The 57,671-nt window shown below is 61.0% G+C and carries 46 protein-coding genes (1 of these 46 only partly in view); 33 read left to right on the top strand and 13 right to left on the bottom strand.

Going from position 1 to position 57,671, the window contains the following annotated elements:
• Positions 1-213 precede the first annotated feature (213 nt).
• The 3 genes from B5G09_RS00430 to uxuA all read left to right on the top strand — a co-directional run bounded on the left by B5G09_RS00430 (position 214) and on the right by uxuA (position 3,379).
• The gene (locus tag B5G09_RS00430; RefSeq protein ID WP_087403860.1) at positions 214-1,299 is read left to right on the top strand and encodes a LacI family DNA-binding transcriptional regulator; all 1,086 of its coding nucleotides are present in this window, start codon (positions 214-216) and stop codon (positions 1,297-1,299) included.
• A 7-nt stretch (positions 1,300-1,306) separates the two neighbouring features.
• Positions 1,307-2,119, top strand: a complete 813-nt coding sequence (locus B5G09_RS00425) for an SDR family oxidoreductase (RefSeq protein ID WP_087403582.1) — start codon at positions 1,307-1,309, stop codon at positions 2,117-2,119.
• 81 nt (positions 2,120-2,200) lie between these two features.
• A complete protein-coding gene (uxuA, locus tag B5G09_RS00420; RefSeq protein ID WP_087403581.1) occupies positions 2,201-3,379 on the top strand; it encodes a mannonate dehydratase in 1,179 nt (392 codons plus the stop codon).
• 73 nt (positions 3,380-3,452) lie between these two features.
• On the opposite strand, the gene B5G09_RS00415 is transcribed toward uxuA, so the two are convergent.
• On the bottom strand, positions 3,453-4,094 hold the full coding sequence (locus tag B5G09_RS00415) for a hypothetical protein (protein WP_087403580.1): 642 nt from the start codon (positions 4,092-4,094) through the stop codon (positions 3,453-3,455).
• Positions 4,095-4,180: 86 nt separating this feature from the next.
• On the opposite strand from B5G09_RS00415, the gene B5G09_RS00410 reads away from it, so the two are divergent.
• The 3 genes from B5G09_RS00410 (at position 4,181) to B5G09_RS00400 (ending at position 5,918) form a co-directional block, all read left to right on the top strand.
• The gene (locus tag B5G09_RS00410) at positions 4,181-4,741 is read left to right on the top strand and encodes a Crp/Fnr family transcriptional regulator (RefSeq protein WP_087403579.1); all 561 of its coding nucleotides are present in this window, start codon (positions 4,181-4,183) and stop codon (positions 4,739-4,741) included.
• A gap of 62 nt (positions 4,742-4,803) precedes the next feature.
• On the top strand, positions 4,804-5,520 hold the full coding sequence (locus B5G09_RS00405; RefSeq protein WP_087403578.1) for an SDR family NAD(P)-dependent oxidoreductase: 717 nt from the start codon (positions 4,804-4,806) through the stop codon (positions 5,518-5,520).
• An 8-nt stretch (positions 5,521-5,528) separates the two neighbouring features.
• Entirely contained in the window at positions 5,529-5,918 is a 390-nt protein-coding gene (locus B5G09_RS00400; protein WP_087403577.1) for a hypothetical protein, read from the top strand.
• A 180-nt stretch (positions 5,919-6,098) separates the two neighbouring features.
• Here B5G09_RS00400 and B5G09_RS00395 read toward each other — a convergent pair whose 3' ends face one another.
• From B5G09_RS00395 to ychF, 4 genes are all read right to left on the bottom strand, one after another.
• Complete coding sequence (locus tag B5G09_RS00395) at positions 6,099-7,154, bottom strand: aldose epimerase family protein (protein ID WP_087308970.1); 1,056 nt, start codon at positions 7,152-7,154, stop codon at positions 6,099-6,101.
• A gap of 150 nt (positions 7,155-7,304) precedes the next feature.
• Positions 7,305-8,840 (bottom strand): glutamate--tRNA ligase, encoded by a 1,536-nt coding sequence (gene gltX / locus B5G09_RS00390; protein WP_087403576.1) that lies wholly within the window; start codon positions 8,838-8,840, stop codon positions 7,305-7,307.
• 102 nt (positions 8,841-8,942) lie between these two features.
• Positions 8,943-9,671 (bottom strand): SIMPL domain-containing protein, encoded by a 729-nt coding sequence (locus tag B5G09_RS00385; protein ID WP_087403575.1) that lies wholly within the window; start codon positions 9,669-9,671, stop codon positions 8,943-8,945.
• Positions 9,672-9,905: 234 nt separating this feature from the next.
• The gene (ychF, locus tag B5G09_RS00380) at positions 9,906-11,006 is read right to left on the bottom strand and encodes a redox-regulated ATPase YchF (RefSeq protein ID WP_087403574.1); all 1,101 of its coding nucleotides are present in this window, start codon (positions 11,004-11,006) and stop codon (positions 9,906-9,908) included.
• 253 nt (positions 11,007-11,259) lie between these two features.
• Between ychF and B5G09_RS14035 the strand changes: the two genes are divergently transcribed.
• From B5G09_RS14035 to B5G09_RS00350, 6 genes are all read left to right on the top strand, one after another.
• Positions 11,260-12,912 carry a hypothetical protein gene (locus tag B5G09_RS14035; RefSeq protein WP_162608216.1) on the top strand — a complete coding sequence of 551 codons (1,653 nt, stop codon included), beginning with the start codon at positions 11,260-11,262 and terminating at the stop codon, positions 12,910-12,912.
• Between the two features lie 4 nt (positions 12,913-12,916).
• Positions 12,917-13,696, top strand: a complete 780-nt coding sequence (gene rsmI, locus B5G09_RS00370) for a 16S rRNA (cytidine(1402)-2'-O)-methyltransferase (protein ID WP_087403572.1) — start codon at positions 12,917-12,919, stop codon at positions 13,694-13,696.
• The gene (locus B5G09_RS00365) at positions 13,689-15,071 is read left to right on the top strand and encodes a TIGR00341 family protein (protein WP_087403571.1); all 1,383 of its coding nucleotides are present in this window, start codon (positions 13,689-13,691) and stop codon (positions 15,069-15,071) included. The genes rsmI and B5G09_RS00365 overlap by 8 nt, the downstream gene beginning before the upstream one ends.
• A 16-nt stretch (positions 15,072-15,087) precedes the next feature.
• The gene (locus tag B5G09_RS00360; RefSeq protein WP_087403570.1) at positions 15,088-16,005 is read left to right on the top strand and encodes a lysophospholipid acyltransferase family protein; all 918 of its coding nucleotides are present in this window, start codon (positions 15,088-15,090) and stop codon (positions 16,003-16,005) included.
• Positions 15,992-17,002, top strand: coding sequence for a glycosyltransferase family 2 protein (locus B5G09_RS00355; RefSeq protein WP_087403569.1), 1,011 nt, complete (start codon positions 15,992-15,994; stop codon positions 17,000-17,002). The genes B5G09_RS00360 and B5G09_RS00355 overlap by 14 nt, the downstream gene beginning before the upstream one ends.
• Before the next feature lie 143 nt (positions 17,003-17,145).
• The gene (locus B5G09_RS00350) at positions 17,146-17,967 is read left to right on the top strand and encodes a hypothetical protein (protein ID WP_087403568.1); all 822 of its coding nucleotides are present in this window, start codon (positions 17,146-17,148) and stop codon (positions 17,965-17,967) included.
• Between the two features lie 177 nt (positions 17,968-18,144).
• Here B5G09_RS00350 and B5G09_RS00345 read toward each other — a convergent pair whose 3' ends face one another.
• A complete protein-coding gene (locus B5G09_RS00345; protein WP_087403567.1) occupies positions 18,145-19,821 on the bottom strand; it encodes a glutamine--tRNA ligase/YqeY domain fusion protein in 1,677 nt (558 codons plus the stop codon).
• Positions 19,822-19,940: 119 nt separating this feature from the next.
• The gene (locus B5G09_RS00340) at positions 19,941-21,026 is read right to left on the bottom strand and encodes a hypothetical protein (protein ID WP_241147514.1); all 1,086 of its coding nucleotides are present in this window, start codon (positions 21,024-21,026) and stop codon (positions 19,941-19,943) included.
• Positions 21,027-21,113: 87 nt separating this feature from the next.
• Here B5G09_RS00340 and B5G09_RS00335 point away from each other — a divergent pair, with 87 nt between their 5' ends.
• Together B5G09_RS00335 and panB are read left to right on the top strand one after the other, a co-directional pair.
• Entirely contained in the window at positions 21,114-21,680 is a 567-nt protein-coding gene (locus B5G09_RS00335) for a TrmH family RNA methyltransferase (RefSeq protein WP_087403566.1), read from the top strand.
• Positions 21,681-21,685: 5 nt separating this feature from the next.
• Positions 21,686-22,501, top strand: a complete 816-nt coding sequence (gene panB / locus B5G09_RS00330; RefSeq protein WP_087403565.1) for a 3-methyl-2-oxobutanoate hydroxymethyltransferase — start codon at positions 21,686-21,688, stop codon at positions 22,499-22,501.
• A 76-nt stretch (positions 22,502-22,577) separates the two neighbouring features.
• Here the strand turns inward: panB and B5G09_RS00325 are convergent, their stop codons facing one another.
• Positions 22,578-23,069, bottom strand: coding sequence for a hypothetical protein (locus B5G09_RS00325; RefSeq protein ID WP_087403564.1), 492 nt, complete (start codon positions 23,067-23,069; stop codon positions 22,578-22,580).
• Between the two features lie 161 nt (positions 23,070-23,230).
• Here B5G09_RS00325 and guaB point away from each other — a divergent pair, with 161 nt between their 5' ends.
• The 6 genes from guaB to B5G09_RS00295 all read left to right on the top strand — a co-directional run bounded on the left by guaB (position 23,231) and on the right by B5G09_RS00295 (position 32,176).
• On the top strand, positions 23,231-24,709 hold the full coding sequence (guaB, locus tag B5G09_RS00320; RefSeq protein ID WP_087403563.1) for an IMP dehydrogenase: 1,479 nt from the start codon (positions 23,231-23,233) through the stop codon (positions 24,707-24,709).
• A 13-nt stretch (positions 24,710-24,722) separates the two neighbouring features.
• Positions 24,723-25,061, top strand: a complete 339-nt coding sequence (locus B5G09_RS00315) for a DUF3795 domain-containing protein (protein WP_087403562.1) — start codon at positions 24,723-24,725, stop codon at positions 25,059-25,061.
• A gap of 10 nt (positions 25,062-25,071) precedes the next feature.
• Positions 25,072-26,601, top strand: a complete 1,530-nt coding sequence (gene guaA / locus B5G09_RS00310; RefSeq protein WP_087403561.1) for a glutamine-hydrolyzing GMP synthase — start codon at positions 25,072-25,074, stop codon at positions 26,599-26,601.
• Positions 26,602-27,202: 601 nt separating this feature from the next.
• Positions 27,203-30,022, top strand: coding sequence for a TonB-dependent receptor (locus B5G09_RS00305; RefSeq protein ID WP_087403859.1), 2,820 nt, complete (start codon positions 27,203-27,205; stop codon positions 30,020-30,022).
• Between the two features lie 37 nt (positions 30,023-30,059).
• Complete coding sequence (locus B5G09_RS00300; protein WP_087403858.1) at positions 30,060-31,517, top strand: hypothetical protein; 1,458 nt, start codon at positions 30,060-30,062, stop codon at positions 31,515-31,517.
• 164 nt (positions 31,518-31,681) lie between these two features.
• Positions 31,682-32,176 (top strand): 3'-5' exonuclease, encoded by a 495-nt coding sequence (locus tag B5G09_RS00295; protein WP_087403560.1) that lies wholly within the window; start codon positions 31,682-31,684, stop codon positions 32,174-32,176.
• On the opposite strand, the gene B5G09_RS00290 is transcribed toward B5G09_RS00295, so the two are convergent.
• Positions 32,171-33,445 (bottom strand): porin, encoded by a 1,275-nt coding sequence (locus B5G09_RS00290; RefSeq protein WP_143256442.1) that lies wholly within the window; start codon positions 33,443-33,445, stop codon positions 32,171-32,173. The two genes, B5G09_RS00295 and B5G09_RS00290, sit on opposite strands and share 6 nt — an antisense overlap.
• A gap of 328 nt (positions 33,446-33,773) precedes the next feature.
• Between B5G09_RS00290 and B5G09_RS00280 the strand changes: the two genes are divergently transcribed.
• The 10 genes from B5G09_RS00280 to B5G09_RS00235 all read left to right on the top strand — a co-directional run bounded on the left by B5G09_RS00280 (position 33,774) and on the right by B5G09_RS00235 (position 48,860).
• Positions 33,774-34,661, top strand: a complete 888-nt coding sequence (locus B5G09_RS00280; RefSeq protein WP_087403558.1) for an endonuclease/exonuclease/phosphatase family protein — start codon at positions 33,774-33,776, stop codon at positions 34,659-34,661.
• Positions 34,662-34,691: 30 nt separating this feature from the next.
• Positions 34,692-35,240 carry an RNA polymerase sigma-70 factor gene (locus B5G09_RS00275; protein ID WP_087403557.1) on the top strand — a complete coding sequence of 183 codons (549 nt, stop codon included), beginning with the start codon at positions 34,692-34,694 and terminating at the stop codon, positions 35,238-35,240.
• A gap of 131 nt (positions 35,241-35,371) precedes the next feature.
• Positions 35,372-36,361 (top strand): FecR family protein, encoded by a 990-nt coding sequence (locus B5G09_RS00270; protein WP_162608215.1) that lies wholly within the window; start codon positions 35,372-35,374, stop codon positions 36,359-36,361.
• Positions 36,362-36,512: 151 nt separating this feature from the next.
• Positions 36,513-39,815 (top strand): TonB-dependent receptor, encoded by a 3,303-nt coding sequence (locus B5G09_RS00265; RefSeq protein ID WP_241147513.1) that lies wholly within the window; start codon positions 36,513-36,515, stop codon positions 39,813-39,815.
• 5 nt (positions 39,816-39,820) lie between these two features.
• Entirely contained in the window at positions 39,821-41,152 is a 1,332-nt protein-coding gene (locus B5G09_RS00260; protein ID WP_241147512.1) for a RagB/SusD family nutrient uptake outer membrane protein, read from the top strand.
• Positions 41,153-41,170: 18 nt separating this feature from the next.
• A complete protein-coding gene (locus B5G09_RS00255) occupies positions 41,171-42,106 on the top strand; it encodes a phosphodiester glycosidase family protein (protein ID WP_087403555.1) in 936 nt (311 codons plus the stop codon).
• Between the two features lie 26 nt (positions 42,107-42,132).
• Positions 42,133-43,926: an IPT/TIG domain-containing protein gene (locus tag B5G09_RS00250; RefSeq protein WP_087403554.1), complete on the top strand. Its 1,794-nt coding sequence runs from the start codon at positions 42,133-42,135 to the stop codon at positions 43,924-43,926.
• A gap of 18 nt (positions 43,927-43,944) precedes the next feature.
• Positions 43,945-45,201, top strand: coding sequence for an IPT/TIG domain-containing protein (locus B5G09_RS00245; protein ID WP_087308993.1), 1,257 nt, complete (start codon positions 43,945-43,947; stop codon positions 45,199-45,201).
• A 74-nt stretch (positions 45,202-45,275) separates the two neighbouring features.
• Positions 45,276-47,264, top strand: a complete 1,989-nt coding sequence (locus B5G09_RS00240; RefSeq protein ID WP_162608214.1) for an SGNH/GDSL hydrolase family protein — start codon at positions 45,276-45,278, stop codon at positions 47,262-47,264.
• Positions 47,265-47,279: 15 nt separating this feature from the next.
• Complete coding sequence (locus B5G09_RS00235) at positions 47,280-48,860, top strand: beta-N-acetylhexosaminidase (protein ID WP_087403854.1); 1,581 nt, start codon at positions 47,280-47,282, stop codon at positions 48,858-48,860.
• A 60-nt stretch (positions 48,861-48,920) separates the two neighbouring features.
• Here the strand turns inward: B5G09_RS00235 and B5G09_RS00230 are convergent, their stop codons facing one another.
• A complete protein-coding gene (locus B5G09_RS00230; protein ID WP_087403853.1) occupies positions 48,921-50,423 on the bottom strand; it encodes a glycoside hydrolase family 97 catalytic domain-containing protein in 1,503 nt (500 codons plus the stop codon).
• A 155-nt stretch (positions 50,424-50,578) separates the two neighbouring features.
• Here B5G09_RS00230 and B5G09_RS00225 point away from each other — a divergent pair, with 155 nt between their 5' ends.
• Together B5G09_RS00225 and B5G09_RS00220 are read left to right on the top strand one after the other, a co-directional pair.
• Positions 50,579-50,989 (top strand): winged helix DNA-binding protein, encoded by a 411-nt coding sequence (locus B5G09_RS00225; RefSeq protein ID WP_087403552.1) that lies wholly within the window; start codon positions 50,579-50,581, stop codon positions 50,987-50,989.
• Entirely contained in the window at positions 50,986-53,529 is a 2,544-nt protein-coding gene (locus B5G09_RS00220) for an FAD-dependent oxidoreductase (protein WP_087403551.1), read from the top strand. Before B5G09_RS00225 ends, B5G09_RS00220 begins: the two co-directional genes overlap by 4 nt.
• Positions 53,530-53,633: 104 nt before the next feature.
• Here the strand turns inward: B5G09_RS00220 and pncB are convergent, their stop codons facing one another.
• The 3 genes from pncB to B5G09_RS00205 form a co-directional block, all read right to left on the bottom strand.
• On the bottom strand, positions 53,634-54,839 hold the full coding sequence (gene pncB, locus B5G09_RS00215; protein WP_087403550.1) for a nicotinate phosphoribosyltransferase: 1,206 nt from the start codon (positions 54,837-54,839) through the stop codon (positions 53,634-53,636).
• Positions 54,840-55,013: 174 nt separating this feature from the next.
• Entirely contained in the window at positions 55,014-55,913 is a 900-nt protein-coding gene (locus B5G09_RS00210) for an AraC family transcriptional regulator (protein ID WP_087403549.1), read from the bottom strand.
• Between the two features lie 5 nt (positions 55,914-55,918).
• Positions 55,919-56,827 (bottom strand): helix-turn-helix domain-containing protein, encoded by a 909-nt coding sequence (locus B5G09_RS00205; RefSeq protein ID WP_087309090.1) that lies wholly within the window; start codon positions 56,825-56,827, stop codon positions 55,919-55,921.
• A gap of 392 nt (positions 56,828-57,219) precedes the next feature.
• Here B5G09_RS00205 and B5G09_RS00200 point away from each other — a divergent pair, with 392 nt between their 5' ends.
• On the top strand, positions 57,220-57,671 hold the beginning of the coding sequence (locus tag B5G09_RS00200; protein ID WP_087403548.1) for an MATE family efflux transporter. 967 nt of this gene lie beyond the right edge of the window; only the first 452 of its 1,419 coding nucleotides appear in the window; its start codon is at positions 57,220-57,222; its stop codon lies beyond the right edge, outside the window.

Here is a 57,671-nt window from a genome sequence, read left to right as displayed (position 1 = left end):
AAAATCATAAGTGTGTGCGCACACACTTGCGATTTTCGAAAAAAGTACCTACTTTTGTCGGACCGCGGATCCCAAGATCCGAAGCACACGATCATGCAGCGCGAACACGAAGATATCCCCTCGGAGAGAGACGCGTCGCCGACGAAGACGCGGCCGGCCGCCCCGACCCCTTCGGAACGGGACCGGTCCGGGGCGAGGACGTCGGACGCAACGATGAAGCCGTCCGGGGATGGCGGAGCCGTGGCGACGGTGCGGATCGTCGACATCGCCCGGATGGCGGGCGTATCGACGGCAACGGTCGACCGCGTGATCCACAACCGCGGCAAGGTCTCGGCCGGGAATCTGGCCCGGATCCGGGAGGTGCTCGAACGGGTCGACTACCGTCCGAATCTGATTGCGCGTTCGCTGGCTTCGGGACGTCGGTACGCGGTGGCCGTGGTGATGCCCCGTTTTGCCGAGGGCGATTACTGGGCCGACTTCGAGGCGGGCATCGCCCGGGCCGAGGCCGAGGCGCGGCGTTACAACGTCGAGGTGCACCGCTTTTATTTCGATCAGTACGACCGGACGTCGTTCGATGCGCTGCTCGAACGGCTGCGGGCGGAGTCCTTCGACGGTGTGCTTCTGGCCACGCTCTTTGCCGAGCGGGTCATCCCCTTTGCCGAGGAGCTCGACCGGCGGGAGATTCCCTATGTCTTTGTCGATTCCGATCTGCCGGAGTGCCACCGGCTGGCTTACTACGGCACCTCGTCGTTCGATGCCGGGGTGGTGGCGGCGCGTCTGCTTTTCGAGCGGCTGGATCCCGGGGCCGACATCGTCGTGGGACGGATTCTCCATCACGGAGACGGCGGCTCGAACCAGTGCCGCGAGCGTGAGCGTGGCTTTCGGGACTATCTTGCGCGCCACGATTTTCGCGGAATCCTGCACCATGTGTCGCTGCGTCTGGACGACGGGGCGCACAATGCTCGCATGCTCGACGAACTGTTTGACTGCCATCGATCGATTGCCGGCGCCGTGACCTTCAATTCGACCTGCTACATTCTGGGCGGCTACCTGGCAGCCCGGCAGCGTACCGACGTGCGGCTGGTGGGCTACGATGTGATCGCCCGCAACCGGCGGATGCTCGAGGAGGGGGTGGTCACCGCCCTCGTGGCCCAACGCCCCGGGATGCAGGGTTATTGCGGGGTGATGGCGTTGTGCGGATGGCTGGTCGAGGGGCGTCGTCCGGCGGCGGTCAACAACCTGCCGATCGACATTCTGCTGCGCGAGAATATTTCGTACTATACCAACAATATCAATTGAACCGATCATGAAAAATCTTTTTGACATTCGCGACCGTGTGGTTGTCGTGACGGGCGGAGCCGGTATTCTGGGACGTTCGATCTGTGCCTACCTGGCCGAGCAGGGGGCGAAAGTCGTCGTGCTGGACCGTGACGAGAAGGCCGGCTCGGAGCTGGTGTCGTCGATCCGCGGGAAGGGCGGTGAGGCGCTGTTCCTGACCACCGACGTGCTGAACCGCGAGGCGCTCGAGGCCAATCGCGACGCCATTCTGAAGGCCTACGACCACATCGACGTGTTGCTGAACGCCGCCGGCGGCAACATGGGCGGAGCCACGATCGCTCCCGACAAGTCGTTCCTCGACCTGGAGGTCGACGCCTTCAGGAAGGTGGTGGATCTGAACCTCTTCGGCACGGTGCTTCCGACGACGGTCTTCGGCGAGGCGATGACGGCCCGCCGGAAGGGTGTCATCGTCAACTTCTGCTCCGAATCGGCGCTTCGTCCGCTGACGCGCGTGGTGGGCTACGGCGCCGCCAAGGCCGCCATTGCCAACTATACGAAGTACATGGCCGCCGAACTGGCCATGAAGTTCAGCCCCGAGATGCGCGTGAACGCCATCGTTCCGGGCTTCCTGCTGACGAACCAGAACCGCACGCTGCTGACCAACCCCGACGGCTCGTATACCGACCGCGCGCGGACGATCATCGCCCATACGCCGGCGGGCCGCTTTGCCGAACCCGAGGAGCTGCTCGGCACGATCCACTACCTGATCAGCGACGCATCGTCGTTTGTGACCGGCGCGCTGGCCGTTGTCGACGGCGGCTTCGACGCCTTCTCGATCTGAAACACGAATCCCGGAGGAGCCCTTGCCGGCCGTATCGGTCCGGAAGCCGCGGCAGGCGGGCCCTCCCCAAATCCAGAAAACATGTATCTTTGCAAACAGTCGTGGCGTTGGTACGGGCCGAATGATCCCGTCAGCCTCGCCGATATCCGTCAGGCCGGAGCTACCGATATCGTCCATGCCCTGCATCACATTCCCAACGGCGAGGTGTGGCCCGTCGAAGAGATCCGCCGCCGTCAGCAGCTGATTGCCGATGCCGGTCTCACGTGGTCCGTCGTGGAGAGCATCCCGGTCCACGAGCACATCAAGACCCGCACGGGCAACTTCCAGCCCTATATCGAGAACTACAAGCAGTCGATCCGCAACCTGGCCGCGTGCGGCATCCACGTCATCACGTACAACTTCATGCCGGTGTTGGACTGGACGCGCACGAACCTGGCCTACGAACTGCCCGACGGATCGCGGGCCCTGCGCTTCGAGCGGGCGGCCTACGTGGCCTTCGACCTCTTCATCCTGAAGCGTCCCGGAGCCGAAAAGGAGTACACCGAGGAGGAGTGTGCCGCGGCCCGGGCGCGTTACGAACGGATGGATGCCGCCGAGATCGAACTCCTGACGCGCAACATGATTGCCGGACTGCCGGGTTCGGAGGAGAGCTTCACGCTGGAGCAGTTCCAGCACGAGCTTGACCGCTACAAGGGGGTGACGGCCGAGGTGCTGCGCGAGCATCTGATCGCCTTCCTGCGCGAGGTGACGCCCGTGGCCGACGAGGTGGAATCGGTGCTGGCCATCCATCCGGACGATCCGCCGTTCCCGATTCTCGGCCTTCCGCGCATCCTCTCCACGGAGGAGGATTTTCGGAAGTTGGTCGAGGCCGTTCCGAACGCCTCGAACGGATTGTGCCTCTGCACGGGTTCGCTGGGCGTCTCGCCGAAGAACGACCTGCCGGGGATGATGCGCCGCTGGGGCGACCGCGTGAACTTTGTCCACCTGCGTTCGACGCAGCATGATGCCGAGGGCAACTTCTACGAGGCGAACCACCTCGAAGGCGACGTGCCGATGTACGAGGTGATGAAGGCGCTGCTCGAGGTCGAACAGCGCCGCCGGATCTCGATCCCGATGCGTCCGGACCACGGCCACCAGATGATCGACGACCTGCACAAGCGGACCAATCCGGGTTATTCGTGTCTGGGCCGCCTGCGCGGACTGGCCGAGTTGCGCGGACTGGAGATGGGCATTGCCCGATCGCTCTTCGCCGACCGGTAGCCACGGGCGGGATACCTGCAAAAGAGGGCTTCCGAGATGCCTCGGAAGCCCTCTTTTTGTATGTGCGGAGCCGTTATCGGGCGTTGTTGGACGAGGCCGTTGCGGCGGGCTGAGCCGAGGTTGCGGATGCCCCGGCGGCGGGCGTAACGGTCTCGGTGATGTCGATCTCGGTCACCTCCCAGTTGAAGAGATCGTTGGCGCACTGGCTCTCCAGCTGACTGATCTGCGAGAGGTCGGTCGTGTCGGCCAGAATGGCGTTGAAGAACTGCCCTATCGAGGAGTAGGTGTTGTTGACCTTTGTGGCCAGACAGTTGTAGAAGGCCTTGAGCTGGTCGTGGTCGAGCCCCTGGGGCAGAATTCCCTGAGCCACGAGGACGTTGTAGGGGAAGATGTGGCGCATGTTGCGGGCATCGGCGTTGAGTTCGTCGACGATTTCGGTCACGACGACCATGTCGACCGTATCGTCGACGCCCTCCATCTGGATAAACTCCACGTAGACGGGGTAGGCATTTTCGAGCGTTCCGGCGACCGCGTCGGAGAAGAGCCCGAATTCGGCATCGGTCAGGTCGTCGAGGTAGACCATCTGGCGATACGAGCGCAGGGCTTCGCGCATGGCCTTTCGTTGTTCGTGGTTCCATTGGCGCTGTTTGGAGCACCCGGAGAATCCTGCGGTCACGAGGGCCAGCAGAGTCAGAGAGAGGAGCAGTCTTTTCATGTTTGTTCCGATTAAAGGTTTGATTGTTTCAATTTACCGGCCGTAAGAGCAATCCGTGTGCCAAAAAAATCGTATCTTGCCCTCCGATGGATTTCAATCATTACATAACGGTTGCGGAATTTGCTCCGCTGGCCGAATTTTTCCGGACGGAGGGCCACAGCCGACTCTTTCTTCCGGGAGAGCTGCTGGCCCGGCAGGACGAACACAACCCTTGTTGCGGGCTGGTCGAGAACGGTGCCTTCCGTTACGTGCATCTGACAGCCGAAGGGGATGCCCCGGTGGTAGGGTATTCCTTTTCGGAGGAGTTTGTCGGCGACTATATTTCGATGAGCAATGGTCAGCGGTCGTGGGTCGGGATCGAGGCCATGTGCGAAAGCCGGGTGTGGTGTCTTGACTACGGGCGTCTGGCCTCCTTTTACGCGGCGGATGCGGCCCACGAGCGGTTGGGACGCCGACTGGCCGAACATCTGCTGGCCGAGGTCTACGAACGGCTGTTGCAATGTTACGTCACCTCGCCGCAGGAGCGCTATGAGGCTCTGCTGCGCCGTTGTCCCGATCTGTTGAATCTTGTTTCCCTCAAGGAACTGGCCTCCTATCTGCGGGTTCGTCCCGAGACCCTGAGCCGTATCCGTCGCCGCATCCGGTGACCGCCCGCATTTCTTGATTTCGATCAACTTCCTCTCCGGCAGCCTTTTCTATCTTTGCCCGCATGAAACAGGTTGTCATTATCGGGGCCACGTCCGGGATTGGACGGGGCCTTGCCGAACGGCTTGCGGCCGCCGGATGGCGGGTCGGGGCCGTCGGGCGTCGCGGGGCCTTGCTTCGTGAACTGGCTGAGAGTGCTCCCGCGAATATCTTGTATGCCGAGGCCGATGTCACGTATCCGGCGGAGTGTCTACAGGCGTTGTCGGAGTTGGTTGAACGACTGGGCGGGATGGATCTTTGTGTCGTCTGCTCGGGGACGGGCGAATTGAATCCGTCGCTGGATTTCGCCCTCGAGGAGCCGGCCATCGAGACCAACGTGCGCGGTTGGACGGCTGTGGTCGACTGGGCCTACCGCCGGTTCGAAAGCTGCGGTAAGGGGTGCCTTGCGGTTGTCACGTCGGTGGGCGGATTGCGCGGAAGCGGTGCGGCGCCGGCCTATAACGCTTCGAAGGCTTATCAGATCAACTATGCCGAGGGGTTGCGCCAACGGGCGGCAAAGACCGCTTCGGGCGTTCGGGTGGTGGACCTCCGTCCGGGACTGGTCGATACGGCGATGGCTCGCGGCGAGGGGCTCTTTTGGGTGATGCCCGTCGATCGGGTGGTGGATCAGATGCTGCGGGCCCTGTTCCGCGGGCGGCGAGTGGCGGTTGTGACCCGTCGCTGGCGACTGGTGGCCTGGCTGCTGCGGTGGTTGCCCGAGTCGTTGTATCTCAAATTGTAGACGGGAACATGAACGGATGGCTGCTGGCAGCCGGAGGGCTGCTACTCGTTGCTTTTTTCGTGCATTCGTTTGCCGGCAACCGGTTCTATTCCTCGGCCCGTCCCGATCGGGACAGCATCCGGGCCTGCGATGCGTGGCTGATGGGGCGTTGCGGTATGCAGATGATCGGAGTGGATCTGTTGATGGCATCCGGTTTTCTGTTGGCGTCAGGAAGTGGAGTGCTTCCTCGTTTCAGGGTTCTGGAGTGGTTTCTCGCATTGATTTATGGCGGGTGGACGCTGGGGTGGCTTCTGTCACTGGCTATCGAGAGGTCGTCGGCGCGTCACTATCTGCGATTGTGTCAATGGATGCTTTTTCTCGCGGTTGCCGCTTTGATCGGGATTGGACTTTCCCGCTGATCTGCACTCTTTCCATGCGAAGAGGGGCGGAATTTGCATTCCGTCCCTCTTCTTATTCGGTTCCCTTTGCTTGGGACATCTTTTTCAGGCCCCCCCCCTCTTGTCGGCCCCTTATCGGCTCCTTGTCGGCCTCTTATCGGCTCCTTGTCGGCCTCTTGTCGGCCCCTTGTCGGCCCCGCGTCAGCAGGTGCCGAAGCGGAAGACGATCTTCTGGCAGTAGAGCTCGCCCGGGTGGAGCAGCGGCGAGGGGAACTCCGGATGGTTCACCGCATCGGGGTAGTTCTGGCACTCCATCGCCACACCGGCATAATCCTCGTAGCGGCCTCCCGACTTGGTTTCGGGGCAGCCGCCCGAGAGCCAGTTGCCCGTATAGATCATCACGCTGGGCTGTGAAGTGAGCACCGTCACCGTGCGTCCCGATTTCGGTTCGCGCAGCGTCCCGACCTCACCCAGGATATCGGGCTTCCAGCCGTCGATGACGAACGGGTGGTCGTAGCCGCGGAAGTCGCGGATGTGGTTGAACTCCGAGTCGATGCCCGGGCGGAACGAGCGGAACTCGCGGAAATCCTGCGGCGTCCCCTCGACGTCGAGCAGCCGGCCCGTCGGGATCTGGCGCTCGTTCATCTCCAGCACCTTCGAGCAGTTCAGACGCAGTTCGTGGTCCAGCACCGAGCCGCTCGACTCGCCCGCCAGATTGAAGTAGACGTGGTTCGTCAGATTGACGACGGTCGTCTGCGTCGTCTTGGCCTTGTAGGTGATCTCCAGGGCGTTGTCGTCGTCGAAGTCGAAGACCGCCTCGACATACAGCTCGCCGGGGTAGCCCTGGTCGCCGTCCTCCGACGTGAGTGCCATCACCACGCGGTTGGTCTCCACGCGGCTCTCCCAGACGCGGTTGGCGAAGTTCTTCGTCCCGCCGTGGAGGTGGTTCACGCCGTTGTTGATCTCCAGGTGGTACTCCTTGCCCTCGACCGTCATGCGGCCGTAGGCGATGCGGTTGGCGCAGCGGCCGACGCTCTTGCCGGCGGCCGCACCGTCGAAGAAGTAGCCTTCGGGGTGTTTGTACCCCAGCACGACGTCGGCCATGCGGCCTTCGCGGTCGGGCATCTTCACGGAGACGATGGCCGCTCCGAAGTTCGAGAGCTGCACCTCGGCCCCGCGGTCGTTGCGCAGCGTATAGAGGATGATCGCCTCACCCTCGGGGGTCATGCCCCATACGTTCTGTTCAATATTGACCATCTTTTCATGCAGTTTTAAGCGGTTTCAGTTTCATTTGGCCGGCCGGTTCCATTCAGCATGGCTTTGTTCCGTCCGGCCCGGTTCCATTCAGCAAGGCAGCAAGGCTCGGCCTTGTTCCGTCCGGTCTGCCCTGCCCCCCCCCTCGGATTGCTACTCGACCGGGGGCAGCACCTCGAGGATGCGGTCGATGCGGCGCAGACACTCCTCCTTGCCGATGAACGACGTGACGTCGTACATGCCGGGGCCTTTGCCGGCGCCCACCAGTGCCAGACGCAGCGTGTTCATCACCTGGCCCATGGCGTATCCCTTCTCCTCGATCCAGGCGTGGACGATGCGCTCGGTGTTTTCGAGCGAGAAGTCGTCGATCGAGGCCAGCACCTCGCGCACCTCGCGCAGGATGGCCGGGTTCTCTCCTTTCCAGTACTTGCGGGTCTGCTTCTCCTCGTACCGGGTCGGCGCCACGAAGAAGAACGACGTCAGGTCCCAGAGATCGGTGATGAACGTGGCGCGCTCCTTCATGATGCCGGCGGCACGTCCGGCCACCTCGTCCGAGACTTCAATGCCGTGCTCGCGCAGGATGGGCTGGTAGAGAACGGCCAGTTCGGCGTCCGTCTTGTGGTGCATGTACTGGGCGTTGAACCACTTGGCCTTGTCGGGCTGGAAGCGGGCTCCGGATTTCGAGACGCGTTCGAGCGAGAAGCTGTCGATCAGCTCCTGCATCGAGAAGATCTCCTGCTCGGTGCCGGGGTTCCAACCGAGCAGCGCCAGCATGTTGATGAAGGCCTCGGGGAAGTAGCCGTCCTCGCGGTATCCGCGGGCGGTTTCGCCCGTTGTGGGCGACTTCCAGAAGAGCGGGAAGACGGGGAATCCCATCTTGTCGCCGTCGCGCTTCGAGAGCTTGCCGCCGCCCGTGGGCTTGAGCAGCAGCGGCAGGTGGGCGAAGGCGGGCTGCGTGGCCTCCCAGCCGAAGGCCTTGTAGAGCAGGTAGTGCAGCGGCAGCGAGGGGAGCCACTCTTCGCCGCGGATGACGTGCGAAACCTCCATCAGATGGTCGTCGACGATGTTGGCCAGGTGGTAGGTGGGCAGCGCATCGGCCGACTTGTAGAGCACCTTGTCGTCCAACGTCGAGGTGTTGACCTCGACATGGCCGCGGATCAGGTCGTCCATCTCGACCAGCTGGTTTTCGGGCATCTTGAAGCGGATGACCCACTGGTCGCCGCGTTCGATGCGGGCCCGAACCTCCTCGGCCGGGAGGGCCAGCGAGGTGGCCAGCTTTTCGCGGACCTGACAGTTGTAGGCGAAAGCCTCGCCGCGGGCCTCGGCCTCATGGCGCAGGCGGTCGAGCTCCTCGGCCGTATCGAAGGCGTAGTAGGCCCAGCCCGACTCGACGAGCTGCAGGGCGTATTTGAGGTAGATTTCGCGGCGTTCGCTCTGGCGGTAGGGGGCGTGGGGGCCGCCGACGCCGACACCCTCGTCAATCTGGATGCCGCACCATTTGAGCGACTCCAGGATATACTCCTCGGCACCGGGAACGAAGCGTTGCGAATCGGTATCCTCGATGCGGAGGATCATCGTGCCCTTGTGCTGACGGGCGAAGAGGTAGTTGTACAGAGCCGTGCGGACGCCTCCGATGTGGAGCGGCCCGGTGGGGCTGGGTGCGAAGCGCACCCGAACAGGTCTTTCCATGGACATTTATGTTTTTTGTCGTTTTATCTCTTTTCGCGGAGGTTTGTGGCTGGCCGGTTTGTTCTTCCGGCAGCGCCCCCCCCCTCCTCTTGAGGACCCCGGTTATTTCACGCGGTATTCGATGCGCATGGTGATGCGGGCCTTCTTCTGGCGGCTTGCGGTGTTGAACGAACCGCCGGCCGAGAACTCCTCGTTGGTATTGGCACCGGTGATCTGGAAGACGCCCATGCGGGCCGAGGCCACGCGGCCGATCTTCGTGCCGGCGTTGACGGCGATCTTTTCGGCGCGCATCCGGGCGTCGGCCGAAGCGGTCTCGATCAGCCCCATCTTCACGTCGTCGAGCTTCGTGTAGTAGTAGTCCGGGGCGTAGGCCTCGATCGAGACGCCCTGGGCGATGAGCGAGGAGATCTCGCGCGAAATGGTCTCGACGCGTTCCACGTCACGCGACTCGACGGTGAAGCGCTGCCGCAGCTGGTAGCATTTGAAGCGCTGCCCGGCCCAGTTTCCGTTGGCGTTGTAGACCGGTTCGAACTGCTTGTCGACGTTGACGAACTCGAAGACCACGGCATCGGCCGGCAGCCCCTTCTCTTCGAGGTATTTCTGCACTTTGGCCTTGCTCTGTTCGATCTGGGCGTATCCGGCGGCAACCTGCTGGGCTTCGGCCGTGAGGGTGGCCGACCAGACGATCAGGTCCGACGTGAATTCCGTTTCGCCGAGGCCCGTCACGACGATCGTGTCCTGCGAGCGATACTTGTAGGTGTAGGCGCGGGCGAGCACGGCGGCGCAAATGATGGCCGCGATGCCCAGAAGGAGGTACTTTGCGTTTTTCATGGTCAACAGTTTTTGAGGTTTTCCATTGTCTTTGGGGCGCATCCCGAATTTTCGACGTGCGCCGGGTTTGCTTTTGGTGCCTTGGCGGGGCGGTCTCTTCTTGCCGCGTGGTCTGGAGCCGGCTTGTCTGCGCGGGTCGTTAATTGCTTCTCGGCGGGACTTCGGCCCCATCACCGCGGATGTCTGCCTCGTCTCAGCGGGACTTCGGCCCCACCACCACCACCACCCGCTCGGTCAGACGTTGAAGAGGAAGTGCATGATGTCGCCGTCCTGCACGACGTAGTCCTTGCCCTCGATGCCGATCTTGCCGGCGTCGCGGCAGGCCTTCTCCGACCCGAGCGTGACGTAGTCGTCGTACTTGATGACCTCGGCACGGATGAATCCCTTCTCGAAGTCGGTGTGGATGATACCGGCCGTCTGGGGGGCCTTCATGCCGCGGGAGTAGGTCCAGGCGCGGGTTTCGTCGGCTCCGGTGGTGAAGAACGTTTCGAGATTGAGCAATTTGTAGGCCGCTTTGATCAGCCGGGCCACACCCGACTCCTCCAGCCCCAGATCCTCGAGGAACATCTGCCGTTCGTCGTAGCTCTCGAGTTCGGCGATGTCGGCCTCGGTGGCGGCGGCGATGATGAGCATCTCGGCCTTTTCGTCGGCAATGGCCTTCCGTACAGCCTCGGTGTAGGCGTTGCCCGTTGCGGCGCTCTTTTCGTCGACGTTGCAGACGTATAGCACGGGTTTGTCAGTCAGCAGGTTGAGGTCGGCAACGAGCTTGCGGTCCTCCTTGTCGAGCTCCACGGTGCGGGCGCTCTTGCCCTGCTCGAGCACCGACTTGTACTGGAGCAGCAGCTCGACGGCGCGTTTGGCGTTCTTGTCGCCGCCCGAGGTGGCCTGCTTCTGGGTCTTGGCCAGCCGGTTCTCGACCGTCTCGAGGTCCTTCAGCTGGAGCTCCGTGTCGATGATGCCCTTGTCGCGCACCGGGTCGATCGAACCGTCGACGTGGGTGATGTTTCCGTTGTCGAAGCAGCGCAGCACGTGGATGATTGCGTTCGTGTTGCGGATATTTCCGAGGAACTTGTTGCCCAGACCTTCGCCCTTCGAGGCGCCCTTGACCAGACCGGCGATGTCGACGATCTCGATGGTGGTGGGGATGACCCGTTTGGGGTGGTCTATTTCGGCCAGGCGGATCAGCCGCTGATCGGGTACGGTGATGACGCCGACGTTGGGTTCGATGGTGCAGAAGGGGAAGTTGGCAGCCTGAGCCTTTGCGTTGGACAGGCAGTTGAAAAGCGTCGATTTGCCCACGTTCGGCAGACCGACGATGCCGCATTGTAATGCCATGTATTTCGAATTTTTTTGTTCGCAGCGCAAAGATACGAAAAGTCGGGGGCAAAAAGACAACTTTGCCGGCAATTTTTACCCCGTGCGGTCTATTTTCCGCTGCGGGTTTGCGCTGCGGACCGGAAAATGGTCGGCAAGGCTCCTCCTGCGCATGCGAGAGGCCTCCGGGCGGGGCTTTGTGGAAAATTATCGCCGTGATTTTTTGCCGAACGGTGGTTTATGCGTATCTTTGAAGGTCTAAAATAAACGGACGATGGATTGGAAAACAATGCAAACCGATCTGCAGCGACTCGCCGCATTGATCGACGGGTGGTCGCAGACGGATCAGATACCGGATGTGGAGCGGGATCTGGCTCTGCAGAAGTTGCGCGACCTCTACGAAGCGATCCGTTTTGCCGGGCCCGGAGCCGTGCAGGCGAAGGAGGTCTCCGCCGAGGCGGTGCCCGAAGAGGAGCTTCCCGAATCGCTTGATTTGGGGGCGGTTCTTTCCTTGGACGGCTTTCCCGATCTGGGGGAGCCCGAAGGACCCATCTATGCGGAACCCTCGGCACCGTTCGGCGCTGAAGTTGGACCGGGGCCAGCCGAACCGGAAAGGGCCGAGACTGTAGAAGAGCAGTCGGTGGAGCCTGCTGAGACACAGCCTGCCGAATCGGAGCCGACCGAGCCGGCCGAACCGCAGCCGGCCGAACCGCAGACCGCAGAACTCACTGAACCCGCTGCATCGACTCCGGTTGAATCCGTTGAACTGCAGCCTGCCGAATCCTCCGCATCGACACCGACCGAGTCTGTTGAAGAACAGCCGGCGGAGTCTGTTGAGACACAGTCAGCCGAATCGGAAACGGCCGAGCCGGAGCCCCCCGAATCGGTGATACTCGAACCGGATGCCCCGGAGGTGTCCGTTACGCTGGATTCGTCCCGGAGTGCCGAACCTGCCGCCGCGAAATCGCACCATGCCGCTTCACCTACGCTTTTCGGGATGGAGGATGAGGAGACGGTCCGCCACCGTCACAAACAGCGGGTCATCATGTCGCTCTACGGGCCTTCGCCCGAACCGGAAAGGCCGGCCGCATCGGGCCGTCGCCTGTCGCCGACGCCGGGTGCGTTCTCTCCGGCCTCATCCACGTCGACCGACGTCTCGCAACCCTTCGAGATCATCGAGGTTGAGCGCGGCTCCGAAGCCTTTACCGAAAAAACAACGTCGAAACAGACGGATGAAGGCCCGACAACTACCGAGCCGCACGCTGCACCTGCCCGGGCCGACCAGCCTTCCGAAGAAGTGTCGGAGAAGACGTCAGCTCCGGCCCCGGTTGAATCGGCTACGGTGTCGACTGCCCGGACGGCATCGGCCGAACCTGAACCCGAACCTGAAGCCGAATCCGAATCCGAACCTGAACCCGAATTCGAATCCGAATCCGATCCCGAGCTCGCACCTGAACCCGAATCAGAACTCGAATCCGAATCGGTTCCGACCGCACCGACCCCCGCACCGGAACCCGAATCGAAGCCGAGGACATCGGCCTTTGATCCCGCCTCCGACGACACCGATCGCCGGACGGAGGGCGGAATGCCGATTGCGTCGGCCGGTGCGGTACTGGGCGAGGTGATCAACCCCCGCGTGCAGACGCTGGCCGATACGATTGCGCCGCCGCGTGACATGGCATCGGAGATCCTTCACAACGAACCGATCACGGATCTTCGTCAGGCCATTGGTCTGAACGACAAGTTCCTGTTGATCCGCGACCTGTTCGGCGGTGACGGTGCGGCCTTCGAGCGTGCGATCGAGACGCTCAACGGCTTCGACGACCTCGACGACTGCATGATCTTCATTGCCGAGCATTACGCCTGGAACCCCAATTCCGACGGCGCCAAACTCCTGATGGAGCTTCTCGAACGCAAATTCGCTTGACGGCATGGCCAAACTCTATATCGTACCTACGCCGATCGGCAATCTGGATGACATCACGCTGCGCGCGGTGAAGGTGCTGCGCGAGGTGGATTTCGTCCTGGCCGAGGATACGCGCACGACGTCGTTTCTGCTCAAACACCTCGGCATCGAGCAGAAACTCCGCTCGCACCACAAGTTCAACGAACACGCCACCGTGCAGATGGTCGCCGAGACGATCGCTGCGGGACACGACGCCGCCCTGGTCTCGGATGCCGGCACGCCGGGTATCTCCGACCCGGGTTTTCTGCTCGTGCGCACGTGTGTCGAGGCGGGCATCGAAGTCGAGACGCTGCCCGGCGCCACGGCGCTGATCCCGGCGCTGGTGCAGAGCGGATTCCCGTGTGACCGCTTCTGCTTCGAGGGGTTCCTCCCGCAGAAGAAGGGCCGCATGAAACACCTGCAGAGCCTGCGCGACGAGGAGCGCACGATGATCTTCTACGAATCGCCCTACCGCGTGGTCCGCTGCCTGGAGCAGTTTGTCGAGTGCTTCGGGGCGGATCGCGAAGTCTCGGTCTCGCGCGAACTGACCAAGAAGTTCGAGCAGACCGTGCGCGGCACGCTGGCCGAGGTGCTCGACCATTTCCGCACCCACGAACCCAAGGGCGAATTTGTCCTGGTCGTGCGCGGCAAGTCGCGCCGCCGCCCGTCGGAGGCGGATGGAGCGGAGAGCGGGGCGGAGAACGGGGCAGAGAACGATGCCGACGATCGCGGCGAAACCCATCCGAATGAAAACGACCATGAATAACCGGAACGACACCACGCATACCGACCGGCAACGTTCGTTTGTCGCCTGGCTGGGCGAGATGCGCGAATTCCTCCGGGGGCGGTTCAACCTGGAGGACGACAAGGCGCAGCGCGACGAAGTGGTGGCCAACATCTCCAAGGGGGTCGAATTCCGCGGGGTGAACCTCTGGGTGCTGATCTTCGCCACGATGATTGCCTCGCTGGGGCTGAACGTCAATTCGGCCGCGGTGATCATCGGCGCGATGCTCATCTCGCCGATCATGGGGCCGATCATGGGTGTCGGCCTCTCGCTGGGAATCAACGACTTTGAACTGCTGAAGCGTTCGCTGCGCAATCTGGCGCTGATGTTCATCGTGGCCATCGTCACCTCGACGGTCTACTTCCTCATCTCGCCCCTGTCGTCGAACAGCAGCGAACTGTTGGCCCGGACAACCCCGACGACCTACGACGTGCTGATCGCCTTGTTCGGCGGTCTGGCGGGCATCGTGGCCCAGACGCGGCAGGACCGCACCTCGACCGTCATCCCGGGCGTGGCCATCGCCACGGCGCTGATCCCGCCCCTCTGCACGGCCGGTTTCGGACTGGCCTCGGGACAGTTCCGCTTCTTTTTCGGGGCGTTTTACCTTTTCTTCATCAACTCGGTCTTCATCGCCCTGGCCACCTACGTGATGGTCCGTTTCCTGGGCTACGAAAAGAAGGTCTTCATCGACAAGGCGCGCGAACGCAAGGTCAAACGGCTGATGATGGTCATCACGCTGGTGACCTTCATCCCGAGTGTGGTGATCGGCTTCCACATGGTGCGGGTTTCGCTCTTCGAGGCGGCGGCGGACAAGTACGTGGCGCAGGTCTTCAACTTCCCGCAGACGCGCGTCATCGAGTGCAACAAGCACTATGCCCGCAAGGGATCGCGGATCGAACTGCTGCTGGTGGGCGAGGCGTTGGGCGACGAAGTGATCGAGAGTGCCCGGGCGCAGCTGGACGGCTACGGCCTCGACCGCACGGAACTGGTCGTGCGGCAGGCCAATACGGAGGATCGCGTCGATGTGGTGTCGCTGCAGCAGAGCTATCAGGAGCTGCTGGCCGAGAAGAACCGCCGCATCGAGGAGATGTCGTCGCAGCTGAAGCGTTACCGTGTTACGGAGGATGTCGGGGTGAACGACGTTTCGCGTGAGATCGGTGCGCTGATGGAGAACGTGCGGGCGGTGTCGCTGACCAAGGGCATTACGTTCGATGTGGAGGGTGTGCCGCAGGATACGGCGCTGATCTGCGTGGTGACGCGTCGGGACAGCCTGCGACCGCTCGACGAGACGACGCTCCGCAACTGGCTGCGGCTGCGGACGAAGGTCGCGGACGTGAAAATTTTCGTGGAACCCTGACGATCTGTAGGCCGTAATGAAATATCCGAAGATGAATATTTGGCAGCGGATCGGTCTGGAGGCACTCTGGGTCGGGGCACGTCTCTTTGCGGTGATGCCCCGCTGGTTCAAGTATCACATTGTCGAGAATCTGCTCTATCTGCTCTTATACTATGGTATCCGCTACCGGCGGGGTGTTGTGGCCGTGAATCTGCGCAATTCGTTCCCGGAGAAGAGCGACGGGGAGCGTGCGGAGATCGGGCGCCGCTTCTACCGGACGCTGGCCGAGATCTTCGTCGATACGCTCGATCTGGCCCATCTCACCTCGCGCAAATGGCACCGTTCGCTGACCATCCGCGGACTGGAGGAGCATCGCCAGCGGGTCGAGGGACGCGACTGGATCGCCATGACGGCCCACTTCGGATGTTGGGAGTACAGCTCCTTCTGGGGGCTCTACGTGCCGTCGCAGGTCATCGTGGCGGTCTACCACCCGCTGCGCAGCAAGATCATGGAGGCCTTCTACCAGCGGCTGCGCAACGGCGACCATGCCACGACGGTCTCGATGAACGAAAGCCTGCGCTTCTTCCTGCGCAACCGCGGCAAGGGGCTTCATGGCAGGAATCTTGTGATGGGGCTGATCGCCGATCAGAATCCGCCGCGGCGTCCCGACAGCCACTGGTTCCGTTTCCTGAACCAGGATACGATCTTCTTCGACGGCGGTGAGAAACTGGCCCTCCGCTGTCATCTTCCGGTCTATTTCGTGAAGATGGACCGCCTGTCGAGGGGCCGTTACGAGATGTCGTTCGCACCGATCTACGACGGGGTGGAGCCGGTGGCGGAGAATGAAATTACGGAGCGTTACGTGCGACTGCTCGAGGCGGAGATCCGCCGTCGTCCCGAACTGTGGATCTGGTCGCACAAACGCTGGAAACACAAACGGGATGTCAATTGTTAAGATCGTCATACTGAATTGGAACGGCGTAGCTCACCTGCGTCGTTTTTTGCCTTCGGTGGTGGCTGCGGCGCCGGCCGGTGTGGAGGTTGTCGTGGCCGACAACGGCTCGACGGACGACTCCGTGGAGGTCTTGCGGAGCGAGTTCCCCTCGGTGACGGTGCTCCGCATGGACCGCAACTACGGTTTTGCCGGCGGCTACAACCGGGCGCTGCAGTGTATCGAGGCGGACTACTACGTGCTGCTGAACTCCGACGTGGAGACGCCCCGGGGGTGGCTCGCCCCGTTGGTGGAGGCGCTGGATCGGAATCCCGACGTGGGGGTTGTCTCCCCGAAGCTGATCTCCTCGGAGGATCGGCGGATGTTCGAGTATGCCGGAGCTTCGGGCGGATATGTCGATTGGCTGGGTTATCCCTTCTGCCGGGGTCGGATCCTGCGCACGGTGGAGGAGGATCGGGGCCAGTACGACGATGCGCGCGATCTGTTCTGGGTGAGCGGGGCGGCCTTCTGCTGCCGGGCGGAGCTTTTCCACCGGTTGGGGGGCTTCGACGACGACTTCTTCGCCCACATGGAGGAGATCGACCTCTGCTGGCGGATGCAGCTGGCGGGCTACCGCGTGCGGGTGGTTCCCGAGAGCCGGGTCTACCACCTGGGGGGCGGGACGCTGCAGACCGACTCGCCGTCGAAGGTCTTCTACAACCACCGCAACAACCTGGCCATGCTCTACAAATGCTCCTCGCCCGGACAGCGGATACTGGTTGCCGTGGTGCGTCCGGTGCTGGACCTGCTGGCGGCCCTGTCGTATCTGGTGCAGGGGCGTGCCGACAATTTCCGGGCCGTCTTCCGTGCCTGGCGGGACTTCCTGCGCTGGCACGGCGCACTGGCCGAAAAGCGGCGGGCGATCCGTTCCTCGCGCAAGGCCGAGGCCCGGCACATCTACCGCGGTTCGATCGTGGTGCGCTACATGCTGGGCGGCCGCACGTTCGGGCGGATGATGTAGGGTTACGGGCCGAAACAGCGGATTTTATAGGATGTGCGGGTGAAGATCTCGGAGGGGCTTCCACCCGCACTTTTTTGTGGAGGGGATTGACTGTCCGGCGAAAAAAGCGTAACTTTATTCCGGCCGAACCAACCAGAAAAGTCATGAAACGGATCGTTTTCCTGCTGGCTGCATTGTGGATCACGGTGCCGTCGTTTGCCACGATACAGATGTCTGAACGCCTGATTGTGGGACGCGATACGCTGTCGATGTTTGCCTACCCGCTTGAGTATGCCGACAGTACGATGCGGATGCGTCTTGACGCGCGTCTGGAAGAGGCCGATGTCCCCATCAGTACGGCCTGCTGGCGCGGCTATGTGGGTTGTTGGCGGCTGGAGGAGGGACAGCTGTGGCTCGAACGGGTGTATACCTGTACGGATAACCCCCTTTTTACGGCCGAGGAACTCTTTCCGGAATGGGCCGAAGGGGGACGGGTTCGTGCGTCGTGGTTCAGCGGTGAGATCTGTTACGGCCGGGGCGAGGTGATCTGTTACGAGCGTCGAGCCATTTTTGAAGAGGAGTGGACAGCCTCCGTTGAAGCGGGTAAGATCGGCCCGGCCCGCCATTTCCGCAACCGGGCGTATAAGCGGGGCGTCGATTTGCAGGAGAATCAACGCCGGTTGTCCGAGGCGTTCGACCAGCTCGGACCGACGGATTCGCTGCCGCCGTTTTTGGCTTTTTCCGTGCATTTTGCCGCGGATTCCACGGGATACCCGGTCCGGATTCTGAGATCTACGCTTTTCCTGTCGGGAGATACCATTCTTACGGATCCCTCCGACCCGCTGGTCCAACGGGCCCGGAGGGCATTCATGGAGTCTACACGCTGGAATGCCTGCTGGATCCACGAAGCGTGGCAGGTGTTCTACTATGCTCTTCCGTTGCGGCGGAACGGAGCTCCCTGGAAGTCTCGGGAAAATACGCACTGACCGATTCCCGGTATGACGTAAAGAGGCGGAGATTTTATGCTCTTCCGTTGCGGCGGAACGGAGCTCCCTGGAAGTCTCGGGAAAATACGCACTGACCGATTCCCGGTATGACGTAAAGAGGCGGAGATTTTCTGAAAATCTCCGCCTCTTTACGATTGAGTGGCCGTCCGGCCGATCCTATTTGTTGATCTTGGCCCAGGAGTCCTTGAGCGTCACGGTGCGGTTGAAGACCAGATGGTCGGGCGTCGAGTCTGTATCGGGGCAGAAGTAGCCCACGCGTTCGAACTGTACGGCCTGTCCCACGGGGATGTCGCGCAGCGAGGGCTCGAGGTAACCCTTGATCTTGACCATCGACTCGGGGTTGAGGTTGTCCTCCCAGGTCTGGCCCTCCTCGACGTCGTCGGGGTTCTCCTTCGTGAAGAGCGGGTTGAAGAGCCGGATCTCGGCCTCCAGCGCATCCTGGGCCGATACCCAGTGGATAACGCCCTTCACGCGGCGGCCGTCGCTCGACGAGCCGTTTCCGGACATCGGGTCATACGTGCAGCGCAGCTCGGTGATGTTGCCCTGGGCATCCTTGACCACCTCCTCGCACTTGATCAGGTACGAGTAGCGCAGGCGTACCTCGCCGCCGGGCTGCAGGCGGAAGAACTTCTTCGGGGGATTCTCCATGAAGTCGTCGCGCTCGATGTAGATCACGCGCGAGAAGGGAACCTGACGCGTGCCGGCGGCCTCGTCCTCGGGGTTGTTCACGGCGGTGAACAGTTCGGTCTTGCCCTCGGGGTAGTTGGTGACGGTCACCTTCAGGGGGTTGAGCACGGCCATGCGGCGCTCGGCGACCTTGTTCAGATCCTCGCGGACGCAGTATTCGAGTTTGGCCAGATCGATGACGTTGTCGCGCTTGGCCACGCCGACCATCTCGGCGAAGTTGCGCACCGATGCCGGGGTGTAACCCTTGCGGCGCAGGGCGCAGATCGTCGGCATGCGCGGGTCGTCCCAGCCCATGACGGCCCCCTCCTGCACGAGCTTCAGCAGGCGGCGTTTCGACATGAGCGTATAGGTGAGGTTCAGCCGCGCGAATTCGTACTGGTGCGACGGGAAGATGCCCAGCGCCTGGATGAACCAGTCGTAGAGCGGACGGTGGACGTCGAACTCCAGCGTGCAGATCGAGTGGGTGACGTGCTCGATCGAGTCGCTCTGGCCGTGGGCGTAGTCGTACATCGGGTAGATGCACCACTTGTTGCCCGTGCGGTGGTGTTCGGCGTGGATGATGCGGTACATGATCGGGTCGCGGAAGAGCATGTTCGGATGGGCCATGTCGATCTTGGCGCGCAGGACCTTCGAACCGTCGGGGAATTCGCCGGCCTTCATGCGCTGGAACAGATCGAGGTTCTCCTCGACCGAACGGTCGCGCCAGGGCGAGGGCTTTCCGGGTTCGGAGACCGTACCGCGGTTTTCGCGGATCTGCTCCTGGGTCTGGTCGTCGACGTAGGCCAGCCCCTTCCTGATCAGGACGATGGCCCATTCGTAGAGCTGGTCGAAGTAGTCCGAGGCGTAGCGCTCCAGCGCCCAGTCGAAGCCCAGCCAGTGGATGTCGCGCTTGATCGAGTCGACATACTCGACGTCCTCCTTGACGGGGTTCGTGTCGTCGAAGCGCAGGTTGCACTTGCCGCCGTATTTCTTGGCCAGGCCGAAGTTGATGCAGATGCTCTTGGCGTGGCCGATATGGAGGTATCCGTTGGGTTCGGGCGGGAAACGGGTCTGTATTTCGGTGACGCCGTTGGCGATGGACTCTTCGATGATCTCTTCGAGGAAGTTGCGCGGCTTCTCTCGGGTTTCGTTGATTTCGCTTGCCATATTTTTCGTGAATTTGCTTGTGCGTGAATGAATGGTCGGTCAAACGGGCTGCGGATCAGTAGCAGCAGGGGCGCGGTGCGGGCCCCGGACGGTAGGGTGCCGGCTTTCGGGGGCCGATGTCAAAGAGCCGCTGGATGTCGACCGACAGCTGGACGACCTGCTGCGTGCCGAGTCCCGTTCCGTCGTAGTGGAAGACCATGCCGGCCTCGACGTGCATCGTGTCGTGGAAGAATTTGCGATCGTAGCCGACCCACGTGCGGTTGTAGATGTGCTTGGTGGTCGCGTAGAACGGTTCGCCGGCATAGAGGCCGTCCTGGCCGTAGGTAAGGCCCCCCCCCCGTCAGGGGATTGGCCACGTAGTTGCGCAGCGGCTGGAGGTTCTTGCCCAGATAGAGGTTGTTCTCGATCTTGAGGCCCCAGCGCGAGATGGTGACGTCCAACTGACCGCCGTAGGGTTTGCGCCAGGTGTGGTCGACGCTGCGGCCGCGCTGCGGGGCGAAGAGCAGACCTCCCTGGATGTCGAAGTCGAAGAAGGCGTTGAACTCCCAGCCGATGTAGGGGTTCAGCAGCAGGTTGTCCGTGACGTTCTCGTTGAGCTTCGAGCCGGCGAAGTGGAACATCGAGAAGGCGTATCCGACGTAGAATCCGGGGCGGGTGGTGTAGCGGCCGGCCGAAAGGATGCGGAACATCTCGCGCGAGGCTTCGGAGTACATGCCCTCCCAGTCGACGGCCAGTTCGACGTAGGTCTTTTGGCGTTGGGTGGAGACGTAGCGTCCGAGGAATCCCGAGAGGCGGTTGTGGTAGAAGCGGGTCGAGTCGCTGAAGAAGGCCGTCGAGTAGTCGCCCATGAGCTCCTTGCGGTTGAAGATACCGGCATTGGCCTGGACGTTCGCGGTCTTGAAGCGGTAGTACATCAGCGGCTTGACGTCGCTCAGGAAACGGTCGCCCTGGGGGTTGTACTGGCCGAAGTTCTGCATCATCTCGACGCCGACGACCAACTGGTTCTTCTCCTGCCATTCGATCCCGATGCGCGGGGTGAGGCGGGCGCTGAAGAGCGTCTGCGATTCGTTGAAGTCGTTGTTGGCGTATTCGCGGTTGTCGAATCGGGTTTCGAAGTCGGCGCCGACGAGGATTTTCTGGGCGAACAGACTGCCTCCCGAAATGGCGAGAGCGGCGGCCAGAGCGAAGACTTTTTTCAGAGACATGGTTCTGTTGAATTGAGGCCTCAAAATTAGATAAAATATTTTTTATTTGCTTACTTTTGCCGCCGAAATCACTCATTTCGACCCGATATGCGTAAAATTACGAACGAAGAGTTGGGGCGTCCGACGCCCGAGGAGTTTGCTCGCAGCCGGAAGATGGCGGTGCGGGTGGTGCTGGACAACGTGCGTTCGGCGCAGAACGTCGGTGCTTTTTTCCGTACGGGCGACGCCTTTGCCGTGGAGTGCATCGAGCTGTGCGGCATCACGGCCGTGCCCCCTTCGCGCGAGATCCACAAGACGGCGCTCGGTGCCGACCAGACGGTGTCGTGGGGCCATTGGGAGTCGACCGCGGCATGCGTCGAGGCGCTGCACGGCGAAGGCTACCGGGTGCTGGCCGTCGAGCAGGTCGAGGGGGCGGTGATGCTCGATGACTTTGCACCGGAGTCCGATGCGAAGTATGCGCTGGTTTTCGGCAACGAGGTTGACGGGGTCGACCAGCAGGTGGTGGACCTCTGCGACGGTGCGCTGGAGATCCCGCAGGCCGGGACGAAACATTCGATCAACGTCGCGGTGTCGGGAGGGGTTGTTCTGTGGCAATTTTTTTGCCAAATCTATGCAAAGCGTTATCTTTGCCGCGCTGAAAATCCTAAAAACTGAAAGAAATGTCCGTAGAAAGTACAGTTCGGGTGGTGACGACCTACCGCCTTACGGAGATGAAGCAGCGCGGCGAGAAGATTGCCATGCTGACCTCGTATGACTATTCGATGGCCAAGATCGTTGATGCCGCGGGTGTCGACGTGATTCTGGTGGGCGACTCGGCGGCCAACGTGATGGCCGGTTATGAGACGACGGTGCCCATTACACTCGAAATGATGATCTATCACGCCCGTTCGGTGGTGCGTGCCGTCAACCGGGCGCTGGTGGTGGTCGACCTTCCGTTCGGCACCTACCAGGGCAACTCGAAGGTGGCGCTTGATTCGGCCATCCGCATCATGAAGGAGACCGAGGCCGATGCCGTGAAGATCGAGGGCGGTGAGGAGATCCTCGAGTCGGTGCAGCGCATCCTCTCGGCCGGCATTCCGGTGATGGGTCACCTGGGGCTGACGCCGCAGTCGATCCACAAGTTCGGCACCTACGCCGTGCGGGCCAAGGAGGAGGCCGAAGCCGAGAAGCTGCTCCACGACGCCCATCTGCTGAGCGAGGCGGGCTGCTTCGGCATCGTGCTCGAGAAGATCCCGGCAGCGCTTGCCACGCGGGTGACCCGCGAGATCCCGACGCCGACGATCGGTATCGGAGCCGGCCCGGGCTGCGACGGCCAGGTGCTGGTGATTCACGACATGCTGGGCATCAACAAGGGCTTCTCGCCGCGTTTCCTGCGCCGCTACGCCGATCTGCATACGGTGATAACCGAGGCGGTCGGGCAGTATGTGCAGGACGTCAAGTCGTGCGACTTCCCCAACGAGAAGGAGCAGTACTGATCGCGGGAGCCGGGGGCCTGGAGCCAGAGGCCGCAAGAGAAAACGGGTGTCGTCGTTGGACGACACCCGTTTTCTCTTATTGGGGCAGGTCTCGGGCAGGATGCTCCCGCTCCATGGCGAGGATGCGCACGACCTCGAAGACGCCGGCATATTCGGCGGCAAAGCCCTCGTCCGAAGGTCCCTTGTAGCGGAGCTCCAACTCGGCACGGAGCGGCATTCCGTCGGTTGCGCCGCCGCTCACCCGGTCGTATTCCCGTTCGAGGGCGCCGCTCGGATCGACGAGCCAGTATTCGGTCTGCCGACCCTCGGGGGTGAACGAGCGCACTTCGTGGGCTACGACGACCCGGCCGCGGAGCGTCGTGAGGGAGTCGATGTGCAAGGCCGCGTCGGAGCACTCCTGCCTGTCGGCGAGTTTGAGACCGGGGGCGGGCCGGCGGTCGGGCGATGCTTCGAAGACGGCGGTGGCGGATTGACCGGAGGCGTCGGCCGGCTTTCCCGACGGTCGGGTTCCGCAGCCTGCCGCCAGAAGCAGCAGGGCGAGGGCCGGATAGAGATGGCGTGTTTTCATCCTTGCGGGGTTTGTCGGTTATGGGACAAAAATAGGAAAAAAAGCGTACCGGTCAACTTTCTTGATAAAATGTTGATAAAAAGTCGACGTTCGGGAGGCTGATTTTAGGCCGTTTCGAAAAAAATGATTACTTTTGCGAGCAACAAAAATCCACGTTCATTATGTCTTTTATCAATGAAAGGGTTCAGCCCGAAGGACTTACGTTCGACGATGTGCTGCTCGTACCCGCCTATTCGGAAGTGTTGCCGCGAGAGGTCAATGTCCAGACCCGTTTCTCGCGAAATATCAAGCTCAACATCCCCATCGTTTCTGCGGCGATGGATACCGTGACCGAGGCTCCGTTGGCCATTGCACTGGCGCGTGAAGGTGGTATCGGCGTGATCCACAAGAACATGACGATTGCCGAGCAGGCAGCTCAGGTGCGTCGTGTGAAGCGAGCCGAAAACGGCATGATCTACGACCCGATCACCATCTCGAAGGACAACACCGTGGGCGATGCCCTGAATCTGATGAAGGAGAACAAGATCGGCGGTATTCCGGTCGTGGACGGCGAGTTCCGCCTGATCGGCATCGTCACCAACCGGGACCTTCGCTTCCAGCCCGACATGTCGCGCCGCATCGAGGAGGTGATGACCCCGGGCGACCGCCTGATCACCACCCACCGCACCGATCTGGCCCACGCCTCGGAGGTGCTTCTGAATAACAAGATCGAAAAGCTCCCCGTGGTCGACAACGAAGGCCATCTGGTGGGGCTTATTACGTATAAGGATATCACCAAGGTGCAGGATCACCCGAATGCCTGCAAGGACGAGAAGGGTCGTCTGCGTGTAGCTGCCGGCGTGGGGATCACCAACGACGCCATGGATCGTGTGGCAGCCCTCGTGGCCGAGGATGTCGATGCCGTGGTGCTCGACTCCGCACACGGACACTCGCGCAACATCGTGCGCACGCTCCAGGAGATCAAGGCGGCCTATCCGACGCTGGATGTCGTGGTGGGCAACATCGCCACGGGTGAGGCCGCCAGGTTCCTGATCGACGCCGGTGCCGACGGTATCAAGGTCGGTATCGGTCCGGGTTCGATCTGCACGACGCGTATCATCGCCGGCGTGGGTGTTCCGCAGCTGTCGGCCATCTACGCCGCCGCCTCGGCCGCCAAGGGTTCGGGCGTTCCGGTGATCGCCGACGGCGGTCTGCGCTACTCGGGCGACATCGTCAAGGCGCTGGCTGCGGGCGGCGACTGCGTGATGATCGGTTCGATGTTCGCCGGTACGGAGGAGGCTCCGGGCGACACGATCATCTACAACGGCCGTAAGTTCAAGGCCTACCGCGGCATGGGTTCGATCGACGCCATGCGTGCCGGATCGGCCGACCGCTACTTCCAGAAGGGTTGCGAGTGCAACATCAGCAAACTCGTTCCGGAGGGTATCGTGGCCCGCGTGCCGTTCAAGGGGTCGCTGAGCGAGACGGTCTATCAGCTGATCGGCGGTCTGCGTTCGGGTATGGGCTACTGCGGTGCGAAGGACATTCAGACGCTGCAGAAGGCGCAGTTCATCCGCATCACGGCTTCGGGCATGCACGAGAGCCACCCGCACGACGTGACGATCACGAGCGAGGCCCCCAACTACTCGAGCGAACACTAAATCCGGGACGACCATGAATCCGGAGGTTGCGGCTTGCGGTCTTTTTTGCGGAGGATGCCGCAAGTTCGCTAAGGGAGTTTGTCCGGGATGCCATGCCAATGAGAAGGCAGCGTGGTGTGAGATTCGGTCCTGTTGCCTCGAACACGGATGGCAGAGTTGTGCCGATTGTACGTTGATGCCTTTGGACGAGTGCCGCAAATTCAACGCCTTTATCGGCAAGGTTTTCGGCTTCATCTTTCGTTCCGACCGTCGCGGCTGTATTGAACGCATTCGAGAAGCGGGCAGTTCGGCATTTGCCGAAGAGATGCGTCTGGCAGGCTCCTTCAATCGTCCGGTAAAAAATAAAGCATAAACCTACTATCATGCAGGAAAAAATATTGATTCTCGACTTCGGATCGCAGTACACGCAGCTCATTGCGCGGCGTGTGCGCGAGCTGAACGTCTATTGCGAGATTCACCCCTTCAACAAGATTCCGACGCTGGACGAATCGGTGCGGGGTGTGATTCTCTCGGGCAGCCCCTATTCGGTGCGCGATGCCCAGGCCCCGACGCCCGATCTTTCGGCCATCAAGGGGCGTCTGCCGCTGCTGGGCGTCTGCTACGGCGCGCAGTTCCTGGCCCACGCCTTCGGGGGTGAGGTCAAGCCGGCGCCGAGCCGCGAATACGGCCGGGCGATGCTCACGGTGAGCGATCCGGCGGATGCCCTCATGCAGGGTCTTCCCTCGCCGACGCAGGTGTGGATGTCGCACGGCGATACCATCACGCGCGTCCCCGACAACTACAGGATCGTCGCCAGTACGGAGGATGTCCGCGTAGCCGCCTTCCACATCGAGGGCGAGCAGACGTGGGGCATCCAGTTCCACCCGGAGGTTTACCACTCGACCGACGGCACGCACCTCCTGAAGAACTTCGTCGTGGGGATCTGCGGCTGCTCGCAGTCGTGGACTTCGGAGAGTTTCGTCGAGTCGACCGTTCGGGATCTGCGCGAGAAGCTGGGCAACGACAAGGTCGTGCTCGGTCTGTCGGGCGGTGTGGATTCGTCGGTGGCTGCCGTGCTGCTGCACAAGGCCATCGGGAAGAACCTCTACTGCATCTTCGTCGATTCGGGGCTACTGCGCAAGAACGAGTTCGACGAGGTGCTGGCCTCGTACGAGAACATGGGGCTCAATGTCAAGGGGGTGAAGGCCGGAGCGAAGTTCCTGGGCGATCTGGCCGGGGTCACCGATCCCGAGAAGAAGCGCAAGATCATCGGCCGTGATTTCGTGGAGGTCTTCAACGAGGAGGCCATGCAGATCAAGGATGTCCGCTGGCTGGCTCAGGGGACGATCTATCCCGACGTGATCGAGTCGTGCTCCGTGAACGGGCCTTCGGCCACGATCAAGTCGCACCACAACGTGGGCGGACTGCCCGAGAAGATGAATCTGCGGATTGTCGAGCCGCTACGGCTGTTGTTCAAGGACGAGGTGCGCCGCGTAGGCCGTTCGCTGGGCATCTCCGAGCATCTGATTGGCCGCCATCCCTTCCCGGGACCGGGCCTTGCCATCCGCATTCTGGGTGACATCACCCCCGAGAAGGTCGAGATTCTTCAGAACGTGGACAAAATTTATATCGACGCCCTGCGCGCTGCCGGACTTTACGACAAGGTTTGGCAGGCGGGAGCCATCCTGCTTCCGGTGAAGAGCGTCGGCGTGATGGGCGACGAGCGCACCTATGAGAGTTGTGTAGCATTGCGGGCCGTGACCTCGACCGACGGCATGACGGCCGACTGGGTTCACCTTCCCTACGAATTCCTGGCCGATGTCTCGAACGAGATCATCAACAAGGTCAAGGGGGTCAACCGCGTAGTCTACGACATCTCCTCGAAACCGCCCGCAACGATCGAGTGGGAGTAACCCGGCTAAGAGCCCGGCTAAGAGCCGGGTTTTAGGGGCGACCGGAACTCCCCAGGTTACCGGTCCGGTTCTGCGCTCCCGGCTAAGAGCCGGGTTTTAGGGGCGGCTGGAACTCCCCAAGGTTCCAGTCCAGTTCTGCGCTCCCGACTAAGAGTCGGGTTTTAGGGGCGGCCGGAATTCCCCAGGTTTCCGGTCCGGTTCTGCGCTCCCGGCTAAGAGCCGGGTTTTAGGGGCGGCCGGAACTTTTCGGGGTTACCGGTCCGGTTCTGCCGGACAGTTTCAGTGTGCCTTCCGCAGCCTCCCGCGGCCTCCTGGAGCCTCCCGCTGCCGGCCGGTCTCGCGGCCCTCTTCATGTGGACTGTCGTTTGATCAACCGCCTGCGCAATTACATCGTCCTCTGTCGTTGATCGTGCGGAGGCTTCATCCGAGAATCCGGAGCCGGAACCGTTGGGGTTCCGGCTCTCTTTTTGTGCCGGGGCCGCTGTCGGCAGGGGTGTAACGTTTTTGCAACGGATCGTTCGCGGGGTTGTCACAGGGGCGTATCGGCGTTGAAACAGCCGTGGGGTAGTTTTGCAGCGTGATAATGAGAGAAAACGACTGCATGAACAGAATCCGACGAAACCTTGCTGCCACGGCAGCGCTGCTTCTACTTTCGATTGAGACGATCCTTGCCCAGGGCTCCATCTCGGGCGTGGTGACCGACGCGTCCACCGGCGAGCCGGTGCTGGGTGCCACGGTGCTGCTGGCGGGGACGACGCGCGGCACGGCCACCGATGTCGACGGCACGTTCCATCTGGGGAACATCGAAGCCGGCACCCATACCATTGAGGTAAGCATGCTGACCTACGCCACGGCGCGCCTGACGGGAGTCGAGGTGCGCGACGGCGCGGATACGCACCTCGAAGTGAAACTTACGGAGACCTCGGAGCAGGTCGGCGAGGTGGTCGTCACGGCCGTGCGACGGTCGAACACCGAATCGGCCGTCAATATCGACGTACGGAACTCGCTGCAGGTTGTCAGCGGCGTTTCGAGCCAGACGATCGCCCGCACGCAGGACAGTGATGCCGGCGAGGTCGTGCGGCGCATTCCGGGCATCTCGCTCATCGACGACAAATTTATCATCGCCCGGGGACTTTCGCAGCGTTACAACAACGTGTGGGTCAACAACGCGGCCGTTCCGAGTTCGGAGGCTGATTCGCGGGCCTTCTCGTTCGACGTGATCCCCGCCGGGCAGATCGAGAACATCCTGATTCTGAAATCCCCCTCGCCGGAGGTTCCGGCCGACTTCACGGGCGGCTTCATCAAGATCCAGACCAAGGACCAGCCCGACGACAACGCCTTTGCGGTTCAGTATTCGATCGGTCTCAATACGGCGACCCTCTTCCGTGACTTCCTCTATAACAAGGGGTTCGCTTCGGAGCTGTTCGGCTTCGGCAGCTCGCGGCGCATGGTCGCCGGGGGCATCGACGGCCGTTACGACAATTCGGACGCCGACTTTGTGACGCGCATGACGCGCAACGGCTTCAACAACGACTGGCAGGTACGCACGCGGCGGCCGGTTCCCGATCAGAAGCTCTCGTTCTCGTTCGGGCGGTCGTGGGACCTCTCCGGGGGGCGCCGCCTGGCGATGAACGGCGCGGTGAACTACAGCTACGTGCAGCGCACGATCAACGACATGGAGAACTCGCGCTACGGCGTCTACAACAAGCGTGGGGATACGCCCGAATACCTCTACAAATACACCGACGACCAGTACCGTACGGACGTGCACCTCGGAGCGATGTTCAACCTCTCGTACCTGCGTCCGCACAGCCGCTATTCGCTGCGCAACCTCTTCAACCAGATCGGGCAGGACAAGTATACGTTCCGCGACGGCTGGCAGAACATCTCCTCGCACTACGACCAGCAGAAGGCCGAGTACTACCACTCGAGCCGCACGACCTACAACGGCCAGATTGCCGGTGTCCATACGCCCGACGGCCACCGCATTGACTGGAACGTGGGCTACTCCTACGCCGACCGCCACCTTCCCGACCGCCGCATCATCAACCTGCTGCAGAACGACATCTACGGCGACGAACACTACGGCGAGATGCGTCTGGACCAGAACGAGATCCAGCGGGACTTCACCTCCCTGGTCGAGCACATCGCCTCGGCATCGGTCAACTACGAACACACCTTCCGGGAGGGAGAACGCTTTGCTCCGATGCTCCGGGCGGGTCTCTACGGCGAGTACCGCACGCGCAACTACCGCACCCGGGCCTTCTACTACCGCTACAACGTGCAGAACCTCCCGGCGGACTTCCCCTACGGGGACGTGGTCGACGAGATCCTGCAGGATGGCAACTACGGCTTCGACCGGCTCTATGTCTACGACGATACGGACAACCGCAACAGCTACAAGGGCGAGAACCTGCTGACGGCGGCCTATGCGGCTCTTCAACTGCCGCTGGGGCCGGTGAGCCTCTACGCTGGGGTCCGCTTCGAACACAGCGACATGGACCTGACCAGCTATACGCGCGTTTCGGAGTGGCGCACGAAGGTGACCTCCTACACGTATGACGACCTCTTCCCGTCGGTCAACCTCACGTGGCGCATCTCCGACCGCCACCAGCTGCGGGCCGCCTACGGCATGTCGACCAACCGGCCCGAATTCCGCGAGGTGTCGTCGTCGGTCTACTACGACTTCGACCTCTTCAGCAGCGTGATGGGCAACCCCGACCTGACGGCGGCCTACGTGCAGAATGCCGACCTGCGCTACGAGTGGTACCCGACGTCGGGCGAGACGATCTCCCTGTCGCTCTTCTACAAGCACTTCCGCAATCCGATCGAGACGGCGATCCTCGATGCCGGCGGCAGCTACACCTATACCTTCGAGAATGCCGACCGGGCCAACGTCTACGGCGTGGAGCTCGACATTCGCAAGGATCTGGCCTTCCTGGGGCTGAAGAACTTTTCGCTCTCGTTCAACGCATCGCTCATCGAGAGCGAGGTGAACTTCGCCGAGGGTTCGATGGAGCACGACCGTCCGATGCAGGGGCAGTCACCCTACCTGGTCAACGGCGGCCTCTTCTACCAGCCCGAACGGTTGGGGCTCTCGGTCGGGGTGCTCTACAACCGCATCGGCAAGCGCATCGTCGGGATCGGACGTTCGGACCTTTCGTCGGGCGGTTCGATCGACAACGACATCCCCGACATGTACGAGATGCCGCGCAACGCGCTGGATCTGGTCGTCAGCAAACGGCTGGGCCGGATCTGGGAGCTGAAGTTCAGCGCCCGGGACCTCTTGAACGAGGAGATCCGCTTCTGCCAGTTCCCGGAGTTCACCGACGCGTCGGGCCGCACGCAGACGCGCGAGCAGACCACCAAACGCTATCGTCCGGGGCGCGGCTTCATGCTGGGTGTTTCGGCCCGCTTCTGACAACGAATCAATTCACACTTCATAGTCAAAAAGTATGATGAAACATGCAATTCTGGCAGCCACGGCTGCCCTGGCACTCGCAGCGGCGGGTTGCAACGACGACAACGGCGGCAACGCAGACCCGCAGGTGGGCGGCACGTTGAGCGACATTCTCTTCGAGGACGGCACGCAGATCGGCAACGGCGACCAGGAGTTCACCATTCCGGTCGGCAAGTATACGCTTCCCAGGGGTACCTACGAACTCTGCGGATGGGTCTACATCCCGTCGGGAGCCGAACTGACCATCGAGCCGGGTACGGTGATCAGGGGCGTTTCGGGCACGAAGGCGTCGCTGATCGTCGAGCGCGGCGGCAAACTGCACGCCGTGGGTACGGCGTCGTCGCCGATCGTCTTCACGTCGGACAAGCCGGCCGGATCGCGCCGTCCGGGCGACTGGGGCGGACTGATCCTGCTGGGCAAGGCCGTCAACAACATGGGTGAGATGACCATCGAGGGCGGTCCGCGCGCCAACCACGGCGGTCAGGACAACGCGGACAGCTCGGGTGAACTGTGCTACGTGCGAGTCGAGTTTGCCGGCTACCCCTACCGCGAGGATGAGGAGATCAACGGCATCACCTTCGGATCGGTCGGCTTGGGCACGAAGGTCAGCCACGTGCAGGTCTCCTATTCGAACGATGACTCCTACGAGTGGTTCGGCGGAGCGGTCAACTGCGACCACCTGGTGGCCTACCACGGCTGGGACGACGATTTCGATACGGACAACGGCTTCTCGGGCAAGGTCCAGTTCTGCCTCGGGGTACGCAATCCGCGTCTGGCCGACACTTCGGTGTCGAACGGCTTCGAGAGCGACAACAACGCCGACGGTTCTTCCGCCACGCCGCGCACGTCGTGCGTCTTCTCGAATGTGACGTTTGTCGGCCCGATCGGTCAGGACGCCTCCTTCACGAACACCTCCGACTACATCAACGGCGGCAATCTGAACCCCAACAACGGCTCGAAGCTGGGTCAGTTCCAGGCCGCCATGCAGATTCGCCGCAACTCGAATCTCTCGTGCTTCAACTCCGTGGCGATGGGCTTCCCCGTAGGTCTGATCGTCGAGAACGACAAGGGCTCCGACACGCAGGGGGACGCCACCAATGGCAAGTTCAAGATTTCGAACGTCGTCTTCGCCGCCATGACACAGCTGGCCAGCGATGCGAACAAGAAGTTTGCGGAGGATCAGGGCACCTTCTCGGCCGCCTATTTCCGGACCGAGGGGCTCAACAACCGCACCTTCGACAACATCGCCGATCTGAAGCTCACGCAGCCCAACAGCCTCGCTTCGGGCTTCGACTGCCGTCCGGCCTCGGACAGCCCGCTCCTGACGGGGGCCTCGTTCGCCGACGCCCTGGTCAGCGAGGGCTTCGAGAAGGTCAGCTACATCGGCGCCTTCTCCGCCACGGACAACTGGACCGAAGGCTGGACCGAGTTCGATCCGCAGCATGCGCAGTATTGATTCTCCGTCATACCTGAACCTTCTGACTTCACCGGTTCCACCCGCGAGGGTGGGGCTTTTTTGTTTCGGGGTGCGAACCGCCGAATCCCCGAAATTTCTATCTTTGCAGACGAAAAACAGCAAAAGGCCCTCCGGAGGGAGGGCCCGGACGAAACAAACTGACCATGCAGGATTTTGCAGCCATCGATTTCGAGACGGCCAACGGCCAGCGGACGAGTGTCTGCTCGGTGGGTGTGGTCGTCGTGCGGGGCGGCGAGATCACCGATACCGTCTATCGGCTGATCCATCCGCGCCCGAACTACTACAGCCGCTTCACGACGGCCATCCACGGGCTGACGCGTGCGGATACCGATTCGGCGCCGGATTTCGACGAGGTGTGGCGCGACATCGCCCCGCGTATCGAGGGTCTTCCGCTCGTGGCGCACAATTCGCCCTTCGACGAGGGGTGCCTGCGGGCGGTCTTTGATCTCTACGGGATGCCCTATCCCGGCTATCGGTTCTACTGCACGTGCCGGGCTTCGCGGCGCGTCTTCGGACGGCAGCTTCCCAACCACCAGCTGCACACCGTCTCGGCGGCCTGCGGCTTCGATCTCGAACACCACCACCATGCGCTGGCCGATGCCGAGGCCTGTGCGCGTATCGCCCTGAAGATCCTATAAGCCGAGTTCGACCTGGAAGCGCAGCTCCCAACCGTTGCGCAACCCCTCTCCGGCCGTATTCCCGAGTCGGTCGTAGGTGTTGTACGAGAGGTCGGCCTGCACCTTGAGCGAATGGCCGATGATGTATCGCGTGACGCCGAAGGTCGTCTGGTTGTGGGTGCGGTAGCCGGTCCAGGCGTGAATCTCCCCGTCGGGGAAGAGCGTCGAGTTGCGCAGGGCGATCTCCCAGCGTTTGTTGAAGAGGTAGCTGGTCTGGACGTTGAGGCCCTGCCCCGTATAGACGAATGCCGCGGGGTCCGTCGTTCCGAAGGTCGGCTGCGGGCAGGTGCGGCCCATGAAGTCGGTGTAGAAGGCCCAGCCGCGGTACTTGAGGATCAGATCGACGAAATAGGAACCGATGTTGCGGGTCTGGCCCGCGGGCATGAAGCCGCCGCGCTGTCCGCTCAGCCGCGAAGCCTTGTGGTTGAACGACCAGGCTCCGGCCACGAGCAGACGGGGCCGCTCCTCCCCGGCGAAATCACCCTCCATGACATCCCCCTTTGCGGCGAAGTGGCCCAGCGGATAGAGCTCCAGTCGCCCCGTATAGGCCAGGCCTCCGTTGTCGGTCGAGCCCCAGTTGCGGCCCTCGCCGAGCGTTACCGAGCCCTTGAATCCCAGGTCGAACCCTTCCTGCCGGTCGAGGTTGTACTCGCCGAAGAGGCCGAAGTCGCGGTCGAGATGGAACTGGCTGTTGACGATGCTGCGGTCGACGAACTGCAGGGCGCTCGACGAGTTGATGCGGGCGCGGTTGGCCTTGATCTTGGTCTGCCCGAATCCGATGTTCCATTTGGGGCTCGGAACGTAGTAGACGATGGCGTCGCGGACGATGTTCATGTTGCCGTTCGGGAGCACCTCGGCATCGTAGGCGGTGAATCCCAACTGAACGGAGTAGACGAGTTTGGGCGAGTAGATGAAACCGTCGAAACGCAGCCGCAGCCGCTTGACACGGGCGTCGGTTTCGGAGAGCGAGAGGTTGTCGTCGAACGAGAGGGCCAACAGGTTTTGCATGCGGAAACGCATCGTCATTTCGAAGCGGTCGTTTTTGGGGCGGAAGGTGATTCCCTTTCCCACCTCGATATTGGGCATGTTCCGCAGCCGGGCGAGGAGTTCGCCGGTGGAGTCGGCTGGGATCTCGATGGTATTTTTGAGGGGTCGTTTCCCGGATTCACGGGCGAATGCGGATCCGGCGATCAGGAGGGTCTGCAGGATCAGGAGGCAATGTTTTTTCATCGGACGGTTTTTTCTGTTTGTCAGGGAGGGCCCGAGGAGTGAAGATTGGCTCTTCGGAGCCCCGGAATCCTGTTGCAAAGATGAAACGGGATTCTGAAATGAATTTGAAATATCGCGACAATTCCGCATGGAGACTGGATTTTCGCCCCCCCCCTTCGCGATGAGTCATCCCGGGGGCGACATCTCCGTCGGAAACGGATTACAATGGTGTAAAAATAGGGGGGAAAGGATTGCATCTGCGAAAAAAATCACTATTTTTGTCGAAAAGGTTCGGCTTATGGGGTGGATCGTCAGTCTGCAAGTGAAAAACCAGTAAAAACCGAACTTTATGAAGTATCTTGTCCGTGCAGCCGTAGCTGCGATTCTGACGGGTCTTTCGATCGGAGGATGTTCCGAATCGCCGAAGTCCCCGTGCCGTCTGTTGCAATACAACATCGCCGACGGCATGTGGTATGATCAGTTTGACAATTATGATCGTTTTGTCGGGTGGATGCAGCGTCAGCAGGTGGATGTCGCGGCCTTTTGCGAGACGGCCACTCATTGGAATGCCGAACAACAGTCGTTGCCGACCGACGATTCCACCCGGTACCTGCCCGTTCATCTTCAGGAACTCTCTTCACGGTGGGGCCATCCCTATGTGGCTCTCGGCGCCTTCCAGGACAACTATCCGGTGGCGGTGACCTCGCGTTTCGAACCGGAGCTGATCCGTCCGCTGGGCGGCGATTCGCTCTCGCACGGAGCGCTTCACGTGAAGATCCGCGGCATCAACTACGTGGTGGTCCATCTCTGGCCGCAGCGCTATTCGCTGCAGGACAAGGACAAGAGCCGCTCGGACAATCTGGGTGATACGACGCGGGTCCGCGAAATCCGTCATATTCTGCACGAAACGCTGCTCAATCCGCGCTTTGCCGATGAAACGTATTGGGTCATGCTGGGCGATTTCAACTCGTTGTCGCCTGTCGACAGCACCCGCTACAACCCGCAGCCCGACTATGGGGTTCACCGCCTTGTCCGCCGTTATTATCCGTGCGATGCAGTTGCGCATTTCCATCCCGGAGCGTTTGTCCCGAGCGAGAACCGCAACCGCAAACGAATCGACTATGTCTATTGTTCGGAGGCTATGTCCCGCCGATTGATCGGTGCCGAGACCCTCGACGACGACTTCACCCGCGAAGCCTCCGACCATAAACCGACCCTTGTGCTTTTCAACAACTAGTCTCCGTTTCGGGGACCCGTTTTCCGCACCATGAGAAACGAATCGACGTATAACCTGCAACGGCGCATTGCCGACGGTGACGAGGAGGCTTTCCGGCATCTGTTCGACACCTATTTCGATCGGGTGATGCAGTTTCTGAACGGATTTCTGCACGATCGGGAGGCGGCAGAAGATCTGGCGCAGGAGCTCTTCGTGAAGTTGTGGTGCCATCGGGACGTACTGCCCGACGTGCAGTCGTTGAACGGCTATATCTATCGGTCGGCGCGCAATGCGGCGCTCAATGCGCTGCGGGGGCAGGGACGCCTTGTTTCGTTGACTCAGGCTGCCGATTTGAGCGGATCGGTTCTTCCTGATGATCTCTACTATGCTCTTGAAAAGCAGTTGCTGGTGGACCTGACGGTCGATCAGTTGCCCGACCGTCCCCGCCAGATTTATCGGATGAGCCGGGTCGAAGGACTCAGCAACAAGGAGATCGCCCGTCGACTGTCGATCTCCGGAAAGACGGTTGAGAACCATCTCAATGCGGCGCTGAAACGGATTCGAATCGTGCTTCGGAATTTCAACGCCCTGCTTTGTTGAACCGAAGCGTGAGTTGGGCGGTTGCCCCCCCCCGCTTCTCCTTCTCTATCCCGAAAAATAGGAAAAAAGGTCGGAATTCTGTTGGGTGCAACGGGGTTCCGATGTGTCATATAGTCAGAAGAAGCCGAAATATGAGCCGAGCCAAACAGATCATTCAAGCCTTTTTTCAACGACGTCAGCGTCCCGAAGTGACCCGTCGTTTTGCCGAGTGGTTGGAGCATCCGATCGATCGCGATCGGAAAGAGTCGTTGCTGCGGGCTCAATGGGACTCGATGCCCCTTGATGCGGATCCTGAGGCCCGTGAGCGGTCGTGGCAGGCGGTCGAGCGGCGCATCCATGCCGGAGGTTCGCGGAAGAAGGTCCTTTGGCGGCGTCGTGTGGCGGTTGTTGCAGCCGTCGTGGTGCCGTTGGCGATCCTGCTTGCGGTCTATGTCCGGGTACATGATCGAAGCCGTTTCGAGGAACGGTTCGAGATGCCGCAGTTCGTCGAGCGCGTGACTCCTTACGGTCGGACAGAACGGGTCGTGCTGCCCGATTCGACGGTGGTGATGCTCAATGCGGGATCGGTGTTGATCTATCCCGAACGGTTTTGCGGTCAGACCCGCGAGGTCCATCTCAGTGGCGAAGCCAGTTTTCGGGTCCGTTCCGATGCCCGTCATCCGTTCATCGTCCGGACGGCCGATTTGCGGACCGAGGTACTGGGTACGGTCTTCAACGTGAGCGCCTATGCCGACGAATCCTTTACGGAGGTGACTCTGTGTGAAGGGTGTGTACGGGTCGGCGGCCGTAGCTCGGAGGAGTTTACGCTGCGTCCGGGCGAACAGTTGTGTTACGATCGGCAGAGCCGGGTCTATTCGCGCCGCGAAGTGTCGGCCGACGAAATCGTTTCGTGGGAGAAGGGCGCTCTGGTTTTTCAGCGCGATGGAATTCATGCCATCATTCGCGCCCTCGAACGGCGTTACGGCATCACGATCTACCTCTCGTCGGAGCGTTACGACCGGGATCTGCTGACGCTGCGCATTCCAGCCGAGTGTACGGCCGACGAGGCGATCCGGCTCATTGCCCAACTGATTCCGGGTCTGCATTTCCGCTTCGACAAGAAAAACGTATATCTGGACTGACAACCCCGTATACCGAACACCCAAACTTCAATCGCCTATGAAACAAAAAGATCGGAATGCGGCCGCAAACTCGACATCCCGATCCGAACGACAGAACCAACCGTAGCTATAAACACGATTAACTAATTCTATCGAACCTTATTACGAAAGTATGAAAAAAATTTGCAATCTGCAAATGCTCCTGCTGTGCGGGATCATTCTGCCGCTCTGTCTGTTAGGCCAGGGAGTGCTGGCTCAGGAACGGGGCAGGATCCGATTTGCGGAGAAGAGCATGCCATTGAGAGAGGCCTTTGCCCAGATCGAGGAACAGAGCGGACTCGGAGTGGCGTATAACGAGGCGCATCTGGATCTGACCCGGATCGTGCCGACCGATATCGGTCCGGTATCGGTCTCCGAAGCGTTGGATTACATTCTCAAGGGTTTCGACGTTTCGTACCGGATCGTCGGTTCCCAGATTTTGATTGTCAAGCGGCCCGCAGCCAGAAGTTATCGTTACCAGGGGGTGGTCACCGACGAACGGGGCACCCCGATCATCGGAGCCACGGTGCTGATCAAGGGGACGACCAACGGAACCTCGACCTCTCAGGACGGATCGTTCCGGCTGACGGCCACCGAAGGCTCCGTATTGGAGATTTCATTCCTGGGCTACGAATCCCAGGAGTTCAAACTCGGAAAGCGGCTGCAGCTTCAGGTTCGTCTTGCGGAGGACAGCAAGATGGTCGACGAGGTGGTGGTTGTGGGATACGGCACGCTGCAGCGCCGCGACGTCTCTTCGTCGATCGGGACCTACAAGCCGCAGGAGATCAGTGCTCGCAAGGTGCTGAGTGTCGACGAGATGCTGCAGGGGCGGATTCCGGGTGTGACGGTCACCTCGTCATCGGGAGTTCCGGGCAGTCAGAACCGTGTCAGCATCCGCGGTATCGGATCGTTGACGGCGGGCAACGAACCTCTTTACGTGATCGACGGGGTTCCGATCAGCAACTCGTCGGGCGATACGGGAGCCTGGGGCGCCCAGTCGATGAACGGTCTGGCCGACTTCAACCCGAACGACATCGAGTCGATCGAGGTGCTCAAGGATGCAGCCTCGGCGGCCATCTATGGCTCGCGTGCCACCAACGGCGTCATCCTGATCACGACCAAGAGCGGCCATAAGGGCAAGGCCCGGGTGTCGGTCAATGCCTCGACGGCATTCTCCTATCTGCCGCGACTGGACCGGCTGGACATGGCGGATGCGGATCTCTATCTGGAGGTGATGAACGAGGCCATCGACAACTGGAATCTGCAGTCGGGCGAATCGGTGGCCCGCATGACCGATCCCTTTCCGGGCAAGCAGCAGGTCAAGTGGCTTGATCTGATTCTGCGCACGGCCAAGACCTACGATGTCGGAGCTTCGGTTTCGGGCGGTACGGATGCGCTGAACTATTACGTATCGGGCAACTTCAAGCAGAACGAAGGCGTCTTCATAGATAACGAGCTGACCAAGTACAATCTCAAGGCCAATCTCAACGGCCACGTCCGCAAATGGCTCGATCTGGGGACCAACATCACGCTGGGCTATACCGACAACAACCGCGTGCCGACGGGCTATAACATCGGAACGAGTCTGATTCCGCGTGCGCTGGAGCAGTATCCGTGGGACGGGCCCTACAGCCCCGACGGCGAGTACAACATCAACGGCGATCCGCTGCTGAACCACAATCCGCTGCAGGCGATCAAGGAGGAGAATGTCTACGTGCGCAACTATCGGGTGCTGGGCAACGCCTACCTGCAGTTCAACATTGCCCGGGGACTTACGTGGAAGACCTCGTTCGGCGGTGATTTCTCCTACACCGAGGAGCACATCTACTATACGGACAAACATGTCTACGGGAGCAACGTCGGGCAGTTGACCGACGGCCGGCGGACGCTTACCAATCTGCTTACCGAGAGCGTAGTCAACTATACGCATACGTTTGCCGATCGTCTGAAGCTGAATGCCATGGCCGGATATTCCTATCAGCTCTATCAGACCTCCACGGCTTCGCAGACCGGAAACGGTTTTCCGTCGCCGTCGTTCGACGTGAACTCCGTGGCGGCCGAATTCTCGGGTATCTCCACGGGCATGAGCGCCTATGCGCTTCAATCGTATTTCGCCCGGGCCAATCTGAATTACGGCGACCGCTATCTGCTTACGCTGGCTTTGCGAGCCGACGGATCGTCGAAATTCGCACCCGGCAACCGGTACGGATATTTCCCCTCCGTATCGGTGGGGTGGAACCTTTCGGAAGAGAAGTTCTGGAAGGCCTCCGATATCGGGCTGAAGTTTCGAGCAAGCTGGGGATCGACCGGTAACCAGGCGGGTATCGGATCCTATGCCTATCAGGCGCTGGCCAGTGGCGGGTTCAACTACAACGGGTCCAACGGTTTGGCACTGACGGCCATGGGAAATCCCGACCTGCAGTGGGAGAAGGCCAACCAGACGGATGTCGGTGTCGATGTGTCGTTCTTCAACGGTGCGCTGACATTCACGGCTGATGCCTTCATCAAGGATACGAAGAACCTGCTCTATTCGAAACCGACAGCTGCTACTTCCGGTTTTACGAGCTATACCTGCAACATCGGATCGATGCGCAACAAGGGTCTGGAGTTTGCCATCAGCGGGACACTGGCTTCGCAGGGCGGATTCGTGTGGCGTTCGGATTTCAACATGTCGTTCATCCGGAACAAACTGACCCGGCTGCTCGATGACAGCGAGGTGATCACCACCAGCAGCATGCACGCCCTGAAGGTGGGCGAGGAGGTGGGCGCCTTCTACATGATCAAGGCATTGGGCATCTATCAGTCCGATGACGAAGTGCCCGAGAAGCTCTATGCACAGGGCGTGCGGGCCGGAGACGTGATCTACGAGGATGTGAACGGCGACGGAGAGATCGACACGACGAACGACCGTCAGTTTGTCGGATCGCCCAATCCGAAATTCACCGGCGGATTCAGCAATACCTTCACCTGGAAGGGCTTCGACCTGAACATCTTCTTCACCTTCTCCTACGGCAGCCAGCTCTACGAACTCTGGACGGGAGGCTACCGGATGGGCAACGGCAAGTGGACGATGCTCGAATCGCAGGCCAAGGGGCGTTGGACGGGTCCCGGGACGAGCTACACCATTCCGCGTGCGATCTACAACCAGACGTGGAACTCCACGAAGTTCGTCAATACGCGTTTTCTGTACGATGCCTCCTATCTTCGCTGCCGCAATCTTTCGCTCGGTTATACGCTGCCCAAGCGTTGGATGAGCCGGATCGGCGTGGAGAGCCTGCGGCTCTACGTGCAGGCGGACAACCTCTTCATCCTGACGCCCTATCCGTTGCTCGATCCCGAGGTGAACGTCAGCCTTTCGGCCACGACGCTGGGCTATGACTTCCTCTATCCCTCGCAACCGCGGACCTTTACGGTCGGATTAAACCTTAAATTCTGAAAACCATGACAATCAAACATATCATCATCGGCCTTGCCGGCAGTGTGCTGCTTGCCGGCAGCGGAGTGCTGCTGACGGGCTGTACGCTCGACGAGTTTCCGCACAACGCCGTTTCGAGCGACAATCTGACCGAAGAGGATTGCGAATTGTTGCTGGTCGGGCTCTACAACATCGTTCAGTACAAACCGACCAACAACGGGTATGCGGCCTTTGATATCTGCGGTGGCGATCTGATCCGGGCCGGAGCCTCAAGTACGGGATCGGCCCAGCAGTTGATTCGTGATCTGGTGACGCCCGACAGCGGGTTCATCAGCGGTCAGTGGGACGGATACTATACGGCATTGTATCAGGTCAACAAGTTTCTCCTGGCCTTGAACGAGATGCCCGAGGGGGATCGTCGTGACGAGATGCTGGGTATCGCGTCGTTTTTCCGGGGACTGCTCTATTTTGATCTGGTGAGCCGATGGGGCGAGATTCCGATTCTGGAGGTTCCGGCGACAGGAGACGTGGCGGCCTCGAGCGAAGCCGACGGCTGGGCCTTTGTCGAGCGGAATCTGCAGACGGCCATTGATCTGGCGCCCGATTTTACCTCGCGGTACGAGGTGTCGCGTCAGGCGGCCCAGGCGTTGATGGCCCGGGTAAAGCTGGCTCAGGGCAAGAATGACGAGGCGGGGATTCTGGCCGAATCGGTCATTACGAGCGGATACTTTTCGCTGGACGGTTTCGACAAGATCTTCCGTCGGATGGACAACACGGAGGAGATCTTCACGTTCAGCAACCTCACCGAGGAGACCTCGGTCAATCTGAGCGGGGCGTTCTACTATTCGCGCTCTTCGGAGAACGGGGGCAGTTACGTCTACATGCCGACGACGGAGGCCATTGACATGTATCTTCCGGAGGATCTGCGTCGGGAGATCTCCGTGGCTCAGCAGGGCAGCAACAATGTGATCAACAAGTATCCGGGTGGCGAACTGAACAGCGATCCGCTGCCGATCGTCCGTCTGGGCGAGATGTATCTGATCAGTGCCGAGGCCAGCGGGCGGAGTCAGGCGGGGCTTGACCGTTTGAATGACCTGCGTGAGAAGCGGGGTTTGACGGCTTTGGCGATGCCTGCCGACGATTCGTCTTATCTGACGGCGCTGCTGAATGAGCGGCGGCTGGAGTTTCTGGGCGAAAACCAGCGTTGGTTCGATCTGGTGCGTACGGGACGTTTCGAGTCGACGCTGTCGCTCGAGCGCAAGTACAATCGTTTCCCGATACCCTCGCGGGAGATTTCGCTCAACGGATTGCTGACGCAGAACAGTTATTGGACGAGTGCGCCTGCCGGGCAGAATTAACCTCAAAAACGTAGCAACATGAATCTTCTGAAATATTCGCTCTGTGTGCTGCTGGCGGCGGGCTGGAGCTGTACGAAAGAGTACGAGATCGAGGATACGGATTATCGTCCCGTAACGGAGATCGGGCGTCGTCTGGCGTCGGATTGTCCGGCTGTGGCGCGTATTTATGCGGATACGACCTTCCTGTTGGGGCTGGGGGTCGAGCAGACCGATCTGCATCTTCAAAAGATGAACGGCGAGGTGATGCGCGTCTATCTGACGCGGGTGGATCTGAACCAGCCGGGCGTCTCGCTCGAGGTGGGCATGCCCTACGACGCCGACGTGACGAGCAATTTCCAAAAACAGACGTTGAGCGGGATCGCCTCCTACTGCGACCGGCCGGGACATCGCATTGCCGCTCTGGTCAACGCCGATTTCTGGGATATCTCGACGTTGGAGATCCGCGGTCCGATCCATCACAACGGCAAGATCCTCAAGGATACGTTCATCTACACGGACCGGCTTCCGCAGCAGGCGCTGAGCTTCTTTGCCGTGACCAACGACGGCAAGGCGCTGATCCGCGATTCGGTTGAATACCGGAGCCTGGCCCCGACGCTCAAGGAGGCGACGGGCAGCGGAGTGATCGTGCTGCGCAACGGTGTGCTTTCGGGTCAGAACTATGAGGGCACCGATCCGCGGACGGTTATCGGCTATACGGAGCAGAACGTCGTCTACATGATGGTGGTCGACGGCCGTCAGCAGTTGTGGAGCTATTACGGCATGACCTACGAAGAGTTGGGGCAGTTCATGCAGAGCCTGGGCTGCCGGTGGGCGGTGAATTTCGACGGCGGCGGCTCGTCGCAGCTGGTGATCCGGCATCCCAATGCCGATCTTTTCGAGGTTCACAACCGCCCCTCGGACGGCAGTGAACGGGCGGTGGTCAATGCCTGGATGGCCGTTGTGGATGAACCCTGATCAATCGACTAAAAGTTGTTGAAACCATGAAAAATCTGATTCACATATTGATATGCGCTGCCGGACTGTTTCTGGCGGGCGGCTGCAGCGACGACTCGGACGTGAGCGGAGGAGTCTCCGCGCCGGAGTTGTTGTCGATCATCCCGAAAGCGGGGTATGCGGGTAATGTGGCGATTATTTCGGGCAGTCATTTCAGTCCGGAGGCCGATCGGAACACGGTGATGATCGGTCAGGCCCGGGCCGAGGTTACCGCGGCGACGTCGACCCGTTTGACCGTGCTGCTTCCCGAGAACACTCTGGGCAGTTATTCCGTGCGGGTGACGGTGGATGGGTTGAGTGCCGAAGGTCTGTCGTTCACCTATGCGCCGGCGCCGGATCCTGCCGAGCTGGCGCTGGTATCGGTGCTTCCGACGAAGGCCTATGCCGGGGATCGGGTGCTGATCCGTGGGACGGGCTTCAGCCGCGATCCGGAGCAGATGCTCGTCGAAATCAACGGTGCGCGGGCCGAGGTGGTCGAGGCTACGGAGACTACCTTGCAGGTGGTTCTTCCGGAGAATCCCGCCGGCACCTATCCGTTTACGGTGAGCCTCGGAGACAAACACACCGAGGGGCTCCTCTTCACCTACCTGCACAAGCCGACCCTGTCGCTTGCGTCGGTTGCGCCGCAGCGCGGATATGCCGGTAGTGTCCTGACGATCACTGGCGAATGCTTCTCGGAGACGCCCTCGGAGAATCTCGTGGAGATCAACGGCCGGGCGGCTGTGGTGACGGGGGCTACGACGACGACCCTCACGGTGGAGGCTCCGGAGAATCCGGCGGGAAGCTATCCGATTCGCGTGACGGTGGACGGCAAGACGGTCGAAGGGCTGATGTTTACCTACCTGTTCGGCAAGTATACGCTTTCGACGTGGCTCGGTATGGCCGGTCGGGATATTGACAAGGCGTTGGTTGACGGAGCTCCGGATGAGGTCCGCTTCAACATGCCTCACGGACTGGCGCTCTCGCCCGACGGCACCTCGCTCTGGATTATCGACCGCGGCAACAATGCCATTCGTCGGACCGATCTGCAGACGGAGATGACCACGACGATCGTCCGTTCGGGACAGGACGGCGTGACGGTCAATGCGCCGTGGCGGGGCAGCTTCAACTCCCGCGGAGACTTCTATTGTGCCAACAAGGCTGCGCGGAATATCCTCCGCGTGACGCCCGACTATACGGTTTCGGTCGCCATATCGGGGTTGAGCGATCCCCTGGACGTTCGTTTTGATGCCGGAGACAACCTCTATGTGGTGGATCGCGGCGTGAAGTCCGTCCTGAAGTATGCGGCGCCGGACTATACGCAGTCGAGCACCTTCGCGACCTTTACGGGAGGTCCGTTGGCCGCGGATTTCGATCCGGCAGGCAATCTGCTGGTCGCGCTCAATGACTGTACGATTGTCCGCGTAGCTCCGGACGGCAGCCAGCAGGTTGTGGCCGGCAACGGAACGGCCGGAACGGATGACGGTACTCCCGGAGAGCCGACGACGGCCCGGTTCCAGGCCGAGTTGTGGGGTATTTCGGTCGACGATACGGGCAATGTCTATATCCTCGACTCGAAGAGCCATACCATCCGACGGCTTGCGCCCGATGCGGAGGGAGATGTGGCCAGGGGTACGGTCGAGACGGTCATCGGTACGGCCGGCAAGAGCGGAGCAACGGACGGAATCGGCAACGAAGCCCTGCTCAAGACGCCATACGACGTGCTGGTGGCATCGGACGGCAAGATGCTTTGGATCTCCGACTGGGGGAATTTCCTGGTCCGGAGGGCAACGGTCGAATAATGCGAAAAGAGAGAAACCATGATACGAAAAAGCATAATTACGTGTGCCGTACTCTGTATGGCCGCATTGGGCTCGGCCTGCCGGCAGGAGGATCCGACCCATCATATCGAAGAGCTCCGATTGATCAACATCAAGCCGACGACCGGCATGAGCGGTGAGGTTGCCGTCATTCAGGGAACCAATTTCGGGGCCGAGATCTCGCAGAACCGCGTTACGATCAACGGGGTTGAGGCCCGGATCCTGAACGCCTCGAGCGGGGAGTTGCGCATCATCCTGCCCGAGAATGCACCGGGCGCCTATCCGGTGAAGGTGGAGGTCGGCGACCGGCAGATCGAAGGGTTGAAATTCACCTATCTGAAGGCCTCGTCGAGAACCTTCCTGGTGAGTACGATCGTGGGCATGACGGGTAACAAGAGTACGGTGGACGGTATCGGGACCAGTGCCACGACCTGGTTCCCGACCGGCCTGGCCTATGCTCCGGACGGCAGCATCTGGTTCACCGAACGCGGTAACCGGGCCATCCGCCGTCTGTCGCCGGGCATGAGTGTCGAGACGCTGGTCTCGAGCACCGAACTGGATAATCCCTGGCACGGCGGATTCGACGCCGACGGCAATTACTACGTGGCCAGCAAGGCCAACGGCCGGGTGATCCGGATTACGCCCGATCTGAAACTGACGACCTTTGCTTCGGGTATCAACAACCCGATGGCCTGCCTTTGTGACGAGGCCGGAAACGTCTACGTGGCATCGCGCGACCATCAGAAGATCATTCGTTACACGCCCGACGGTGCGGCTTCGGATTTCATTCTCTTCGACGAGTTGAAGCCGAACTGCATGTGCCGGGATGCTGCAGGCAATTTCTTTGTCGGCGGAACGGACTTCGGCCGGATCATGATGGTGACTCCGCAGGGTGAACAGCGGATCATTGCCGGGGACGGGGATCCGGGCAGCGGAATCGACGACGGAGAGCCGGGCAATCCGCTGACTGCTCATATCGGCAATATCTTTGCGCTGGGGCTCGATGCCAACGGCGTGCTCTATATGGCCGACTGTACGTATCATACGATCCGTATGCTGACCCCCGACGCTTCGGGCGACTACACGAAGGGTACGCTCGAGACCATTGCCGGCACGGGTTCGGCCGATTGCCTCGACGGCGAGGGACTGAAGGCCGCTTTCAACAATCCGTACGGCATTCTTCCGTCGGCTGACGGCAAGACGATTTATGTGGCCGATGCGACGAACTGTCTGATCCGCATGATCACCGTCAAATAGGATTTCATCCGGTCGGGGCCGGTCTCCAACGTATCGGAGCCGGTCCCGACTTTTTCTCCTGCGCCATGAAATATTTGTCTCTTCTGTTTTTCCTGTGCTGTATGGGTACGGTCCGGGCCCAACTGCACTATGTCGAGGCCTCGACGCTGGGTATTTTGCACAAGTGCTGCTCGACGGAGCAACCCTACCATCGCGTCGATACGAGCCGCTATCCGACCCTGACTTCCGCACAAAAGGAGTTGTTGAGCCAGGGTGCGGGACTGGCCGTCGGCTTCACGACCGACAGCCGGACGATCGGCGTGCGCTGGCAATGCCGGCCGCGCAAGCCGCTGCACAATGCCAGTGACATTGCGCAGAGCGGTCTGGACCTCTATGTGCGTGATTCGGGACGCTGGGTCTATGCCGGATCGGCCGTACCGTCGGCAGCGGAGACCCTTTCGGAGTCGGTTCTGGTTCGTCGGACCGGCACCGAACCGTTGGAATGCCTGCTCTATCTTCCGTTGTTTCGCGAGGTCGTGTCGCTGCAGATCGGAGTCGACCGTGGCTCGCGGCTATCGGCGGCCGACGGATGGCCGGGCAACCGGGTAGTGGTCTACGGTTCGAGCATCACACATGGCATCGCCGCGAGCCGTCCCGGAATGGCCTATGTGGCCCGTCTGTCACGTGCCATGGGGCTTGATCTGTGCAATCTGGGACTCAGCGGCAACGGGACAATGACCCCGACCCATGCCCGAATCCTGGCCGAAACCCGAGCCGACGCCTTCCTGCTGGACTGCTTTTCGAATCCGTCGGCGGAGGTGATCCGGCATCGGCTGCGCCCCTTCGTCGATACGCTGCGACGTGCGCATCCGAACGCTCCGCTCATCTTCCTGCAGACGCTCTACCGGACACACCGTCCGTTCAATCCATCGCTCGATGCGGCCGAGTCGGCCAAGCGGCGTGCGGCCCGTGAGGCCTTTGCCGGGTTGCAGGCCCTGGGATATCGGAATATCTGGCTGCTCGATCCGGGGCTGGATACGGGCGTCGACCGGGAGGGAACCATCGACGGAACCCACCCCAACGATCTGGGAATCGAGCGGATCGTCGACAGACTCCTTCCGCAGCTGACAGCCATTCTTTCGCGTTGCGGGATCGGAACTGCGGCCGTAAACTCCCCAACGGGGGATTGTCCGGGCGGGGAATTGAGGAGATGGCCGGCGACTGATCCTTCCGTGCGCTATGTGGGGAGGGTGGCGCGTAGCGGCGACGGGAGTGTTTCGTTCGACTGGACGGGAAGCTACCTGACGTTGTGTTTCACGGGCAGCAGCCTTCGGATGCGGGTCTCCGATACCGGTCGCAACTACTACAACCTGCGGATTGACAACGATTCATCGCGGGTGTTGTCGACCTTTGGCCGCGATTCGTCGATTCTGCTGGCCTCGGGGCTTGGACCGGGCATCCACCGTCTCTGGCTGCAAAAACGCACCGAGGGACGTGAAGGTCGGACCACGATTCACGAATTCGCCACCGAAGCCGGGGATTCCCTGCTTCCTGATACGTTGCGCCGCAACCGGCATATCGAGTTCATCGGGGATTCGTACACCTGCGGTTACGGCGTTGAAGGACGGAACCGTCATGAGCATTTCCGGGCCGAGACCCGGAACAGCGATCGAACTTACGCCTGTCTGACGGCCCGCTCTTTTGATACGGACTATACGCTTGTTACCCGTTCGGGGCGTGGTGTGGTTTGGAACTACGGAGAGAAACGCCGTCTTTCGCCGGTTGCGGGTACCATGACGGGGCGTATGATGCATCTTTACGATGAGGTTGATTCGCTGCTTTGGGATTTTACGCGCAGTCCGTGGCATCCGGATGCCGTGGTGATCAATCTGGGGACGAACGACTTTTCGCGAGGTCTGCATCCCACCGACCGTCAGTTCTGGCGTGAGTGTGAGCGTCTTCTGGCGCAGTTTCGCCAGGTCGGACGACCATCCCAACCGTTCGGGCCAATGCAAGATTGCCCTGCAGCTGATTCCCTATGTTGCCACATCGACCGTTTGGCCGATGCCGCCCAATGCGATTGAATGATGGATGGTAAGATGTTGAAAACCGTCGGATTGCTGCTTTTTTCCATGTGGTTTCCGTCGGTCTGGTGTGAGGCGGGAATCGTTCCCAAACCCTTGTCGGTCATCGAGCGGCGGGGGACCTTCCGAATCACGCCGCATACCCGGCTCTATGCGGCGGAGGGCTTGGAATCCGAGGCTCGGCTTTTTATGGCCGATATCGTTCCGTTGCTGGACCATGGAATTGCACGGTCGGAGCAGCTGCGGGGGGCGGATATCGTGTTGAGACTCGATTCGGCGCTCGAGGCCGAGGAGTACCTTTTGCAGATAGCTCCCGGCCGGATGACGCTGAGCGGGGGTACGCCGTGCGGAGTTTTCTATGCGCTGCAAAGTCTGCGGCAGTTGATTGCCGAACACGGAGCCTCGATCCCGGCTCTGGAGATTCACGATAAACCCGATATGGTCTATCGGGGGGCCATGTTGGATGTTTCGCGTCATTTCTTTCCGGTTGAGGAGGTCAAACGGTTCATTGATCTGCTGGCGCTGCACAAACTCAACCGTTTCCACTGGCATCTGACCGATGATCAGGGGTGGCGTATCGAGATCCGCCGGTATCCCCGTCTGACGGAGATCGGGTCGCAGCGCCGTGAAACGCTTGTGGGGGTTATGCGGGAGGGGAAAACGATGCGTTTCGACCACATCCCCTATGGAGGTTACTATACGCAGGACGAAGTGCGGGAGATTGTCTCCTATGCGGCTGCGCGGCATATTGAAGTGATTCCCGAAATTGACATGCCGGGGCATGGAATGGGGGCTTTGGCAGCCTATCCGTGGCTGGGGTGTACGGGCGGTCCCTACGAGGTCTGGACCCGATGGGGTGTCAGCGAGGATCTTTATTGTGCGGGCCGGGAGACGACCTTCACCTTTATCGAGCATGTTCTGAGTGAGATCCTGGCACTTTTTCCATCCCGGCAGATTCATATCGGCGGCGACGAATGTCCGGTTACGCGATGGCAGGATTGTCCGCAGTGCCGGCGTCGGATGCAGACGGAACGGTTGGCCGACGAGACGGCTTTGCGAAGCTATTTCGTACGACGCATCCAGCAGTGGCTGCAGGCCCGTGGACGGGAGATCATCGGCTGGGACGAATTGCTCGAAGGGGAACTCTCCTCCGAGGTGACCCTTATGGTATGGCGGGATCCGGCTCATGCCTACGAAGCCATTCGACGGGGCTGCCGCGTCATCCTCTCTCCCAAACAGTATTGTTATCTGGATTACAGTCAGACGGCAGATCCCGTTCGTTACGAACCTCCGTGTCATGACACGCGATACGTGCCGTTGCGCCAGGTCTACCGTCTGGAGCCTTTCGATCGCCTGCGCCCCGAAGAGCGGTCGCAGGTCCTTGGAGTGCAGGGAAATGTCTGGACGGAATATATGCCCGGCATGGAGTGTGTGGAGTTTATGATTCTGCCTCGTTTAGCCGCTTTGGCCGAGGTGGGGTGGGCCTGTGAACGGAAATGCTATTCCGATTTTATGACTCGGATGCCGGTATTGATTGCTCTGTACGAGAAATTGGAATATCGGTATGCGGATTATGTTTTTCGGGGAATCGAGTAGGCCGGCGAAGAGCCGCGTATGACTGGGCTGCCGGCCCCGAAAGACCGGCAGCCCGGAAAGTCATTGGCGGACGAAACGGATGACACATCCGGCATTGGACTGAAGGGCGACCGGAATGGATGTGTCGGCCTTTAGCGTACGCTCGGAACGGAGGAATCCGTTTTTGCCGTCGTCTTCGAGGATTGTCGCTCTCCAGAGCCCCGGGCCCAGAAAATCAAGCGGGATCTTGCCCTGAAAATTTATGGCGGCAGCGGCTGCCAGATACCAGGTTGCCCCCGAACGGCGGGCCATCAGGGCCAACTCTCCGATGCGGCTCTGAGGCAGTACGACGGTTTCGTCCCAGCATGTCGGCAACTCCCGCAGAAACTCGACCGCTGGCTGCAACCGCTTCTCCTTCAACAGATAGAATGGGTTTTCGGCCAATGTAATCAATGGAGAGCCGATCAGATAGGCACATGCGAGTTGTTGGGCAGGGAGGACGTCTCCCGGCATGGAGAAGGCGACCGGAGTATAGTCGGCCGGGCCCGTTACGCACCGTGTGAAGGGGAGTGTTGCACTGTGGGAGGCCGGGATGTTGCGGTTTTCATCGCCCGGAAGGGTCTTTCTGTCGGAGACGGAAATCCCGGCAGCCCGCATGCGTTCCAGATAGTTTGCCGTAATTCGATTGAGCTCCAGACCGCGAACGCCTTCCCGGGTAAGTTCGTTGGGATAGGTGCGGCTTTCTCCCGAGGGCTTCTGACAACCGTGGAAGTTGACCAGCAAATGCCTTTTGGCCGCCTGTTCGAGTACCGCCGTCGTGAAACGGATCTGTTGCAGCCCTTCTCCATTCATGAAATCAATCTTCACGCCCCGGATGCCGCACCCGGTGACACTGTCCAGAAAATGCTGCAGTTCCGCATAATTGTCCGCCGGATCGTTGAGTCGTTTCCAGTGCCGCCAGACGAAGAGCCCCACCCCTTTTTCGGCGGCATGGTCGGCCAACTTTCGGAGTGTATTCCATTTGTCGGGCAGCTCTTCCCACCCTTCGTCCAGCGTGGAATATTCGTATCCCATCGAGGCGGCGAGGTTAATGACCTCCCGCTCTCCTTCGAGCGTCATGTAACGTCCGTCGATGCCGCTCCACCAGCTCCACAGCGAACGCCCCGGACGGATCCACGACATATCGGCAAAGAGGTCCGGATTCGGGGCCGGATTGAGATTGGTAATCAGGTCCGTGTTGACGAGCTGGTTGAGGTTCTCGGCAACGATCAGAACCCGCCAGGGTGTCATGACGGTATCGTGGAGCAGGAATCCCCAGACACCAAGGACGGGAATGCCCGGGGTGTTTATTGGGCGAATTCCTCGGCTGCCAAGGCGGGTGACAATTCCAATAATTCGAACCGCATGCTCTTTATGAGCGGTCAGGTTATCGTGAATCCCTATCAGCGGAGCAATGCATACAGCGTTCGTTGTATTCGGGATGTGCCTTTGGAAACGACCTCGTTGGAGGATTGATCTGAATTGCTGGAAGAAAAAAGAGATTCCGGGACCATCAGGTTTCGGAATCTCTTTTTTGTGGATCATGTCGGCCGGCTCCGGAAGCGTTATCTCCTGAAGGGGACGGAGGGTATCAGCGCCTGTTCTATTTTCCGGAGGGGCGCGTGTCCGATAATAATTTTCCAATAAAAATAGTTTTTAATGGAAAATAATTTTATCTTTGTGACGAAAAGATCGAAAAGATGGAACCAATTTGCCGTATCAAGGAGATTTACAAGGCGCTGTACCAATTTGAAAAGGCGTTTGCCGAGCGTCATGGCATTACGATCAACGAGGCGATGCTGCTCTGCTGCCTGAAGCAGGGTGGGGCCCGTACGGCCGGAACGTTGTGTGATTTTGTCGGGCTTTCGGGGCCGCGAGTCTCGAAGGTCATCACGACGGTCGAACGGAAGGGGTATCTCCACCGCACGATCAGTCCGCAGGATCGTCGCCAGATGCTTTTCTCGCTCACGGAGCTCGGGGCGGAGAAGATCCGTCAGATGCAGCACGAGACCCTGGGTTTTGACAAACTCTTCGCGCAGTTGAAGGCCTTCGTGGCGACGGAGCAGGACCCCGAATCGGAAAATCAATCACACAACCATACGAACCCATGAAGATTCTTATTGTCGGAGGGGTGGCCGGAGGGGCCACCGTGGCGGCCCGCCTGCGCCGCTTGGACGAGCAGGCCGAGGTGATCCTTTTCGAGCGGGGGAAATATGTCTCGTATGCCAACTGCGGACTGCCGTATTACATCGGCGGGACGATTGCCCAGCGGTCGAAACTCTTCGTGCAGACGGTCAAGGGTTTCACCGACCGCTTCCGCATCGATATCCGCACCGAACAGGAGGTGACGGCGATCGACCGTGCGCGCAGGGAGGTGACGGTGCGCCGTGTGGCCACGGGCGAAACCTACGTGGAGACCTACGACCGGCTGGTCCTCTCGCCCGGAGCCGAGCCGTTGCGACCGCCGATCGAGGGGATCGACAGCCCGCGGATCTTCACGCTGCGCAGCGTTCCCGACACGGATGCCATCAAACAGTATGTCGACACACGGCACCCGCGGCGTGCCGTGGTCGTGGGCGGCGGATTCATCGGTCTGGAGATGGCCGAGAACCTGCACCACCTGGGGCTTCGGGTCGACGTGGTGGAGATGGCCGATCAGGTGATGGCGCCGCTCGACTTCTCGATGGCCGCACTGGTCCACCGTCATCTGACGGACCGCGGAGTCGGTCTCTATCTGAAGGATGGGGTGGCGCGCTTCGAGGAGCGGGGCGATGAACGGGTGACGGTCCATCTGCAGAGCGGGCGGCAGATCACGGCGGATCTGGTGATTCTGAGCATCGGCGTGCGCCCCGAAACCCAACTGGCCCGGGAGGCCGGGCTGGAGATCGGCGAGCGGCGCGGCATTGCGGTCAACGAGTACATGCAGACCTCCGATCCGGCGATCTACGCCCTGGGGGATGCCGTCGAGGTGCGGCATCTGGTGACGGGACGTCCGGCGCTCATCCCGCTGGCCGGACCGGCCAACAAGCAGGGCCGTATCGCGGCCGACAATATCGTGCTGGGCAACACGCACATCTACGGGGGTTCGATCGGTACGTCGGTGGCCAAGGTCTTCGACCTGACGGTGGCTGCGGCCGGCGCCAATGCCAAACTGCTGAAGGCCTGCGGCATCGAGTACATCGAGTCGTTCACCCACGGCGCCTCGCATGCGGTCTACTATCCCGATGCGCTGCCGCTGTCGATCAAGATTCTCTTCGCCCCCGGGACGGGGCGTCTGCTCGGGGCGCAGGTTGTCGGCTGCGACGGCGCCGACAAACGCATCGAGATGTTCGAGCAGATCATCCGCACGGGGGGTACCATCCATGACCTCACGGAGCTCGAACATGCCTATGCACCGCCTTACTCCTCGGCCAAGGATCCGGTGAACATGGCCGGCTATGTGGCCGAAAACATCCTCACGGGGCGTGTGCGGGTGATCCAGTGGCGGGATGTCGCCGCGCTGGGCGACGAGACGCTGCGCATCGACGTACGCACGCACGACGAGTTTGCCATGGGTTCGATCCCGGGCTTCGTGAACATCCCGCTCGACGAACTGCGCGAACACCTCGGCGAGTTGCCGCGCGAGCGCCCCGTTGTGGTGAGCTGTGCCGTCGGACTGCGGGGCTACCTGGCCAGCCGCATCCTCACCCAGCACGGATTCCGCGACGTGCGCAACCTTTCGGGAGGCTACACGACGTGGCGTGCGGCGACGGCCCCGGTTCCCGAACCCCGCGACGGGGAGGAGTGCCGTTGCGACTGCGCCCCGGTGCACGATTGCCGGAGTGTGGCGCAGCCGGGCTGTGCGGATGCCTCGACGGGCTGTGGCGATTCGGCGGCCGTGTCGCCGGAGGGGGAGAGTGCCGTGGTGGAGGTCGATGCCTGCGGGCTGATGTGCCCGGGGCCGGTCCTGCAGTTGAAGAAGAGTTTCGAGGCCCTGAAGCCGGGCGGACAGCTGCGCATTACGGCCACGGACCAGGCCTTCGGACGCGACGTGGCCTCGTGGTGCCGCATGACCGGAGCCGAACTGCTCTCACTCGACACCTGCGGCGGCAAGGTGCGGGCGCAGATCCGCAAGCCGGTGCCGGCTGCAGCGTCGTGCTGCGGTGCACGGCCCGAATCGGTCTCCCGGCAGGCAGCGTCGGCCGACAACAAAACGATCGTCGTCTTCAGCGATGATCTGGACCGGGCGCTGGCCTCGTTCGTCATCGCCAACGGAGTGGCGGCGACGGGAAAGCGGGTGACGATGTTCTTCACCTTCTGGGGGCTCAACGTCATCAAGAAGCGTCGCAAGCCGGCCGTGCGGAAGGATCTGATGGGGCGCATGTTCGGCTGGATGCTCCCGTCGCACAGCGGACGGCTGCACCTTTCGAAACTCAATATGTGGGGGCTTGGTAGCCGGATGATGCGCGGCATCATGCGCCGCAAGAAGATCTCCAGCCTCGAGGAGCTGATGCGTCAGGCGCTGGACAGCGGCGTGGAGATGATCGCCTGCACGATGTCGATGGACGTCATGGGCGTACGGCGCGAAGAGCTGCTGGACGAGGTCACGTTGGGCGGCGTCGCCTCTTACCTCGATCGTACCGAGAAGGCCAACCTGAACCTCTTCATCTGAGTCCGGGCGTCCGAGTTCCGGACCGGAAGGCCGGGGCGGAATCGTCCACTCCGTTGCGGGTGACGATTCCGCCCCCGGTTGTTTCTGCCTGCGGGGTGTGCCGCTCAGGCCTTCCGGTTCAGCGCCGCCTGGAAACGGGCGATGACCTCGGGTTTTCCCGTGTGCTTGCCGTCGTCCTCGCTCAGCTTGCAGGTGTCGTTGTAGAAGGGCCACGCCTCGGTGATCCTGGCGGCCGTGAGCTTGATGACGATGTTCAACGGCCGGATGCCTTCGAAATCGTTCGTGAAGTGCGTGCCGATGCCGAACGACGGCTGACACCACTCCCGGGCGTAACGCTGTATCTCGATGGCGCGGTCCGTGTCGAGCGCATTGCTGAAGATGACCTGTTTGGTGCGCGGGTCGATCCCCAGCGAGCGGTATTTGTCGACGATTTTCTGCAGCTGCTCGCGGTTGTCGCCGCTGTCGATGCGCAGTCCCTTGAAGAGGTTGGCGAAATCCTCCGAGAAGTTGAGGCTGAAGATCTCCCACCCGAACGTATCGTAGAGATAGGTTCCCAGCGCACCGCGGAAGGTCTGCCGCCAGGAGTTCATGGCAATGTGGTTGGCCATCTGGGGGCCGTACATGCCGCCGATGGCCGAGACGAATTCGTGGGCCATCGTTCCGATGGGGGTCAGACCGTATTTCATGGCCAGGTAGACGTTGCTCGTTCCCACGAAGCGTCCCGTATGGCTCTCCGCGGCCGCCTCGTCCTTCAGCGCCCGCACGGCCGTATCCTCGGCCTCGAACGAGGCCCGGCGGCGCGTGCCGAGGTCGCTGAAGATGCATCCCGCCTCGAGCAGCCGCCGGGCCTTGAGGCGGCTGCGGCGGTAGAAGTCCCCGTAGTCGAGACGCCCGGTCTGCCCCGTCATCCGGTAGTAGAGCTCCGAGATGATGGCCAGCACCTTGACCTCGAGCAGAATCGTGTCGGCCCAGCTCCCCTCGAAATCCACCGTGAGGTGTCCCTCCTCGTCCTGGCTGGCGGTGACCCAGCGGCGGTTGAACCGATAGCCCTTCAGGTAGTTGTAGAACCAGTGGGGGATATAGGGGCAGCTCCGCTTCATGAAGGCGATCTCCTCGTCGGTGATGACCAGCGTTTCGAGCAGGGCGATCTGTTCGAGCAGCGCTTCGGCGAAGCCTGCGGGATAGCGCGTGCCGTCGCGGTCGGTGAACGAGTAGCGGACGCGAGCCCTGGGGAAGTTGTCGATGACGGCACAACACATCGTGAACTTGTAGAGGTCGTCGTCCGTAAAGTGAGAAATGATTCGCTCCATGTTGGTTGTCGGGTTTGGTCTTGTTGCGTATGCAAAAATACATCAGAGAGTGGGATGTTTGCAAGCAAAAGCGTCCGAAATCGGCTTTTCGGAACAATTCGGTGTATCCCGAGGCCCCGGCCGGCTCCGATCCCCTTCTTCCGGCCGCCCGACGTGCCGGCCTTGTCGCAATTCCTAATTTCTCGAGAAGCGGTATTCGTTGGGCGAAAAACCGGTTATCTTCTTGAACAACAGACTGAAATACTGTACGTTGGCGTATCCCAGATGATGCGCGACGGCGGCCGGGGAGTTTTCGGCCCTGAGCAGCAGGCTTTTGGCCGCATCGAGCCGCTTCAACTGGAAATATTCGTCAAGGCTCTTGCCGGTCTCGAATTTCAGCAGATCCTGGAGGTAGGGGACCGAAAGCCCCAGCTCCGAGGCACAGTATTGCGGGGAGATCCCCTCGGAGCCGCACCGAACGCCGGAAAGGAGGTATCGGTCGATCAGCGCCTTGAGTTGGTCGATCAGGGCCTTGTTCTTCGCTTCGCGCGTGATGAACTGTCGTTCGTAGAAGCGCGTGCAGTAGTCGAGCATCAGTTCGATGAGCCGCGAGAGGATGGTGGCGCTGTGGGTGTCGACGGCGTGCCGCAGCTCCTCGACGACGTGTTCCATGCAATCGGTGACGGTGGCGGCCTCCCGCTGCGAGAGGTGCAGGGCCTCCTGCTTGCGGTAGGAGAAGAAGGTGTAGTTGCGGATGAGATTCTTCAGGGAGGTGCGGTGGAGCAGGTCGGGAGCGAAGGCCAGCAGCCACCCCTTGTCGGGCAGCGCCCCGGCTTCGCTCATGCGGAAGATCTCGCCCGGTTGGAGGAAGACCATCGTGGCGCAGGTGTAGTCGTCCGACCGGCGGCCGCAGCCGCAGCAGCCGTCGTTGCACTTTTCGATGAAGAGGATGGCGTAGAATTCGAATTTCACGGCATCCTCTTGCAGGTCGGGGTGCTGCAGGTTGATCACGCTGATCTGCGGATGCAGCGTTTGGCAGTTGAAACTGCGGTTGCATTCGCATACGGTTCTGATATCCAGCGTCGAGGGCTTCATGGCGCTCAGTCGGTCTTTCGCGTGCGGTACTCGTTGGGCGTGCATCCGACGCGCTTCTTGAAGAGCCGGCAGAGGTGTTGCGGATACTGGAAACCGATCGAGTAGGCGATCTGGCTCACGGTCTGCTGCGTGTTGTCGATGCGCTCCTTGGCCACCTCGATGATCTTCTCCTGGATGTACTCCTGGGGGGTGTGTCCGGTCTCCTTTTTGAGCATGTCGCCGAAGTAGTTGGCCGACAGACAGAGCTTGTCGGCAAAGAATCGCACCGACGGAAGCCCTTCGCGTTCTGCCGTGTGGCCCTCGAAGTAGTCGTCCAGCAGCCGCTCGAAGCGGATCTGAATGTCGCTGTTGGCCTTCGTGCGCATGGTGAACTGCCGCTCGTAGAAGCGCGTGCAGTAGTTCAGCAGCAGCTCGATGTAGTTGACGAGCAGCCTGCGGCTGTAGCGGTCGACGTCGTGGCGCAGCTCCGTGCCGATGATCTTCAGGCAGTCGAGAATGACGTTGCGCTCCTCTTCGGAGAGGTGCAGCGCCTCGTTGGCCTCGTAGTCGAAGAACGAGTAGCGTTTGATGTTCTTTCCGAGTGCGGTGCCGGCCAGCAGGTCCGGATGGAAGAGGATGCCGTAGGCGTTGATCTGCGTTTTGGGGGATGTGGTGATGATTTCGGTCGACTGTCCCGGCGCAAAGCAGACGACGGTACCCTCCTGATAGTCGTAGGGCTGGCGGCCGTACCAGATGTCGCAGGCCTTCTCCAGTTTGAGGAACAGGGCGTAGATGCCGTAGTTCCAGCGGGTGTATTCGACGCGTCGGGTGGCCTTGTTCAGGTCGACGACGCTGACCAGCGGGTTGAGGGTTTCGAGCCCGTAGAGGCGGTTGTACTGATCGACCGTATCCAGATTGACGGTTCGGGAATCCATCGTTGTTTCCATCCTGCTTGTTGTTTACTGCTGCAAAGATACGCAGGAATGGCCGGATTCCGATAACCTTTCTTACGGAACTCGCCGGCGGTTTATAACCCGAGTTACGGATTTGCCCTTTCCGGGGGCCTACTCTCCGGCGAGGCCGGCCGGCGGCCGGTTCTGTAATCGGGGTCATAAAGGGGCGATAAATCCGTAATCCGTCTACATCGGATCCGGCGAAAAATTGCGATCTTTGCCCCGCGCAAACGGACTCCTGCACGGGGAACCGGATCGGCGATGCAATAAAACGTCCGGCGAACCGTTTACCGAGGAGTGCCCGGAGGATGGCAGGGATCTGCCGGTTCCTGCCGGGGTGCCGCAATGACAAGGGATCGAAAATGGAACGAACGATGAGACTGGCCAAACGGACCAATGAACTGCTGATTCTGATTCGCACGGGGCGGGCCATGACCTTGAGGGAGCGCCTGCAGCTGACCGTGCGGCTCAGCATCCCGGCCATCATTGCGCAGCTGTCGTCCATCTTCATGCAGTATATCGACGCCTCGATGGTGGGGCATCTCGGGGCCGAGGCCTCGGCCTCGATCGGACTGGTCTCGACCACGACATGGTTGTTCTGGGGGTTGTGTGCGGCCGTCACGTCGGGATTTTCCGTGCAAGTGGCCCATCGGATCGGGGCCGGCGATCTGGCGGGGGCCCGTGCCGTGGTGCGGCAGTCGATGACCGCCACGCTGCTCTTCAGTCTGCTGCTGGCGGCCGTCGGTGCAGCCATCAGCGGGCCGCTGCCCGCGTGGCTGGGCGGCGACCCCTCGATCCGGCGGGATGCCTCGCTCTATTTCTGCAT

It is taken from the genome of Alistipes sp. An54, assembly GCF_002159375.1.
In the GTDB taxonomy this organism is placed as follows: Bacteria; Bacteroidota; Bacteroidia; order Bacteroidales; family Rikenellaceae; genus Alistipes; species Alistipes megaguti.
The sequence above is the reverse complement of the archived record's forward strand: the minus strand, read 5'-3'. Positions and strand labels throughout refer to the sequence as shown.

Bases quoted from the DNA above. Each gene is read 5' to 3' on its own strand.
- B5G09_RS00430 (WP_087403860.1), top strand. From the start codon at position 214: ATGAAGCCGTCCGGGGATGGCGGAGCCGTGGCGACGGTGCGGATCGTC.
- B5G09_RS00425 (WP_087403582.1), top strand. From the start codon at position 1,307: ATGAAAAATCTTTTTGACATTCGCGACCGTGTGGTTGTCGTGACGGGC.
- uxuA (WP_087403581.1), top strand. From the start codon at position 2,201: ATGTATCTTTGCAAACAGTCGTGGCGTTGGTACGGGCCGAATGATCCC.
- B5G09_RS00415 (WP_087403580.1), bottom strand. From the start codon at position 4,094: ATGAAAAGACTGCTCCTCTCTCTGACTCTGCTGGCCCTCGTGACCGCA.
- B5G09_RS00410 (WP_087403579.1), top strand. From the start codon at position 4,181: ATGGATTTCAATCATTACATAACGGTTGCGGAATTTGCTCCGCTGGCC.
- B5G09_RS00405 (WP_087403578.1), top strand. From the start codon at position 4,804: ATGAAACAGGTTGTCATTATCGGGGCCACGTCCGGGATTGGACGGGGC.
- B5G09_RS00400 (WP_087403577.1), top strand. From the start codon at position 5,529: ATGAACGGATGGCTGCTGGCAGCCGGAGGGCTGCTACTCGTTGCTTTT.
- B5G09_RS00395 (WP_087308970.1), bottom strand. From the start codon at position 7,154: ATGGTCAATATTGAACAGAACGTATGGGGCATGACCCCCGAGGGTGAG.
- gltX (WP_087403576.1), bottom strand. From the start codon at position 8,840: ATGGAAAGACCTGTTCGGGTGCGCTTCGCACCCAGCCCCACCGGGCCG.
- B5G09_RS00385 (WP_087403575.1), bottom strand. From the start codon at position 9,671: ATGAAAAACGCAAAGTACCTCCTTCTGGGCATCGCGGCCATCATTTGC.
- ychF (WP_087403574.1), bottom strand. From the start codon at position 11,006: ATGGCATTACAATGCGGCATCGTCGGTCTGCCGAACGTGGGCAAATCG.
- B5G09_RS14035 (WP_162608216.1), top strand. From the start codon at position 11,260: ATGGATTGGAAAACAATGCAAACCGATCTGCAGCGACTCGCCGCATTG.
- rsmI (WP_087403572.1), top strand. From the start codon at position 12,917: ATGGCCAAACTCTATATCGTACCTACGCCGATCGGCAATCTGGATGAC.
- B5G09_RS00365 (WP_087403571.1), top strand. From the start codon at position 13,689: ATGAATAACCGGAACGACACCACGCATACCGACCGGCAACGTTCGTTT.
- B5G09_RS00360 (WP_087403570.1), top strand. From the start codon at position 15,088: ATGAAATATCCGAAGATGAATATTTGGCAGCGGATCGGTCTGGAGGCA.
- B5G09_RS00355 (WP_087403569.1), top strand. From the start codon at position 15,992: ATGTCAATTGTTAAGATCGTCATACTGAATTGGAACGGCGTAGCTCAC.
- B5G09_RS00350 (WP_087403568.1), top strand. From the start codon at position 17,146: ATGAAACGGATCGTTTTCCTGCTGGCTGCATTGTGGATCACGGTGCCG.
- B5G09_RS00345 (WP_087403567.1), bottom strand. From the start codon at position 19,821: ATGGCAAGCGAAATCAACGAAACCCGAGAGAAGCCGCGCAACTTCCTC.
- B5G09_RS00340 (WP_241147514.1), bottom strand. From the start codon at position 21,026: ATGTCTCTGAAAAAAGTCTTCGCTCTGGCCGCCGCTCTCGCCATTTCG.
- B5G09_RS00335 (WP_087403566.1), top strand. From the start codon at position 21,114: ATGCGTAAAATTACGAACGAAGAGTTGGGGCGTCCGACGCCCGAGGAG.
- panB (WP_087403565.1), top strand. From the start codon at position 21,686: ATGTCCGTAGAAAGTACAGTTCGGGTGGTGACGACCTACCGCCTTACG.
- B5G09_RS00325 (WP_087403564.1), bottom strand. From the start codon at position 23,069: ATGAAAACACGCCATCTCTATCCGGCCCTCGCCCTGCTGCTTCTGGCG.
- guaB (WP_087403563.1), top strand. From the start codon at position 23,231: ATGTCTTTTATCAATGAAAGGGTTCAGCCCGAAGGACTTACGTTCGAC.
- B5G09_RS00315 (WP_087403562.1), top strand. From the start codon at position 24,723: ATGAATCCGGAGGTTGCGGCTTGCGGTCTTTTTTGCGGAGGATGCCGC.
- guaA (WP_087403561.1), top strand. From the start codon at position 25,072: ATGCAGGAAAAAATATTGATTCTCGACTTCGGATCGCAGTACACGCAG.
- B5G09_RS00305 (WP_087403859.1), top strand. From the start codon at position 27,203: ATGAACAGAATCCGACGAAACCTTGCTGCCACGGCAGCGCTGCTTCTA.
- B5G09_RS00300 (WP_087403858.1), top strand. From the start codon at position 30,060: ATGAAACATGCAATTCTGGCAGCCACGGCTGCCCTGGCACTCGCAGCG.
- B5G09_RS00295 (WP_087403560.1), top strand. From the start codon at position 31,682: ATGCAGGATTTTGCAGCCATCGATTTCGAGACGGCCAACGGCCAGCGG.
- B5G09_RS00290 (WP_143256442.1), bottom strand. From the start codon at position 33,445: ATGAAAAAACATTGCCTCCTGATCCTGCAGACCCTCCTGATCGCCGGA.
- B5G09_RS00280 (WP_087403558.1), top strand. From the start codon at position 33,774: ATGAAGTATCTTGTCCGTGCAGCCGTAGCTGCGATTCTGACGGGTCTT.
- B5G09_RS00275 (WP_087403557.1), top strand. From the start codon at position 34,692: ATGAGAAACGAATCGACGTATAACCTGCAACGGCGCATTGCCGACGGT.
- B5G09_RS00270 (WP_162608215.1), top strand. From the start codon at position 35,372: ATGAGCCGAGCCAAACAGATCATTCAAGCCTTTTTTCAACGACGTCAG.
- B5G09_RS00265 (WP_241147513.1), top strand. From the start codon at position 36,513: ATGAAAAAAATTTGCAATCTGCAAATGCTCCTGCTGTGCGGGATCATT.
- B5G09_RS00260 (WP_241147512.1), top strand. From the start codon at position 39,821: ATGACAATCAAACATATCATCATCGGCCTTGCCGGCAGTGTGCTGCTT.
- B5G09_RS00255 (WP_087403555.1), top strand. From the start codon at position 41,171: ATGAATCTTCTGAAATATTCGCTCTGTGTGCTGCTGGCGGCGGGCTGG.
- B5G09_RS00250 (WP_087403554.1), top strand. From the start codon at position 42,133: ATGAAAAATCTGATTCACATATTGATATGCGCTGCCGGACTGTTTCTG.
- B5G09_RS00245 (WP_087308993.1), top strand. From the start codon at position 43,945: ATGATACGAAAAAGCATAATTACGTGTGCCGTACTCTGTATGGCCGCA.
- B5G09_RS00235 (WP_087403854.1), top strand. From the start codon at position 47,280: ATGTTGAAAACCGTCGGATTGCTGCTTTTTTCCATGTGGTTTCCGTCG.
- B5G09_RS00230 (WP_087403853.1), bottom strand. From the start codon at position 50,423: ATGATCCACAAAAAAGAGATTCCGAAACCTGATGGTCCCGGAATCTCT.
- B5G09_RS00225 (WP_087403552.1), top strand. From the start codon at position 50,579: ATGGAACCAATTTGCCGTATCAAGGAGATTTACAAGGCGCTGTACCAA.
- B5G09_RS00220 (WP_087403551.1), top strand. From the start codon at position 50,986: ATGAAGATTCTTATTGTCGGAGGGGTGGCCGGAGGGGCCACCGTGGCG.
- pncB (WP_087403550.1), bottom strand. From the start codon at position 54,839: ATGGAGCGAATCATTTCTCACTTTACGGACGACGACCTCTACAAGTTC.
- B5G09_RS00210 (WP_087403549.1), bottom strand. From the start codon at position 55,913: ATGAAGCCCTCGACGCTGGATATCAGAACCGTATGCGAATGCAACCGC.
- B5G09_RS00205 (WP_087309090.1), bottom strand. From the start codon at position 56,827: ATGGATTCCCGAACCGTCAATCTGGATACGGTCGATCAGTACAACCGC.